Below are 55,067 nucleotides of genomic sequence, written 5' to 3'. Positions count from 1 at the left end.
GGGCCGGTGAAGGAGGCGTGCAACGCCTCGTCCGGATTCGTGGCGTCGCCGACGGCCAGGCGCAGGAGTGTGTCGGTGCTGGCGGTGGTGCCGTCGGCGAGGTCGGCGGTGACGGTCAGGGCGAGCAGGTAGGCGCCGGGTCTGCCGAAGACCCAGTTGGCGTGGGTGTGGGTGTTGGTCTCGACCCAGAGCGGCTGGGGGAACGGCTTGGCGGAGCTCCACAGGACCTGGGGCGCGCCGAGGTTGCCCGATTGCAGGAAGACGGTGACGGTGCCCGGGCCCTGGACGCCGCGCAGGCTCATGGTGACGCCGCGGTCGATCGCTGTCAGGACGCCGGGGTCCTGGGTGTTCCAGCCGATCCAGACCACGCCCTGGTGTTCGGTCTGCGGCACGACGTGCACCGGCGTGCCCGCCTTCTCGCCGAGGAACGCGTAGGCCGGGTCGTCGGGAACGGGCTGGCCGGCGGTGTCCCGCACGCGCAGGACGGTCTCGGCCGGGTCGCGCCAGACCGAGGGGATCGTGTGGTCGTCGTGGATCTGGACCGTCCAGGTGCCGTCGCGGTAGCGGGGCCCGATGTCGACGTGACCGGTGTCCAGGACGGCGCGGCCGGTGGCCTGGGCCTGGTTCGGGTCCAGGGTCTGGGCGAGCCCGCCGGTGGGTGCGGGGACCGTCGGTGTGACGGCGAGCAGGGCGGCGGTCAGTGCCGCGGTGACGTGCGTGAGCAAGGTGTGTTCCCCGTCAGGTCAGGCAGTGTCGGAGGGAGTCGGCGTTGAATCGCATCATCGCGACGTAGCTGGTCACCCGGTCGTCGAAGGCGTCGCCGTAGATGTCGCAGACCTTCACGTGGTTCTGCTTGGCGACCTCGACCAGGGTGGAGGAGCGGGCGCGCAGGTTCGGTTCCAGGAAGACCGCCGGGATGCGCAGGTTGCGCAGGGTCTCGGTGAGCCGGCGCCGGTCGGCCAGGCTCGGCTCCACGGCAGGGTTCGGCGTGACGAACCCGGCGACCGGCAGGTCGTAGGCCTTGGCCAGGTAGGCGAACGCGTCGTGGGTGGTGACCAGGTGCCGGCGCGACGCCGGAATCGCGGCGATCTGGTCCCGTACGTAGGTGTCGAGCGCGGTGAGCTCCCGCAGGTAGCGGTCGGTGTTCGTCCGGTAGGCGGCGGCGCCGGCCGGGTCGGCGCCGATCAGGCTGTCGCGGATCAGTTCGGCGTACGCCTGCGCGTTGCGCACGTCCTGCCACAGGTGCGGGTCGATCTCGCCGTGCACGTGCCGGCCCAGCACGGCCTGCGGCAGCTGGTGGATGTGGGTGCCGGGGCGGCCCAGAAAGCGCAGGCCAGGCCCGGCGGGCACCTCTCGCAGGGCTTTGGCGGGAACTTCGACGACGGTACGGGCGGGGTCGAGCCGCTGGTCATCCGACGAGTAGTACAGCTGCCCGGTGTCGATGTCGGTGGTGATGTCGGTGTGCCCGCCGCGCAGCACCGTGGCGCCGGTCATGCCGGGCACGGTGGACGGGTCGACGCCCACGGCGAAGGTGAAGGCCTGCTCGCCCAGCGGCAGCGGCTTGCTGCCGGAGGTCACTGCCAGTTCGGCGCGCAGGGTGAGCCGGTAGACGCCGGGTTCGGTGAAGGCCCAGCTCATGTGGGTGTGCGCGTCCGGTGGCAGGGTCATGGTGTCGTCGCGGAAGCCGTTGGCCGCCGCGAAGCCGTCGCCCGAGTCGAGGAACACGTCGGGGTTGCCGAACGACTCGGTCAGATACGCGGCCATCCGGCCCGGCCCCGTCACGGCTGTCGCCGAGACCCGGATGTCGGACGAGCGGGTCACGCCCGGTTGCCGGCCCGTGCCGGTGGCGCGCATGCCGAGCCAGACGGTGTCCAGGGAGACGTCCTCGACCAGCGGGACGATCTCGGCGGCGTATTTGGTGGCGCCTTCGGCCAGGGAGATCTGATCGACCCCTTCCGGCAGGTTCGCGTCGAGGGTCTTGATCACGCTTTGCGCCTCGAGCAGCAGGTAGTTGCTGAACGCCACGTCGGCGTAGACGACGTTGCGCACGTCGCGCAAGGTCGGCTCGTACAGGTGGGCGTCGGCGTTGTCGGGGACGATGGCGTCGACCAGGACGCGGTCGCCGCCGACGTTGCGGACCAGGTCGGCGAGCAGCCCGGTGGTGGTGACCACCTGCAGCCGGCTGTCGGCGCCGGACAGCGCGGGCGGGGCCGAGCAGCCGGCCGCGGTGAGCGCGAGCAGCAGCGTCGCGGCGAGTCGCTTCATCTACAGTTCTCCCACGTGGGCCCGCTCCAATTCCGGTGGAGCGGGCCCACACTGCGGTGGTTACGGCAGGACGGTGAAGGTGTACGTCTTGGCGCCGGTGCTGACGGTGGCGCCGGTGGCTGCCAGCTTGCCGGTCACCTCGAACGTGACGCTGTACGTGCCGGCCTGGGTGAAGCCCCAGTTGGCGTGGGCATGCACGTTGCGCGCCACGGTGAGGGCGTCCGGCAGGCCGTCGCTCGAGTCGAACAGTTTGGCCGGCGTGCCACCGGAGACGGTGTAGACACTGACGCTGCCCGACCCGGTGACGCTGGTGAGCTTGACCGACACGCTGTTGTTCTGCAGCACGCCGGCGGGCACCTCGAGGGTGTTCCATCCGGCGTAGAGCAGCCCGGAACTGCTGGACTGCGGCAGCACCCAGGCGGTGGAGCCGGCGGTGCCGAGGAACGACCAACCGCTGCCGCTGGGCACGGTGACCTTCGCGGCGGCCGGGACGCGCAGTTCGACGTCGGCGGGGTTGCGCTCGGCCTCGGTGCTGCCGGTGGCGTCGTTGAGGCTCAGCACCAGCGTGCCGGCGGTGTAGTCGACGTCCAGGACGTCAACGTGGCCGCTGCTGAGGGTGACCGTCGCGGCCTGGGCGGGGCTGATCAGGGTTCCGGCGATCAGCAGGCCGGCGAGGACCGCCGCAACCCGCTTCACGGCTGCACCACGAAGGTGTAGACGGCCGGCTCGGAGGTGACCGTGGCGCCGGTGGCGGCGACCGTGGCGGTGGCCCGGACCTTGAGGCGGTAGACACCGGCCTTTTGGAACGCCCAGTTGGCGTGCTGGTGTGTGCCGGTGGCCAGGCTCACGGCGTCGGGCAGGCCGTCGCCGCTGTCGATCAGGATGCGCGGGGCACCGACGGCGTCCTCGGTGTAGACGGCGAGCCGGCCGGGACCGGTCACCTTCTGCGCGGTGAGGGTGACCGTGTCGTTCGCGAGAGCGCCGGACTCGATCTCCTCGGTGGACAGGCCGGGCCAGAGCAGCTTCTCGGCCTGGATCTCGGGAAGGATCCAGACCGGGGCACCGGCGGCGCCGAGGAAGTTGAACGCGGCATTGTCCGGGACGGTGGTCTTGGCGGCCCTCTTGACCAGCAGGACGACATCGCCGGGCTCGTGCTCGACGCCGGGCTCGACGCTCTCGTCGTGCACGCCCAGCTCGAGTGCGCCGTCCTCGAACTCGATGTCGACGACGTCGACGTGACCGGAACTGAGCACCGCCGGCGCGGCGTGTGCCTGGGCCGGGACAGCGCCGGCGAGCAGGGCAGTGGCCAGGATGCCACTTCCCAGCAGCAGACGGATGGGTTTACGCAAGGGATTCTCCTTCTTCTCACGGCCGGAGGGCCCGGCCGCGACGTTGACACTAATGGTTTTCATTTTCATTAGGAAGGTCTCATGTGGAGGCGTGATGTTGCTCGCCCCGGCGGCGGCGGGTGACGACGATCAGGAACGCGCCGCCGGCCGCGAGGAGCAGGCCGCCGGTCGCGATGGAGAGGATGTCCGTGCCGGTCTGGGGCAGCTTGCCGCCCGCCGATCCGGTGGTCGTGCCGGTCGTGGAACCGGTGTTGTCGCCACCGCCGCCGGCAGTGGCGCTGGGGCCGGCGGTGGTGCCGCCACCGGTTCCGGTCGCGTCGCCGACGGCGAAGGTCAGTGTCCGGGTATCCGAGACGGTCTTGCCGGCCGTGGTGGTGGCGGTCATCTCGACGGCGAGCCGGTAGGTGCCCGCCTCGGTGAAGGCCCAGTTGCCGTGCGCGTGGGTGTTCGGCGGGATGCTCAGCTGCTGAGGCAGGCTCCTGGCGGAGTCGAAGACGACCTCCGGGGCGCCGAACGAGCCGGTGAGGAAGAGCTTGACGGCGCCGGGACCGTCGACCTTGCGCAGCCGCCAGGTGACGTTGCCCTTGGTGCCGCTGATGATCGACTCGTGCTGGGTGTTCCAGCCCGGCCAGACGATCCCGGCCTGTTGTGACTGCGGCAGCAGATAGACCTGGTCACCGGCTGCGCCGAGAAACGCGTACCCGGAACCGGACGGCACGGCGATCTTCGCCTTGTCGCTCACCTTGAGCGTCACGTCGGCCAGGTCACGCCAGGTGGCCGGCGTGGTCGAGTCGTCCTTGAGCCGGATGGTCAGCGTGCTGCCGCTCAGTTGCGGGCCCATGTCGACGTGGCCTTCGGAGATCACCTTGCGGCCGGCTGCTGTTGTGCTTGCCGCGGTGGTGGACAGGGCCTTCGCCGCGGCGGTGGCATGCGACGGCTGCCCGGTGGGCGTGGCTGCGGCCGCCTGCTTGGCGGCTGCCGCGGGAGCCGTGGGAGCCGTGAGCGCAGGCGTGGCGGCGGCCGGCGCTGTCGTGCCGGCGCCGGGAACCGTGACGGTGTAAGTGGCCTCGTCCTGTGTGGTCGTCGATCCGGTGCGCACCGTCGCCCGCAGGGTCAGCCGGTATTCGCCGGGGGAGTCGAACATCCACACCAGGCCGCCGGTACGCCGTCCGGCCGGTACCGGGGTGCTGGTGCGGCTGTCGCTGTCGAGCAGCAGCGCGGGCCGTCCCCAGTTCGACAGCGTGTAGGCGGCGAAGGACCCGGGTCCGTCGGCGGAGACCAGTTCCAGGGCCACGTCGCCGGCCACGGCGGTGGTGTCGATGGCGGGCAGGCCTTCTCCGCCGGCCAGCGACCAGACCGTGGTCCCAGGTGGGCCGAGGAACGCGTATGCGGGGTCGTCGGGCACGGTGCCGGCCGGTTGTGCCGCGGCGGTGAACCGCAGTTGCGCCGGATCGGTGTCCTCGGCCTGACCGTGTTCACGGAAGTTCAGTAGCAGTTTGCCGGAGTCCACCGACAACGCGATCAGATCCGCACCGGCGACCTGCGGGCTTTGTGGTCGGGCCGCGGCGGGCGCGCTGGCGGGCAGGGTGGCGATCAGTGATGCGGTGGCGGCTGCGGTGCGCAGCCCGCGCCGCTTTCTGGGCGTCATGAAGGTCCTTCCTCGGCGGAGATGGCTTGTTCGCGCCCACGTTGCTCGGCTGCGGCGACGGCCTCGCGCAGCGCCCGCCGGCGGCGCCGCCGGGCGAGCAGCCGGCCGACGACGATGGCCGTGACCAGGGCCAGCAGGCCGAGCTGTGACCAGGGGATCAGCCACACCGTGTGCTGCGACTCGGCCCGTGCCGGGGCGGGGTCGATGGCCCGGCCGCCGGCGGCCGCCGGCAGCACCGAGACGGCCAGTTGCTCACGCAGCAGCGGCGGGACCCCGTCGAGGCGGATCGAGGTGCGCAGCGAGCCGCCCGGCAGGACTTCCGGGACGGCGGCCCCGTTCGCGGAGCGCTCACCCAGCCCGAACGGGCCGTGCGCGTGGACGGACGGCTGCGCGCTCAGACGTACGTTGCCGATGTTGTTGATCGTGAAAGTGGCTGTCAGGTGCGGCAACGTCACCGGATTCCACGAAGAACCGGAGGTGAGCTGTACGTCGGTGACCGTCAGCGCCGGCCGCAGCGGCCCGGTGACACGCAGGTAGATCCGGGTGCCGACCCGGTGATCGACGGTGACCCGCCGTCCGTCGGGCCCGGTGCCGGTGCCGGCGTCGGTCAGGGAGGCGACCACTCCCGCGGCGTGATCGCCGGGGGTGGCGTTGCCGGGGACGGTCAGCGTGAGCGGGATGACGACCCGTGACGACTTCGGCAGGGTGACGGTGGTGCGGGCGAGGGTGACCCAGCCGCCGGCGTCACGTGGCGCGGCGCCGGCGGCGAGCAGGTCGAAGCCGCCGCCGGCGGTGGTGAACGCGTCGCTGGCGTACAGGCGCAGCGTCAGCGGCCGCCGGGAGTGGTTGGTGACGGCGAGGTGGTCGGTGATGGTGGCGCCGGGGTCGAGTTTGTAGTCCAGCGCGGTCCGGCCGTTCGGGCCTTGCGGCCCGGACGGGGTGACCGACCAGGTCAAGGAGTCGTTGGCGGGCTCCGCGGCGACGGGGGTGGTGGACAGGGCAAGGGTTGCGACGGCCAGCAGGGCCGCGACGAGAGGGGTACGCATGAGGGTCTTCCGTCGGCCGAGGGTCGCGGGGCGGCGGGAGGGGGTGGCCACCGCCCCGCGACGGCATCAGATGGCGGTCAGAGTGATGGTGCCGCTGTAGGTTCCGGCCGTGGTGTCGGTCGGCACGCGCAGCGTGAGCGTCGCGTCGAGTTTCGCGGTGCCCAGGCCCTTGCCGTTGGGGGCGGAGGCGAGCGTGGCGCTGCCGCCCAGCCCGGTGCCGGGAAGCCCGGCGACGTAGGGAACGGCGACCGGCCCGGCCACTACGCCCTGCTGGGTGCCCTGCGTGACGACGGCCGGGGCCCAGCCGAGGTAGCTGCCGGCGAACGTCTTGCCGTCCTCGGTGCGGAACCCGTCGGCGACCTGGCCGGCGGCGGTCCAGCCGGGCTGGGCCTCGCGGGTGTCGGTCACGGTGACCGGTTTGAGAGCGCCGTTGCTCTCCCAGCGGTCACCGGCCGCGGACAGGGTGGCCGGTGGCAGGGTGACGGTGCGGTCCCCGGGATCGACGCTGATCACGAGGGCACCGTCGGCGGCGTTGATGGTGGCGGTCACGGACTTGGCGGTGCTGCTGCCCTCCTCGGGGAGGGCGACCCACAGCCAGACCGACTCGGCGGTGGCCGTGACGGTCGTACCGTCGTAGAGCTTGACCAGGTACTCGGTGGCGTTGAGGGCCCGGGTCGCGGTGAAGCTGTACGACGCGCCGGTCTCGCCCTCGATCGGGCTGAACTCGGCGTCGTCCGGCCGCTTGCTGAACCACTGGTACCTGGTCAGGGCGCCCTGCGGTGTCTGCACCGCCTGCAGGATCACGGTGTCCCCGGGCTGGTACTCGTCGGCCATGCCGGAGACGGCCAGCTCGACGTCGTGCCCGCCGGCCGGGGCAGCGCCGACGACGAAGCGGTAGTCCACCGGTCCGGTGGAGACCTTCGTGCCGTCGGCCAGGGTGGCGTCGGCCTGGAACGTCAGCGTGTAGGCGCCGCCGGCCGAGAACACCCAGCCGGCGTGAGCGTGGGTGTGCACCGGCACGTCGAGGCGGTCGGGCAGGCCGTCGTTGCTGCGGAACTTGACGTTCGGGATCCCCAGCGAGGTGGTGTCGAACAGGGTCACGTCACCGGGGCCGTCGGCGCCGACCAGGCTGATCGTCACCTTGTCGCCGGTGAAGACCCCGGAGCCGAGCGCGGTGGTGTTCCAGCCGGGCCACAGCAGCGCCGGGTCCTGGATCTGCGGCAGCATCCAGATCTTGCTGCCGGGTGCGCCGAGGAACGCGAAGCTCGGCAGGTCCGGCACGGTCGTCTCGGCCGCGGGCAGCACCCGGAACGTGACGTCGGCCGGGTCGCGTACCACCGAGGGGCTGATCGTGTCGTCCTTGACCTTCAGCTTCAGCGCGCCGTTCTCGTAGTGGACGTCGACGGCGTCGGTGTGTCCTGCCGACAGCACCACCGCGTCGGCGGCCAGCGCCGGGGAGGCGTCGACCAGGGCCGTGGCCAGCAGGGTCAGGCCCGCGACGGTGGACGCGACCCGTACGGAGGGTCTCTTCACGCATCGTCTCCTTTCTGGACAGTCGACCGTTATTGAAAACGACTGTCGTTTTCGATCGGGGACGCTAGCACGGGCCGTGCGCCGGGGGATACCGGACACCGGCGGCCGGAGCCGCCGGAAGGCGGCGAGATCAGGCGGGTGGGCCGACGGGCTCGGCGATCGATGAACTGATTGTCATCTCGCTATTAGACGATGATTTATGAAAACGATTATCGTTCTGCTCCTCAGCGACAAGGAGTGGAACCACATGAGAATCCGGCAAGGCATCCTCTGGATCGCGTCCCTGACCGCCACGGCGACCGTCCTCGCCGGCTGCGGCTCCAGCGACGCCGACGCCGGCGCGGCCGGGCCCGCAGCTTCCGGTGGCGCACCGCTCGCGGTGGTCGCCACCACCCCCGAGGTGGCCGATTTCGTCCGCAACATCGGCGGCAGCGACGTCACGGTGACCCAGATCATCAAGGTCGGTGTCGACCCGCACGAGTACGAACCCACCCCGGCCGACATCCAGGCCATCGGCGCCGCCAAGGTCGTCGTCAAGAACGGCGTCGGCCTGGAGGAGTGGCTGGACCCGACGATCGAGTCGGCCGGTTTCAAGGGCACCGTCGTCGACTCCAGTCAGGGCGTAGCGCTGCGCAAGGGCGACCCGGGTGACGAGGAGATGGCCGCCGGCGACCCGCACATCTGGCACAACCCGCAGAACGCCAAGATCATGGTCGGCAACATCGAGAAGGCGCTCGCCGCGGCCGACGCCGGCCGCGCCGCCGCGTTCGCCAAGAACCTCACCGACTACTCGGCCAAGCTGGACAAGCTCGACGCCGACAACCAGGCCGCCTTCGCCAAGCTGCCCGCCGGCGACCGCAAGCTGGTCACCAACCACGACGCGTTCGGCTACTACGTCGACCGGTACCAGTTGCAGTTCGTCGGCTCGGTCATCCCGAGCATGGACACCTCCGCGGAACTGTCGGCACAGCAGCTCACCGACCTGGTCACCAAGATCAAGGCAACCGGCACCAAGGCCATCTTCACGGAGAGCTCGCTGCCGCCCAAGACCGCCGAGGCCATCGCGAGGCAGGCCGGCGTCAAGGTGGTGGCCGGTGAGGACGCGCTCTACGGCGACAGCCTCGGCGCCGACGGCACCCCGCAAAGCACCTACCTCGGCGCCGAGCAGCACAACACCCAGGTCATCGTCGCCGCGCTGGCGGGCTGAGATGACGCCGGCCCTGACGTACTCAGCGGTGAGCGTCGGCTACCAGGGCACGCCGGTGCTGACCCACGTCGACCTGGAACTCGCGCCGGGGCAGACGGTGGCGCTGGTCGGCCCGAACGGGGCCGGCAAATCCACCCTGATCAAGTCGATCCTCGGCCTGGTCCCGGTGCTCGCCGGCGCGGCCACGGTGCTCGGCGACCATCCCGCCGCGGCCCGCGGCCGGGCCGGATACGTGCCGCAGACCGACACCCTGGACGCCGACTTCCCGGTCAGCGTCCGGCAGGTCGTCATGATGGGCCGCTACCGCCGGATCGGCTGGTGGCGGCCCGCCGGCAAGGACGATCGCCGGGCGGTGTCCGAGGCCCTCGACCGGGTCGGTCTCGCCGGGCGCGCCGGGCACCGCTTCGGCACCCTGTCCGGCGGGCAGCGCCAGCGGGTGCTGCTGGCCCGCGCCATCGCCTCCGAACCCCGGCTGCTGCTGCTCGACGAACCGTTCAACGGGGTCGACGCGGTCAGCCAGGACGCGATCGTGCGGGTGCTGCGCGACCTCACCGGCAGCGGCACCGCCCTGGTGATCAGCACCCACGACCTGCAGGTGGCACGGGACCTGGCCGACCTGGTCTGCCTGATCAACGGGCGTCAGTGGGCGGCCGGGCCACCCGCCGCGACCCTCACCGAGCAAAACCTGCGACGCACGTACGGCGGGAGCACCATCAGCCTGGCCGACGGCCGGATGGTCCTGGTGGAACCGTGATCGAACCGTTCACCGCCCCGTTCATGGCGCGGGCCCTGACCGAGCTGGCGCTGCTGGCGCTGATCTGCGGCCCGATCAGCGTGTTCGTCTTCGCTCGCCGGCTCTCGTTCGTCTCCGACGCGCTGACCCACACCATCTTCCCCGGCGTGGTCATCGGTTTCCTGGCCGGCGGACTGGAGGGGTTGTTCGCCGGCGCCCTGGTCGCCGGGATCGTCACCGCGGTCGTGCTGACCCTGCTGACCCGCGGCGGCCGGGTCTCCGACGACGCTGCCACGGCCGTGGTCCTGACGGCGATGTTCTCGATCGGGGTGGCGATGGTCTCGCGCCGATCGTCGTACACCTCGGATCTGACCTCGTTCCTGTTCGGCCGGTTGCTGACCGTGTCGCCGCGGCAGATCGCCGAGACCGCCGCGCTGGTCGTCATCGTCCTGATCGCATTGGTGGCCGGTGCCCGGGCGCTGCTGTTCCGCACCTTCGACCCGGGTGGCGCCGCGGCCGCCGGGTTCCGGGTCGGCTGGCTCGACCTGTGGCTCAACATCCTGGTCGCGCTCGTCGTGGTCGCCGCCGTCCGCGCGGTCGGCACGATCCTCGTGGTGGCGCTGCTGATCGTCCCCGCGGCGGCCGCCCGCATGGTCACCGACCGCCTGGTGGTGATGGCGGCCGTCGGCACGGTGCTGATCCTCGGCGCCGGGTACGGCGGGCTGCTGCTGAGCTGGACCGCCTCGATCCACTACGGCGTCTCGCTGACCTCCGCCTCGTCGGTGGTGCTGCTGCTGGTCGCGGCGTACTGCCTGCTGATCCCCGTACGCCTGATCCGTGACCGCCGCCGTCGCACCGTGACCGTGCCCAGGCAAAGGAGCTCCGTGCATGAACTGGTGGGATGACGCCCTGCACCGGGCGACCGCCGAGGTGATCCTCGTCGGCGCCCTGGCCGGCCTGATCGGGGTGCAGGTGGTGCTGCGCCGGCTGTCGTTCTTCACGATGGCGCTGACCCACGCCACCTTCCCCGGCGTGGTCGCGGCCTCCATCATCGGCGTGAACATCCTCGTGGGCGGTGCGGTGGCCGGCGCCGCCGTCGCGCTCGGCGTGGCCGCGCTGACCCGCCGCCGCGGCCAGGACGCGGCGGCCGCCACCGGCGTCGTGCTCTCCGCCGGGTTCGCGCTCGGCGCCGCGCTGGTCGCCACGCAGAGCGGGTTCAGCCGCGACCTGTCCTCGTTCCTGGTCGGCTCGGTCCTGACGGTGACCGTGCAGGACCTGGTCACCACCCTGGTCGCGCTCGTCGTCGTGGGGCTCGTCCTGTCGGTGTCCGCCCGTCCGCTGCTGCTGGTCGGTTTCGACCGGGCCGGCGCGCGGGCGGCCGGGCTGTCGACCGGGGCCTGGGACCTCGTGCTGTTGCTGACCATCGAGGTCGTCGTGGTGACGCTGGTGCCCGCGGCCGGCACGATCCTGGCCCTGTCACTGATCGTGGCGCCCGCCGCGGCCGCCCGGCTGTGGACCGACCGGCTGCCGGTGATGAGCGTGCTCGCCGTCGTGTTCGCCGTCGGCAGCGGACTGGCCGGCCTGTGGGCCTCCGGCCGGTTCGACATCGCCGCCGGCGCCGGCATCTCGCTCACCGCGACGGCGGTCCTGCTGCTGTCCTGGCTCCTGACCCGCCTGCGGCCGGCCGTGTCGCCGGGCGCCGCGGGCCGCACCGAGGTGGCGCCGGCATGATCGCGCCACCGGTGGTCAGCGGCATCGCGCTGGAACGCGCCGTGGAGGCGATGCGCGGGATGGCGTACGAGCATCGCCTGCATATTCTCGTCATGCTCCGCGCCGGCGAGGCGACACCGTCGGAGCTGGCCGCCACGCTCGAGGTGCATCCCACAGTGGTGGCCCACCATCTGCGCCACCTGGTCGACGCGCATCTCGTGCGTCGCCGGCGCAGTGGTAAGCGGGTGCTCTACTCGCTGCCGGACGAGGCGACCGCCCGGCTGATAGGTGACGTGCTGCGCTACGCCGGCGTCTGATCCGCACGCCTCCGCGCATGGCGGCGTGCGGGGGACCGCCGTCGGTGCTCGCCGCTACGGTGGGCGGCTATGGCGATGGAGATGAACGACCCGAAGCAAGTCATGACCGCACTACGCGGCACGGCGCTCGAGGGTCACGAGGTGCAGGAGGGACCGAGCGGCACCCTCGTCGTCGAGGGACCCGACAGCACCGCGATGCTGCCGCTGTGGCGCGCGGCCCGGGAAGCGGTGCCCGTGACGGGGCGCTGGCCGGTCATGACCGACTTCGAGGATCTGAAACCCGAACCGACGCCGGAGGAAGGCGCGGCGTTCGCTGCCGCGGCGCAGACCTCGGATCCGTGGACGATCTTCGGCGACCCTCGTGGCGACTACGAGGCATGGCAGATCACCGACTACCTCGACGCGTGTCTGGGGTCGGGTGCGGGCCGCCGCGACGATCCTCGGCTGACGGGGATCACCCAGGGAGGACTCGACCGGTGGGTCTACGAGCAGATGCTCGCCGACCCGGCCCTGGCTGCCCGCGGCATGGCCCGCGCGGCACAGCTGAGCAGTACGAAGAACTGGTACTCCGACTCCGATGTACGACTGGTGCTGTTGCCGACGCCGGCGCAGTGGCTCGCCCCGCAATGGCTGTTCTACTACGGGGCGGAACGCGACAGGGGCCCCGAAGCGCTGGGCGCCGCGATCCTGCGGTGGGAGCAACGGTGGGGCGCACAACTGGTGGCGTCCTGGGGCACCATGCTGCAATTCCTTGCCACGCGTCCGCCGGTCGACCCGGAGGATGCGTGGCAGCTCGCCGGGGAGTTGATGACCGTCGGCAGCAGCCTGCAACACGAGCGGTGGGAGCTGGCACTGGCGCTGCCGCACGGCGACGCCTGGTTCGTACACTGCCGTCCCTGACTCTTCGCGGCGACCGCGGGTTCCCTTCCCGGGCTTCCAGCGGCACTACGGACGGGCCGTGCCGGTGTCGTCGGTCAGCGGGAAGCAGCCGGCGAAGGGGTCGGGCAGGGCCGGCCACCGGTCGGAGCCTTCGGCCAGCTCGGCATCGGTGAGCAGGCAGGAGTCGAGCAGTTCGGTGACGGCGGCGTGATCGAGGTGCATGCCGATCAGCGCGAGCACGGTGCGCCGGTCACCGTAGTACGGATCCCAGGACAGGTCGGCGGCCAGGCGCCGCTCGACGCTGGTCTCGGTCCACCGCTCGACCGGCAGCGCCACCAGCCAGTAGCCGAGGCTGCCCATGCTGACACCGCCGCCGGCGCACTCGAACGCGACGGCCACGTCGGGCTGGCTGGCGATCCAGAGCTGCCCACGGCCGCGCAGCGCCTCCTCGGTCAGGGTCCCCAGTGAATCGTGCAACCGTTGGGGGTGGAACGGGCGGCGGGCCTCGAACAGGATCGAGGTGACCCCGTCGGGGTCCGGGTCGTGCACGGCGATCTGCCGCCCTTCCAGGGCGAGCCCGAGTGTGCCGGGCCGGTGCGGGTCGTGTCGGCGGGTGTTGCCGACGAGCGCTGCCAGCCCGGTGCAGTCCAGGCTGTGGCTGGTGCCGGTCGGCACCTGCACTGCCCACGGCGCGAGCCGGTGCACCAGCGTGCCGAGCCTGCTCAGCTCGAGAGGGTCGGTGTCCGGCCGGCTCCAGAGGATGACCGTGTCGCAGAACTCGACCTGGTGCGCGACGACGTCGGCGACCGCACGGTGGTCGTCCTCGGCGGCGTGCAGGTCACGGTCGCGCAGGTCGTCCGGGCTGGCCAGGTCGTGCAGGAAACTGTCCGCGTCGACCACCGTGACGTACGAGTCGAAGCGCACCGCGTCGGTCACCGGCGCGCCGTCGACCAGGCTGTGCGCGCACGCGGTGGCGACCGTCCCGGGCTCGATCGCGGAGGGGAGAACCAGCAGCACGTCGTGGCCGGGATGCGTGCGGGCGAGCCGGACCAGGGCGGGCAGCACGCTCTCGCGCAGCGTGCAGGACACGCAGCCGTGCACCAGCTCGACGGTGCTCTGCTCGATGAGCTCGGTGGCCGAGCGCACCGTGCGGCGCAGGATGCCGTCGCGGATCCCGGTCAGGTCGTGACTCATCGCCAGGAGCCGGTCGCCGCCGATCAGCACGGCGCGGGCGGCCGCCTGCACGGCGGCGGGGGAGAAGCCGGACAGCACGGTCACGGCGGGCCGCCGATCGGTGCGTGCCGGCGCGGTCGAGGTGGTCGGGTCGATACTCACACCCCCATCTTGTTGGAAATGGTTTTCATTGTAAAGTCGGGGCATGTCCTTCGTCTGTGACGTGACCGGCGCCAAGCCCAGCTTCGGCAACGCCGTGTCCTTCTCCCACCGCCGCACCCGCCGCCGCTGGAATCCCAACGTGCAACGCCGCCGCTTCCGACTTGCCGACGGCACCACCGTGCGGCTCGACGTCAGCACCACCGGCCTGAAAGTCATCGACCGCGACGGCATCGACGCGGTGATGGCCCGCCTCCGCGCCCGTGGGGCGGTGCGCTGATGGCCAGGAGCACCGACGTACGCCCGGTCATCAAGCTGCGCAGCACCGCCGGGACCGGCTACACCTACGTCACCCGTAAGAACCGCCGCAACGACCCCGACCGCGTCGTGCTGCGCAAGTACGACCCGATCGCCCGCCGCCACGTCGACTTCCGGGAGGATCGCTGATGGCCCGGCGTGCTCTCACCGAGCGGGAGTAACGCCGTACCGCCCTGGTGGCGATCAGTTCTTGCGCGAGTGCGTCGTTCGCCATGTCCGGCACGCTAGACGCATGGATTTCCTTGCTTTTCCGAACCGAGCATCACATTGACATCTACCGATAAGAAATACTTGTAAAGGCGGATGTCAAGCGGTTCGCAGGTCCAGGCTGTGCCACATGGCGGCCTCGGCGCTGCCGGTGGACCACCACAGCACGCCCGCCCGGGCGAACGCGGAGCCGGCGCCCGCCGCGATGTCGACGGTGTCGCCGGTGCTGATGTCGTACACGCGCAACCCGGCGACGCCGGTGACATACGACCCCGGGACGGCCTGGGAGAGGATCTCGAAGCGGTCGAGGATCGCGACGTCGGCGACGGCCGCGAGGGTGCCGGCGCCGGCGATGCGCCGCCGGGCGGAGCCGTCCGGGCGCATGAGGTCGATCCGGACCAGTCCCCGGCTGTCGGAGACCATCACCCGGCACCAGACCGGGCTGCACTCGGCCGCGTCGCCGGCGGACGTTGCCACCCGCACGTCGCGGCCGGTGCTCAGGTCCCGCAGTCGGATCTGACCCGACGGGCCGCCGGCGGCGTCGGTCAGCCACGGCCACGTGCTCAGACCCCACGTGCCGGGCTCCTGGCGTACGGTGACCGGACCGCCGGTCAGCGCCACCGACCGGATCTCCGTGACAGCCGGGTCCGCCGCACTCGCCGCCCAGTGCACCCGGCCGCCGGCGATCACCAGATCGTTCTGCCCGCCGTAGAAGACGGCGTTGCCGGTGTCGGCGGTCAACCGGCGGGCGGGTCGGCCGGTCCGCAGATTGATCGACCAGATCGTGATCGGCCCCTCGTCGGCCGACTCGGCCCAGGCGACATCGTCACCGGCCACCGCGAAGTCGTCGAAACCCGGGGCCGTGCCGGTCGGCAACCGGCGAAGCTCGCGCAGGCCGCCGGGCGCGCGCAACAGGAGCCGGGCACGGCTCCCGTCGCGGGTCGGTGCGGTCCCGAGGACGGTGTCGGCGGTCAGGAACAGCTTCGGGTCGAACGTCGTGCCGTCGGCGAGGGTGCCGGGCAGGTCGGCGCGGTGTGCGCCCGGCCATGCGGCGGCGGCGGTGATCGGGCCGGGCGGCGCGGCGGAGTCGCCGCGCTCGGGCTCCGTGGACAGCAGCACGCCGCCGGCGGTCAGCGCGACCAGCGGCGCGGCCACGGTCCGGCGGCTCCGGCGTGGCGGCCCGGCGCTCATCCGTACGGCTGCTTCGGCTTGCGATCTGAGGCCGGCCTCCGGAGTGCCTTCGGACGAGCTCAAGAAAGCGGCCCCCTGTACGCGCCGGAACCGAAGAGGAATGGTCCGGATCAAGACCACAAGATACCTCTCCGTGCGGCAGAGGTAATCACCGATCCACTCGAATGGGTAACCCTGCATGCGTCAACAACTGCTCATATGAAGACCTTTGCATAAGAACGGTGAAGTCACGAATCTGCCGTTTCGCATTCACGGGAGTGCTGCTGTCGTACCGGGCATGGAATGCCGGTCGTCACCGGCCGTCGAAGTAGATGTCGGTGCTCCACTGATCGGCCGGCTGGGTGTGCAGCGTCCAGTAGTTCTCGGCGATTACGTCGGGGTCGAGCGCGGTGCCGGGGGCGATGATGCCGGCGACGGTGACCCCGGCTACGTGCACGCCGTCGGGGGCGAGCTCCTCGGCGAGCATGGCCACGCTCGCGCGGACCCCGACCTTGCCGAGGGTCAGGCTGCCACGCCGCGCCGACGGGTACCGTGCCACCCCGCCGCCGGTGATCAGCACGGTGCCGGAGCGGGTGGCGCGCATGGCCGGGGTGAACACCTGGGCGGTGGTGATCGCGCCGAGCACGTTGATGGCGTACGTGTGCTGCAGGTATTCGGCGTCGACGGACAGCAGACTGTCGAACGTGACGACCGCGGCGTTGTAGACCACGACGGCGGGTGTGATGCGCGTGGAGAGCTGCTGGAGGGCGGCCCGGAAGCCGGCCACGTCGCCGGCATCGGCGGTGAAGGTGCCGACGGTGGCCCCGCCGGCTCGCAGCTCGCCGGCGAGCTCGGCCAGGCCGGCCTCGTTACGGGACACGAGCGTGATCGCGAAGCCTTCGCGGGCGAAGCGGCGGGCCACGGCGAGGCCGAGACCGGGGCCGGCGCCGATGATCAGGGCGTGCTTCGGGTCGAGCGTCTTTTCGGACAAGGTGGTTCTCTCTTTCACAGGTGCGTGCGGAAGTGGTGGAGGGGATGGGTCGTTGCCCCGGCCCGCGGGCCGGGGCAACCGGCGATCAGGCGGCGTGAGCCGCGGCGGCCAGGATCGCGTCGATCGTGACCTGAGGCTGGGAGATCATCGAGACGTGCGAGCCGGCCGCCTCGGTGATCGTCGAACCGGCCCGCTCGGCCATCGAGCGCTGCACGGCGGGCGGAATCACCCGGTCCTCGGTGCCGACGACCGCCCAGCTGGGCAGCGTCCTCCAGGCGGCACTGCTCGACGGTGCGGTGTTGGCGCTCAGCGTGATCGGGCGCTGCCCGGCGGCGATCAGCCAGCGCTGCTCCTCGGGCAGGTCCTGGGCGAACGCCTCGTGGACGGCTGACGGCTTGAGGAACGCCTCGGCGTCACCCTCGGGCGCCCCCGGATAGCCGGCGATGTCGAACACCACGGCCGGGTCGGGGACGTCGAAGGCCGAGCCCGAACCGCCCAGGATCTGGAAGACCGTCTCGCCTTCCGCGGGCAGGAACGCGTCGACATAGACCAGGGCCCGCACGTCGGCGCCACCGGTCGCCGCGTTGGTGATCACCGTGCCGCCGTACGAGTGGCCGGCCAGCACGACGGGTCCGGTGGTGCGCTGGGCCAGGAACGACGAGACGTACGCGGCGTCGGAGGCGATCCCGCGCAGCGGATTGGTCGGGGCGAGCACGGTGAGCCCCCGCGCCCGCAGGGCCGTCGTCACGGCGTTCCAGCTGGACGCGTCGGCCCAGGCGCCGTGCACGAGGACGATTGTCGGTTGTGTCATGTCTTTCCTCCATACGATGGTGGCGGACGCGTGGTGCGTCCAGGTGTCGAGCGGGGCTCGCGGCAGACCACAGAGGTCGGGGCTGTCAACGGCGGCCGTTGCGACCTCGGGACTACCTGGCGGGGCCGGGGTGCCGGGGCCGGTCCCGCTGCTGGTCCTGAAGTTTTGCCAGGCCGTCGAGCGTGCCGTCGCGGCGGGCGCGGCGGAGACGCTGCTTCGAGAGCAGGCCGTTCAGCAACATCTGCACGCTCTTGTTGGCCGGGGTGGTGAACCCGCCGGTGGTATGCGGGGCGTAGATCGCCGTCCGGCCCGACACTTCGAGCCAGCCGGTGCAGAGCAGGTTGGCCAGACTTGTCGCTTGCGGGCCGAAGGAGTGGGCGGTCAGACCGGCGCGGCGGGCACCGGCCGGCAGAAGTCCCTCGGCGGCTCGCAGGTGCAGCCCCTGTTCGCTGTGCCCGGTCACCTCCACCGGCACGATGACCGGCCGGCCGTCGCTGCCGCGGTAGGCGAGGAGTTGATGGGCCAGTTTGCCGGCCCGCCGCGCCACCTTTGCCGTGTCGACGCGCGGCGCGACGCCATTCTTGGGCGGGGTCTGACTGGCCGGTGGGCTGCCGGGCCATGGCTCGCCGTCGACCGTGGCGGTTCCACCGGCTTCGGTGGTCGGCCACGAGGTCGTTCTGCGTACCGCGATGTCGATGACGACCCGCTGCTCGAAGTACTCGCGCAGCATCCAGTCCCAGAAGGCGCCGGACGGGCTGGGGCCGAGGAAGCGCTCGATCGCGGGATTGACGACGGCCAGGCGCTCGGGGGACGGGGTGACGGAGACGGCTGCGTCGCCCTGTGCCAGCACGAATGCCGGGCCGGCAGAGAATCCGTGGTCACGGGTGTGGTAGGCCATGGCCACTCGCGGTTCACGCAGCAATCGCGCCAATTTCCCGTGGAACGCGAGCGACGTGGTGACCGCGATCGATCCCGTTTCCCGGTCCCGGAGACCCAGGGGTGAGACGGGGATCGCGACAGCGCCGCCGGCCGGCGTCAGATAAGCGAACGCGGCGACCAGATCGCCTGCCATTACCTGATCGACGTCATCGGACCATTTCATCACGCACTCCAGCGAATAAGAATTGTCGGCAGGTAAAAAGGCGACCTGGATAGAGCCGGGCGATGTCGTTGCCGCCATCGCTGCGACCATGGCGGCGAGCGTATTCGCCATAGGGTCCTATGTTCAACATTGTTGTCTGTGTCGAGCGCAACACCGATGACGGGCGGCCCGCCCGGCGGTACCGGCTACGATCTCGGCGTGAGCACTGGGCGCTACCACTCGCCGCGCCGCGCCGAGGCTGCCGCCGCCACGCGGGCCGCCATTCTGGCGACGGGCCGGCGGCTGTTCATCACGCAGGGCTATGCGGCGACCACCGTTCCGCAGATCGCCCGCGGTGCCGGCGTCGCTGTGCCCAGCGTCTACACCAGCACGGGCGGAAAGGCCGACATTCTGGCGGCGCTGCTGGAACCCGCGGTGGCAGACCCGTTGATCGCCGAATGCCTCGCCGTCATAGCGACGTCCACCGACGCGGCCGAGATCATCCGGCTGGCCGGCGAGGGCATCCGACGTACTCACGAACGACACTGGGAGACGGTCACGGAATTGTTCCCGCAGTGTCAGTTCGAGCCGGGAACCGCCGACCTGCACCACCGCACCACGAAACGGTTCCAAGCGGCGTTGGCCCAGATCGCCGGCCGTTTGACAGACCTCGGCGCCGTGCGGGAAGGACTCCACCCGGCCGAAGTCCACGACCTGCTCTGGTTCTACTTCGGCGCCGCCGCCTGGCCTGCTTTGATACGCGATCGAGGCTGGACCTTCGACCGCGCGCAGGAATGGCTCACCGAGCAGCTGACGACCGCTCTCCTGCCGCCCTCTTCCTGAGCAGGCGCGAGCCGGCCGGATGCGGTGATCGCGACAGTGACGTGTGGGCCGCGGCACGAGCCGAATGCCGGACGGATCACTGGGTACTGGAGCGGGCGTGAAAACACCGGTCGTCGCCGTAGTCGGACAACTCGCCCGTGATCTCGCCCTGAGCGTCGACGTCCTGCCGTCAGCAGGCAGCGCCGCCGACGCGACGGCACGCCGGGAGCAACTCGGTGGCAAGGGCGCGAATCAGGCGGTCGGGCTGGTGCAACTGGGCGCGCGGGCCCGGCTGGTCGCCGTGGCCGGCCGGGACGGCGTCGGGGACCGGCTGCTCGACCAGGCTCGGCGTGTGTCGACGTGGACGCGGCACCCGGGCGGGCGTCCGGAGCTGACCGCCGCGGACCTGCGCAAGCGCGTGGACGAGCTCGCCGGTGAGTGACATCGGAGCCGCCGAGCCGTGGGTGATCCGCGAGACGACGCTGAGCGCCGACGGGTTCGAGAGCGGCCGGCAGCGCTGGTCCGAGTCCGTGTTCGCGCTGGCCAACGGGCACATCGGCCTGCGCGGCAACCTCGACGAGGGCGCGCCCACCGGCATGCCCGGCACCTACCTCAACTCGCTGTACGAGGAGCGGGACCTGACCTATCCCGAGGCCGGGTACGCCTTCCCGGAACGCACCCAGACGATCGTGGACGCCCCGAACGGCAAACTGATCGCGCTCACCGTCGACGGGGAGCGCTTCGACGTCCGCACCGGCTCACTGCGCCGGCACGAGCGCTGCCTCGACCTGCGCGCCGGCACGGTGCGGCGCGATGTGGAGTGGGTCGCCCCGTCCGGGGCCGCCGTGCGCATCCGCAGCATCCGGCTCGTGTCGTTCACGCACCCGTCGGTCGCCGCGATCCGGTACGAGGTCGAAGCGCTCGACCGCCCGGTGCGCATCCGGATCGACTCCGACCTGGTGGCCAACGAGGCGCAGCCGGACCAGAGCGACGACCCGCGCGCCTCGGCCGTCCTGGACTCGCCGCTGCGGCCGCTGTCTCACTCACCGGAGGTGCTGCTGCACCGCACCCGGCGCAGCGGCATCGAGGTGGCCAGTGCCGTGGCCCACACCGGCGCGCCCGTGTCGGCGTCGAGCGAACCGGATCGCATCCGCGCCGGCCTCACCACGACGCTGCGGCCGGGTGCGCCGCTGCGCTTGGACAAGTTCCTGGCGTACGCCTGGGCCGAGCCGGACCCGGTCACCAAGGCGCTCGCCGACCGGGACGAGGCCGCCGGGCTCGGCTTCGACGTGCTGCTGCGCCGGCAGCGGGAGTACCTCGACGACTTCTGGGCCGGCGCGGACGTCGAGCTCGACGGCGATCCGGAGGTGCAGCAGGGCGTCCGGTTCAGCCTCTTCCACGTGCTGCAGGCCGGCGCCCAGGCGGGCCCGCACCCGATCGCGGCGAAGGGGCTGACCGGCAACGGATACGACGGTCACGTGCTGTGGGACACCGAGGTCTTCGTCCTGCCGGTGCTCACCTACACCCATCCCGCCTGCGTCGGCATGGCCCTGCGCTGGCGGCACCGGACGCTGGACGAGGCCCGGGACCGGGCTCGCGAGCTGCGCCTGGCCGGGGCGGCCTACCCGTGGCGGACCATCGGCGGCGCCGAGTGTTCCGGGTACTGGCCCGCCGGGACCGCGGCGCTGCACGTCAACGCGGACATCGCCGCGGCGGTGCTGCGGTACGTGGCGGCCACCGGCGACGAGGACTTCCTGCGCGAGTGCGGCCTGGAGATCCTCGCCGAGACGGCCCGGCTGTGGTGCCGGGTCGCGCACGCCGACGACGACGGCGTGTTCCACATCGCCGGGGTCACCGGGCCCGACGAGTACACGGCGCTGGCTGACGACAACGTCTACACCAACCTGCTGGCCCGGCAGAACCTGCTCGGCGCCGCGTCGCACGAGGGCCTGCTGCGCGAGGCCGGGGTCACCGCCGACGAGATCCGTGAGTGGCGTGAGGTGGCGCGGGGGCTGTTCATCCCGTACGCGCAGAAGCGTGCCGTGCATGAGCAGCACGCCGGCTTCACGAGCCTGCGGGAGTGGGACTTCGACCGGACCAAGGACGACGACTATCCGCTGATGCTGCACTTCCCGTACCTGAACCTGTACCGGCAGCAGGTCGTCAAGCAGGCCGACCTGGTCCTGGCGATGATGCTGCATCCGCGGGCGTTCACGGCGGGGGAGAAGCTGCGCAACTTCGTCTACTACGAGGCCCGGACCGTCCGCGACTCGTCACTGTCGGCTCCGGTGCAGGCGGTCCTGGCCGCCGAGACCGGCCACCTCGACCTCGCCCACGACTATCTCGCCGAGGCGGCCCTGCTCGACCTGCGCCCCGGCGGCGGCGAGTCCGGCGGCGACGGCCTGCACATCGCCGCTTGCGCGGGCGTGTGGATCGCGCTGGTGCAGGGCTTCGGCGGGTTCCGTGACCACGACGGCCGCCTGTCGTTCGCGCCGCGGCTGCCCGGGCACCTGCCGCGGCTGCGGTTCCGCCTGCGTCACCGCGGGAGCCGCCTGCGGGTGACTGTCACACCCCGGCAGGCCACGTACGAGGTCACCGGCGACCGGGTGACCTTCGCGCACCACGGATCACCGGTGACGCTGGCGGACGGTGAGAGCGCGACGCTCCCGATTGAACCGATCGCCACCCGTCCCGCCCCGCCGTCCCCACGGCCACCCGAGCCCCGCAAGCCGATGCTCTCTAATACCTGAACTTGTGGCGGGCGCTGCGCCGGTTCAACCAGGCCGGCAACTCGGCCGGCCTGTCCCGCCGGGGCCGCCGCTCGCCCGGCTCAGGGCCCCGGGGAAAATCCCGCATCGTGACCACGAAACCCTGGACCAGGCGGTCCTCGCGCAGGTCCCGGTAGGTGGCCTCGACCAGCACCTGACCGCCGCCGGCCCGCACCAGGGAACAGGACACCACACCGTCGCCGGAGCCGCGGAAGGCCTGACGCAGCTGGTTGCGGTCGTCCGGATGGACCAGGTCGTCGAGGGTGGCCAGCGGCGGAAGGTCGTCGACGCCGAGCAACTCGCGCAGCGACCGGCTGGCGTACCGGATGCGCTGGTCCTCGTCGATCACCAGCATCATGTCCGCGCTGTTCCGGATCACCGTGCGCAGATAGAGGTCACTGTCACGGCGGCCGACCGCCTCCATCAGGGAGATGCGATCCAGCGCGAGCGCCGCCTGACCGGCCAGCACCTCCAGGGTGTCACGACTGGCGGTGAGGGTCTCCCGGCGGCCCACCAGGATCAGGGCTCCGCCGCTGGGCCGGGCGACGGCGAGCGGCTCCAGCCACAGCGGGCAGACCAGCGTCGCGTCGTCGTGGCCGGCCTCCCCGGCCCACCAGCTGCGGTGCGCCAAGCCGGCCCCCGGACCGGGCACCGCTGCCGACGCGAGCTGGTGGTCGTCGGTGGCGACGACGGCGCTGCGGACCGTGTCCGGCGGCATGAGCTGGGCGATCGCTGCCCGGACGGCCTCGTCCACGGCCCGGGTGTCAGCCGCGGCGACCAGCGCGGCGCTGGCCTGCCGTAGGCCGCGCTCCCGCATCAGGGCCTGGCCGTTCAGGTTCACCGCGTCGGTCAGCCGGGTGACGGTCAGCAGCAGGGTGATCGCCCCGGCCACGGCGATCACCACGCCGTCCCTGACCGTGCCGTCGATCGCCTCGATCAGCAGCACGATCGGCGGGGTGGCGACCGAGATGCCCAGCAGCGTCGCCCAGCGCGCCAGCCACGGAGCCGGGCGCGGCGCCGCGGGCTCGGTGAGCCTCACCATCGACGGGTGCAGCGCGGCGGTGCCCCAGGCCAGGTAGAGCAGCACGAACCCGGACTCGCTGAGCCGGCCCGGCCACAGCGGCTGCACGATGTCGCTGACCAGGACACCCACCGCGCCGGCGACCAGCAGCACGGCCGACAGGTTGCGCCCGGCGGCGCCCAGCAGACGGGTGACCACCGCGAGGAGTAGCAGGGCCCCCATGACGTACGCCCCGGAAACGTCCCCGATCCCGCCCGCGTCACCGATGACGAACACCCGGATCACCAGCATCGCCGAGCACGCGAACGCCAGCAGATCGATGAGCCGGGTCCGGTCGACGAGAATCGCACCGACCCGGGTGAACTGCAGCAGGGTGCAGCCGACCAGCACGAACATGGCGTAGAAGCAGACGTCGGCGACGCGGGGCCGGTTCAGCGCGGTCAGCACGTCGCCGCCGGCACTGGCCACGACGGCGGCGGCGAGCAGCAGCCAGGGCGCGTTCCGGGCGGGCCGGTGGCGGTGGACGCCGTAGAGGATGGCGGCCGCGCTACCGACTCCCAGGACGAACCATTCGAGGGCCCTCAGCACGCCCCACTAGTACCAGCGGTGTTTCTATGTGTCCATATCAGGTGTACGCAGGGTTGTCGTTCGCGCTGTCCGTGCACAACCGGGACACCGGCCCGCGACGCGGCCGTCTAGCCTGACACGGTGCCGGCTCTGCTCGCGATCAGCGATCTACACGTGGCGTACCGGGAGAATCGCGAGATCCTCGAGGGAATCAGGCCGTCGGACGACGGTGACTGGCTGATCGTCGCCGGTGACGTGGGCGAGATCTTCGGCGACGTGGTCAGCGCGCTGCGCCTGCTCGCCGGCCGGTTCGCCAAGGTGATCTGGTCGCCGGGCAACCACGAGCTGTGGACGCCGCGCCAGGATCCGGAGCAGTCGCGTGGGGTGGCCCGCTACGACAGGCTGGTCGAGGCGTGCCGGGAGCTGGGCGTGTCCACCCCGGAGGACGAGTTCCCGGTGTGGGAAGGCCCCGGCGGTCCGGTCGTGGTCGCGCCGCTGTTCCTGCTCTACGACTACTCCTTCCGGCTGCCAGGGCAGAATTCCAAGGCAGAGTCGCTGGCGTACGCGTACGAGACCGGGGTGGTCTGCACCGACGAGATCCTGCTGCACCCCGATCCCTACGCCGGCCGCGAACACTGGTGCCGGGCGCGGGTCGAAGCGACCGGCAAGCGGCTGGCGGCGATCGGCCCGGAGCTGCCGACGGTGCTGGTCAACCACTGGCCGATGGTGCGCGAGCCGACCCGGATCCTGCGCTATCCCGAGTTCGCGCAGTGGTGCGGAACCGAGCTCACGGCCGACTGGCACGTCCGGTTCCGCGCCGTCGTCTCGGTCTACGGGCACCTGCACATCCCGCGGACCACGACGTACGACGGGGTCCGGTTCGAGGAGGTGTCGCTCGGCTACCCGAGGGAGTGGAGCCGGCGTGACACCCCGCCCGGGAAGCCGCGCCGGATCCTCGGCTGACCGGCGCCGCCGATCAGGGCGGCTGTGGATCACGTCTCGGCGGGACTGCGAGGCTCGGCCGCCATGTGCCAGGATCGGGGCGTGAGAGCGCCCGGTGACCAGTGCGGGGTAAGAACAGTCCTGGGTGGCCGGCGATGATCGAGACGTTGTTGCCGTCGCCGGTCGCGGTGGTGGAGGCGTTCACCGACGACCCGGACGAGCCGGTCTTCCCGGAGGAGGAGGGCCTGATCGCGGTGGCGGTCGAGGCCCGCCGGCGGGAGTTCGTCACCGCCCGGCGATGCGCGCGTGAAGCGCTGGCCCGGCTCGGCTGTCCGCCCGTCCCGATCCGCCGCGGGCCGCACCGGGAGCCGCGCTGGCCGGCCGGGGTGGTCGGCAGCATCACGCACTGTGCGGGGTATCGGGCCGCCGCTGTCGCGCGCAGCACCGACGTGGCGAGCGTCGGCATCGACGCGGAGCCGCACGCGCCGCTGCCGGACGGGGTGCTGGAGATCGTGGTCGCGTCCGGCGACGAGGACCGGCTGACCACACTGGCCAGGGCCGACCCGTCGATCTGCTGGGACCGGCTGCTCTTCTGCGCGAAGGAGTCGATCTACAAGGCCTGGTTCCCGCTGACCGGGCGCTGGCTCGGTTTCGAGGACGCCCAGCTGCGGCTCGACCCGGCCGCGGGCACCTTCACCGGCCACCTGCTGGTGCCGGGCGGCCGGCTCGACGGGGGCGCCGACCTCGTTGACCTGTCCGGCCGTTATCGGGTCACCGGCGGTCTGGTGCTGACCGCGGTGACGGTGCCCCGCACCCCCGCGTAGTCCCCGGCGCCGCCGGTCGGGGCCGCTGAGGTTTGCACCGGGGTGCGGGTGGCTACCTGCCAGGTCGTACCGTGCTCCTCGCACGGTCACAGGAAGTACCGCGGGAAGAGAGCGACGTGGAATCGACAGACGAATACGCTTTACCGGCAGTGGTGGACAGCCCCGCTCGCCCCGCGCAAGCCGGGGGTGGCCTGGCGCGGTGGCTGCTGCGGCACCAGGTGCAGCCGTCCGGGCCCGCTGCGGGGGAGGGGCACGGGAAGCTGCACGCCTGGTGGAAGGTGATGTGCCTGACCGGCGTCGACTACTTCTCCAGCCTGGCGTACGTGCCGGCGATCGCCGCCCTGGCAGCCGGGGCGGTGTCGCCGCTCGCGACGCTGCTGATCGTCTTGTTGACGCTGCTGGGGATGCTGCCGATGTATCTGCGGGTGGCCAAGGAGAGCCCGCGCGGCGCCGGATCGGTGGCGATGCTGGAGAAACTGCTGCCGTTCTGGCGCGGTAAGGTCTTCGTGCTGGTGCTGCTCGGCTTCGTCTGCACCTCGTGGATCATCACGATCACGCTGTCGGCGGCGGACGCGTCGGTGCACATCGTGGAGAACCCGTTCTTCCCCAGCGCGCTGCACGGCCACGAGGTGGCGATCACCGTGACGCTGCTGCTCCTGCTGGGCGGGGTGTTCCTGCTCGGCTTCAGCGAAGCGGTCACCGTGGCGATCCCCCTGGTCGCGGTGTTCCTGGCGCTGAACGCGGTGACCATCGTGGCGGGCCTGATCGACGTGGCCGGCTCCGGCGGGGCGTTCTCGGCGTGGACGGATGCGCTGACCGCCGGTGGTGGCGGGTTCACCGGCCTGATCGAGCCCGCGCTGCTGGCGTTTCCGCTGCTCGTGCTCGGGCTGTCCGGCTTCGAGACCGGGGTCAGCATGATGCCGCTGATCCAGGCGACCGGCGCCGACGACGAGCAGCGGCTTCGCTCACGGATCCACAACACCCGTAAGCTGCTCACCGCCGCCGCGCTGATCATGAGCGTCTATCTGCTGGCGGCGAGCTTCGTCACCACGGTCCTGATCCCGGCCAAGGCGTTCCAGCCCGGCGGCGCCGCGAACGGCAGGGCCCTGGCCTGGCTCGCTCACGAGCAGCTCGGCGAGACCTTCGGCACCGTGTACGACATCAGCACGATCCTGATCCTGTGGTTCGCCGGGGCGTCCGCGATGGCCGGCCTGGTCAACATCGTGCCCCGCTACCTGCCCGGATACGGCATGGCGCCGGAGTGGGGCCGGGCGGTGCGCCCGGTGGTGCTCGTCTACACCGCCATCTGCGTGATCATCACGATCGGGTTCGGCGCGGACGTCAACGCCCAGGCCGGGGCGTACGCGACCGGGATCCTGGCGATGATGGTGTCCGGCGCGTTCGCCGTCACCGTCTCCGTGTTGCGCGCCCGCCGGCGCCTGGCGACCGCCGGGTTCGGGGCGTTGACCGCGGTGCTGCTGTACGCGCTGGTCAAGAACGTGATCGACAAGCCGGACGGGATCGCCATCTCTGCGATGTTCATCGCCGGGATCATCGTCGTGTCGCTGATCTCCCGGGTGACCCGCACCACCGAGCTGCGCGCCGACCGGATCGAGTTCGACGACGACGCCCGCCGCTTCGTCACCGACTCCATCGCCTTCGACGGGGCCCTGAACATCATCGCGAACCGCCGGCAGGCCGGTGACGTCGCCGAGTACGCCGAGAAGGAGCAGGAACAGCGGGGGGACAACCCGGTGCCCGGCACCGCCGATGTGCTGTTCCTCGAGATCGACGTCGTCGACCCGTCGGAGTTCAGTGACACGCTGCACGTCCGCGGCGTCGAGGTGGGCGAGTACCGGGTGCTGCGGGCCAACGCGCCGGCCGGGCCGAACGCCATCGCGGCGGTCCTGCTCGCGCTGCAGCAGAGCACCGGGGTGCGCCCGCACTGCTACTTCGCCTGGGCCGAGGGCAGTCCGCTGGTGCACATGTTCCGCTACTTCCTGCTCGGCCGCGGGGACACCGCGCCGGTCGTCCGGGAGATCATCCGCAAGCAGGAGCCGGACCCGGACCGGCGCCCGGCCATCCACGTCGGATGACCTGACCGCGCCGCCGGCGGCGCCCCCTGCGCCCGTTCGGCGGAACCGGCCGGCGACGCCGGCCGCGCCCCCGCGCCCGGCCGGCGAACTTGTTCGGCGTCGCCGGCCGTGCCCTCCCGCTCCCGTTCGGCGTCGTCGGCCGCGCCCTCCCGCTCCCGGTCGGGGGGAACCGTCCGGCGACGCCGGCCGCGTGGGCGGGCAGCGGCGTTTCGCGGGAGCGGCGCAGCCCGGCGGCGGCGTTTCGCGGGAGCGGCGCAGCCCTGGCCACGGCGTCTCGCGGTAGCGGCGCAGGCCTGCCACGGCGTCGATCTACATGATGTTGCCGCCGCGCCAGCGGTGGTTGAAGGCGGGCATGCCGGCCGGGCGGTCCGCCCTGCGGATGTCCTCCAGATCGGCGTGGATGCGGTCGCGCAGAGCCGGGTTGCCGTCGAGGACCGCCGGGGGCGTGACCGTGTAGGCCTCCTCGACGTAGGTGAGCAGGAACTCCTGCGACAAGCGCCGGATCCGGCCGGCGGTGACACAGAAGAACTCGCGCTGCGAGTACCCGGTGACGGCCACACAGTGGCTGGAAAGGCTGCCCGGCGTGGCGTCGTAGACCGAGCCGTAACCCGGCACGAACCACGAGTCGCGCAGCGCGCCGGAGCTGTCCTTGATCGACTGGGGCAGGCCCAGTCCCAGCAGGACACCGCCGAAGCGCTGGATCGCGTCACGCAACTGGTCCAGGTTGCGCGGCTCGATCTCCAGGAATGCGCTGGCCTCGGGAAGCAGGCCGGCGAGCGGCTGCTCCCGGTGGACCCAGACCTTCAGCGCCAGCAGCAGACTGGTGCCGAAGTCGTTGTGCGCCTCCCGCTCGCCGGAGACGGGCAGGGCCGTGCGGGCCGGAGCCGCCCCGTCGCGGCGGAACGGTGACACCTTCTCGTAGATCTTGAGGGTGTCCTCCAGGGTCGGGCTGTACTGCTCTTTCGCCGCCGCGTACCAGGACTGGGCGAGCAGCGCCATCGCGGCGGGCACGCAGTTCTGGAAGCCGACGTCGCCGACCGGCTCGCCGGCGGGCAGGTCGACCAGCACGTCGCCGAGGTGGAAACGGCCGTCGGGTTGCAGCCCGTGCCGTGGCACCGTCGGATCGTCGAGAAATCCCGAATACTGCGCCATCTGCAGCGTCCGGATGTCAGTTTCGGCCGCCAGACGGCCGGCTAGAGCGTCCATGGTCACCCTTCGCGTCGAGCCCACTGAGCGTGAAGAGGCTATCGCCGCGCGTGCTGATACGCGCTGGCGGATAAGTGACACCTACGTCATCGGGCCGTCCCCGGGGAACAGCCACTCCAGTGCGGCCAGGGACTTCTCGGCATAACGGCGGCGACCGGCCTCGATGCCGTAGGCAAGGTCCTCCAGCACACTGCACCGGGCGTAGAACACCGCGCGCTCCCGGAACTCGGCCGGCGGGGGCGCGAGCGGGCCGAGGTCGCGGAACAGCAGGCCGAAGTCGTAGGCCGGATCGGTCAGCGCGGCGTCGCTCCAGTCGATGATGCCGGTGACCGCCGACGTGCGCGGGTCGACGAGGACGTGCTCGATGCCCAGGTCGTTGTGGGAGAACACCAGGGTGGCCGGGCCGGCCGGGGGAGCCGCGGTCAGGAACGTCTCGACACGCCGCCGGAACCGGGCCGGGATCCGGTCGGCGACCAGCGGGAACGTCTCCGCGGCGTCGTCGCGCCACTCGGGCAGCGGCTGGTCGTCGGGCCCGACCAGGTCGCGCACCCGCTCGACCGGCACGGCGTGCAGTGTGCGGAGGAAGCCGGCGAGAGTGGCGGCGATCCGCTCCTGGTTCTCGCAGGCGGGGGCGTCGAGGAGTGGAACGCCCGGGAGCTTGCGGTAGGCGAAGCAGTCCTGCCCGGCCTCGGCGGGACCGAACACCGGCTCGGGGATCGGCAGGGGCGAGAAGGGCCGGAGCGCGGTCAGCAGGCGGACCTCGCGCATTGTCCGATCCGGATCAGGGGACCTGCTGAACCGTACGAGAAGATCGTTGTTGACCTCGAAAGCGACGTTGTCGAGCCCCTCGCCCAGCAGCGACACGGACTCCACCGCGAAGCCGGGCAGGGCCGAGGCCAGGGCGCTGCGCACGTCGGGCATCGCGAATCACGCCTCCCTGGACCGGGCGTGGAAGTCCGCCGTGGACTGCGCGTGCAGCTCGAGAGCCACCTGAGCGCCGTCGGGGGCCTCGGCCGGGTCGATCAGCCACTGGAGCATCAGGCCGGAGAGCACGGCGAGCGGCACCGAGCCGCCCAGCCCCGCCCGGCCCTGGCGCTGCGCCAGCGCCAGCCGCTCGCGCAGCTCGGGTGAGTGCTCGGCCTGCACCGCTGCCTCCAGTTGCGCGATCCAGAGCGGGCGATGCGTGCCGAACGTGTCGATCAGCGCCTGCCAGCGCTCCTCCGGCGAGCCGCCGCGGGCGCGCTCGCTGACCGCTTCTGACAGCTCCTCGACCGCCTCGACCAAGGCGTGGATGAGCAGTGACTCGCGCGAGCCGAAGTGATAGCCGATGGCGGCGTGATTGACGCCGGCGGCTGTCGCGATGTCGCGCACCGTCGTGCGAGCCCAGCCGCGCTCGGTCAGGCACTGCTTCGCGCCCTGGATGAGGGCTTCCCGGTTTCCCACGCCGCGATCCTACACCCGGATTAACCGGCCGGTTCATCCGGCAGGTTTATCCATTTGGTTTGACCGGATGGATAAGCCAGGGCTAGGGTCGGCGGCATGAGAAGCGCACTGATCTCCGGCGCCGGTGTCGCCGGTCCGGCCCTGGCCTGGTTCCTGCGTCGCGACGGCTGGGACGTCACCGTCGTCGAGCGGGCCCGCGGGCCACGAGACAGCGGTTATGCGGTCGATTTCCGCGGCGCCGCGATCCCGGTGCTCGCCGAGCTCGGGATCCTGGACGAGGTTCGCGGCCACCGGACCCAGCCGCGCGCGACGATCCTGGTGGACGCGTCCGGCACGACGATCGGCGAGCTGCCGGCCTCCGCGTTCGGGGGTGACCTCGAGGTGCCGAAAAGCGCGCTGACCCGCATCCTGCACCGCGTCGCGGACGTGACCTACCTGTTCGGGGACACCGTCACCGGGCTGGTCCAGCACGACGATCGGGTGACGGTGGCCTTCGAGCACGCACCCACGCGGACCTTCGACCTGGTCTTCGGGGCCGACGGGGTGCACTCGGCGGTGCGCCGGCTCGCGTTCCCCGGCGTCGATCCGGTCGAGCACCTCGGGATGTCCGGCGTCGGCTTCACCACGGAGGACCACTTCGGTCTCGACCAGCACGGGCGGTTGCAGGCCGAGCGGGGGCGGGCGATCTACGCGTTCCCGGCCGCGGATCCGTCCCGGATGACGGTCAGCCTGTCGTTCGCCACCGCGGCGCCGCTACCCGGCCGGGCAGCGCACGAGGCGGCCGTGCGAGAGATCTTCGCCGATCAGCCCCGTTTACTCGCCGGCTTGGCGGAGGCCACGGACGTCTACCACGCGGCGACCTGCCAGGTGCACCTCGACACCTGGTCGGCCGGGCGGGTCACGCTGCTCGGCGACGCCGGGTTCTGCGCCGCGCCGACCAGCGGCATGGGCACCTCCCAGGCGCTGGTCGCCGCGTCCACCCTGGCCCGCTGCCTGGCCGGGCACGACGACCACCAGGCGGCCTTCGAGCGGTACGAGGCGGAGCTGCGCCCCTACGTCGCGGAGAACCAGAGGCTCGGCCGTGAGGCGGTCGCCGGCTTCGGCGGCCTCGCCGCGGAGGTGTGATGTCGCCAGAGCGGAGGCCGGGGTGCTCGACGCGGACGAACTGGCGGCGCTGCCGGCTGGCCGGTTGGGATGAGCCCTCAGGCGCCGAAGCGGCGGTGGCGCGCGGCGTAGGAGCGCAGCGCGCGCAGGAAATCGACCTTGCGGAAGCCGGGCCAGTGGACGTCGCAGAAGTGCAACTCCGAATAGGCGGCCTGCCACAGCAGGAAACCGGACATGCGCTGCTCGCCGCTGGTGCGGATGACCAGGTCGGGATCGGGCTGACCGTGGGTGTAGAGGTGCTCGGCGATCCGGTCGGCGGTCAGCCGCTGGGCGATGTCGGCGACGGAGTGGCCGTCCGCCGCCTCGGACTCCAGCAGCGAGCGGACCGCGTTCACGATCTCGTCCCGGCCGTCGTACCCGATCGCGATAGTGACGTGGAAATCGGCGCCGGAGCCGTAGGTGGCTTCCTCGGCCAGCTTCAGCGCATGCCGGGTCGAGTCCGGCAGCACGTCGAGACGGCCCGCGAGGTGCACCTGCCAGCGGCCGTCCGGGCGGCTCAGGCGGGCGGCGACCACCTCCTCGATCATCCGCATCAGGTTCTCGACCTCGACGGTGTCCCGCTTGGTCATGTTGTCGACGGACGCGACGAAGACCGTCACGTGGCGGATGCCGGCCTCCACGCACCAGCTCAACACCTCGTCCAGGTGCTCCGCGCCGTAACGGTGACCGATCCGTGGATCCTCGAAGCCGTGCTGCCGCGCCCACCGGCGGTTGCCGTCCATCACCATGGCCACGTGGCGCGGCAGCGTCGCGCCGGCGAGCCGGGCACGGAGGCGACGGGCATAGAGCGTGTAGGCGGCGGCCTTGACGGTCCTCAGCATGACCGGATCTCATCATCGGCGGCGCTCCTGCACGCCCGCGCGCACGGAATCTCCACGACTCCGGCACGGGACGTGCACACGTCACCAGCTTTCCGGCGTACGGCGGAAATCGTCTTCTGCTCCTCCAGGGCACCCCGGTGAGCGACCGGCACGGCACGGGTCATCCGATTCCCGACCTCGCCGGACGCGGAGCCCTCGTCGGGCGCTGCAGCGGCAGCTCCGCCGTCGGCGGGCCGTCGGTGGCCGGCCGTAACTGCTCGACCCGGGCAGACCGGTCACGCCGGGTACGCCGTCATGGACGCCGCTCACGCCACCGCGAGAGTGACAACAGTCAGCCGGTGCAGGCCACGTGCTCCGCGGGTGCGTGCGAACTCGCCGTAGCTGTAGAAGCCGGCCACGGGAACACCGGCAGCCTCCCGTTCCATCGCGGCGATCTCTCGCCCGATGCCGTCCGGGCCGAGCACCGTCTTGCGGACCCCGCAGTCGAACGCGAGGATCCCGACCGGCTCGGCGCCCTCCAGCGCGTCGATGGCCTGCCGGCACGACAACGCGCCCGCGTCGACGACCGAGTCCTGCTCCGCTCCCATCGCCCACGCCAGCGCGCCCTGGGGCGTGTCGGCCAGGAACAGCAGGGAACGGTCGTCCGGGTCCCAGCTGTGCGCGATCCGGATGTCCTCACCGGTACGCCGGGACAGCCCGAGCGGGTTCGCGAAGGCAGCCGCCTGGAACGCCTCGCCGTTCTGGAGGGCCGAGCGTTCGATGCCGGTGCGCTCGAGGAAGACGTCGACAGCCGGCGCCTCGTCGAGCTCGTACACCCGGCCCTTCTCACTCCGCGTCACGATCATCGGCTCGCCCCGCTTGTGCCAGCCGTGTGCGATGCCGACGCCCAGCTTCGCGTCGGAGCCCAGGCCCACGCCGACCACCGCGTCGGTCAGCACCTCCACTCCGTGCAGGTCACCGAAGAACTGGTGGGTCTGCTGGAGCCGCATGTCGTCGCCGGCGCACCCGCCGACCAGCGGCACCAGGGCGCCGGCGACCGAGTAGGCGCCCCGTACCACCTCGTGCTGGTCGCCGAGCAGCCCGTCGCACAGCAGCAGCCCGGCCCGGTGGCTCCTGGTGAGAGCGGCCATGCCCGCCGCCGCGTCGGCTCCGGCCTCCTGCGGACGGGCCGACATGTTCCGGCCCACCGCGGCACGCACCTCGAGGCCGGGGCCGCCCAGGGCCACGACCACCACGCTCTCCTCGGCGGGATCCCCGTAGCCGGGGGTCACGTGACCGGCCGTGGTGCAGCCCACGATGACGGTGCTCGGGCCGGCCTGAGCGCGCACAGCGTCGACCAGGCGCTCGAAGTCGTAGCGGACGGCGCAGTAGATGATCAGCAGGGCCGGGGTGCGGCCGGCGATCGCCTGGCCCGCCGCGGCGGTGCCCGCCGTCGCCGCGTCGGCGCTCCGGCTGTACCCGGTCCCCATCCAGCGCGCTGGCTGCTCCGCCCGGTGCTCCACGCCGTTGACATCGGCGGCCTGCGGGCGAACCTGAGCGTCGGTCCGATCAGCGCCCCTCCCCGGCCTGGCGGGGCGCCCCCTTGCCTCAGCAGCGCCACCTTGCGGCGTACGGCGGAAATCGTCTTCTGCTTCTCTCAGGTGCCCCGGCGAGCGGTCCACATGGCACGGGTCATCTCGTACTCCACCTCGCCGGCCTCGGAGCCGGGCAGCGGATCGTCCCACAGCGGGTGGAAGGTGCGCACGTAGCGCATGCCGACGCTCTCCATCACGCCGCGTGAACCGGTGTTGACGGCCATGGTCTGCGCGATCACCCTGCTCTGCCCGACCGTGTCGAACGCGTGCCGCAGCAGCGCCCGGGACGCCTCGGTGGCCAGACCCTGCCGCCAGTACCGTCTGGCCAGGCGGTAGCCGAGTTCGGCCACGGTCGGGTCGTCCGGCTGGTCCTCGCCGTGGGCCGGTGGCAGCATCATCAGGCCGACGAACTCGGCGCCGGTCTCGTCCTCCGGGGCCGGCGACCCGCGGCGGCCGCCGTCCGTGCCGAACGCCATCCAGTAGCCGAGGCCGTCGACCTTGCCGGCGAGCGCCATCCGGTCGGCGTGGGAGCCGACGACCTCGTCCCGGGTGCGGGCGCGGCCCCAGAGGTACCGGAGCACCTCCGGGTCGGCGTCCAGCTCCACCTCGAGCTCGAAGTGGCAGTCGTCGAGGGGGACCAGGAGCAGGCGTTCGGTGCGCAACGTCGGTTGACCCATCCCGTCACCCAAACACACCGCCGCCGCGGCAGCGATCGCATTTGCCGCAGGCCGCCGGAGGGTCAGCGCAGCCTGTGGGTACCGGCCCGTCCTACCTATGCGAGCAGCGGCTCCATGGTGCCGGCGTTCGTCGCCTCGGTGTTGCTCAGGACCACGATGCGGCGACCCCGTTCGGGGATGTTGCCGACGTACGCCTTGAAGCCCGCGTTGTGGCCGCTGTGGTGCCACCATCGCCGGCCGTCGAGCTCACCGACGAAGACGCCGTAGCCGTAACCGCTGGTATCCGGGCCCTTGCCGGTCCGGGCTCGTTCGGTCAACATCAGCGTCCGGTGCGGCTCGCTCAGCAGCCGGCCGCTTTCCAGGGCATCGAGCCATGTCAGTACGTCCTTGGCCGTCGACCACACGTCTCCGGCACCCATGCCCACCACGTCCAGTTCCCAGGCCGGCACCGGCCGCTCCTCGGCGTCGTGGCCCACCGCCAGATTCGGCCGCGCCCCCGGTGATCCGGCGAAGGTGCTGGTCAAGCCGAGGCGGTCGAAGATGCGGTCCGCCAGGAAGACTCGGTACGGTGTATCGGCTGCCCGCTCGACGACGTGCGCCAACAGCACATAGCCGGGACTGCTGTAGCTCCAGCCCGTACCCGGCGGAAACATGAGTGGCACGCGGTGGAACGTCGTTAGCAGTTCGCCCGGTTCCATCCGCTGTGCCAAGTCGATCATCGGGTAGTCCTCCCAGTGACCGAGGCCGGCGGTGTGGGTGAGCAGGTGGTGCAGCGTGATGTTCTGCCACTCCGGTGGGGAGTCGCCGAACCAGCGGCCCAGCCGGTCGTCGCGAGCCAGCTTGCCGTCCGCCACGAGCAGGAGCACGGCCGCCGCCGTGAACTGCTTGCTCACCGAAGCCAGCTGATAACGCGTCTGCGTGGTGTCGTCCACGATGACGTCCGCACCCTGCTGAACCAGGATCTCCACCCTTGCCATGCCGCCGACCCTAGACGCTTTCACGTTCGTCCGGGTTGGACACCGTGTCATTGACTCGCCGCGCACCTCGATGCCCAGGCGGAGGGTTGCCGGGGGTGGAGGCGCAGGTGGTGGTCGGGCGGTCAGCGTCCGTTCCGGGAGGGCGGGGCCGCGGTCGCACGCCGGGTGACCAGGGGCGGGGACAGCCTCACCTGCCACCTGCAGAATCGGCGCGGACCCGGACAGAAAGGAAAGGTTGTACTGGAAGAACCGCCCCTGAGCTGCGCCGGCGGCGCGCGGGACAGGTGTTTCGTCGTGCGACCGTGCGCCGCAGCCCTGGTAGCACCACGAAACGTCGCCTAGGAGGGCCGGGTGAGGGCGGTTACGCTGTCGGGATGGAACAGGACACCAGTTCGAAGCTGAGCGTCGAGGACATCCACGCCCGGATGGGGCTGGCCGTCACCGACGAGGGCAAGGCGCGGGCCCGGCAGCGGCGCCGCCGGGCCGAGCGCGCCCGGGACACCGAGGGCCGGGCCGCGTTCCTGGCCGGGCTGCGGTCGCGGCCCGCGTGACCGCAGGGCGCGACGCCAAGCTTGTCCTCGACACGTCGGCGATCACCGCGTGGGTGCGCGGCTCGGTCGCGGTGGGGGAGACCCTGGCCGAGGTGAACGACGAGGGCGGCGCGGTGATCATCCCGCTCTGGTGCCTGATCGAGGCGGGGCACAACACCGCGATGATCGACCGGGAGCGGCTGGATCTGCTGATCGCGCACCCCGCGACGTTCCTGATCACCGACGACGCCGAGGACTGGGATGCCCTGGTCGCGCTGCGGTCGCTGACCGGCCGGCCGGACTGCGCCTCGGCGGCGATGCTCGCGCTTGATCTCGGGGTCGATGTGATGACCGCCGATGCGCGCTGGTACAAGGGTGTGGCGGACGGGCGCATCGTCCTGCAGATCGAGGAGTGAATGCCTGTCGGGTTCGATCCGTGAACCGATGACATCTACTGGACGTGCGCTGACCGCGGCAGAAGAGGAACTCGTCGTTCGCGATCGACGAGATGTCTACCAAGTTGCTCCTTCGTATTGGCCGCCGTGCTGCTGTGCGAGCAGGGTCAACCAAGCGATGCGTTGCTGATAGGCGGGATCTGGCGCGAGTTCGGGAAAGGCCGCAGTGACAGCACGGCCATCCGGCACGTCGGAGGAATGTCGCTCCAAGGCGCCGCCAGGTCCTGTGGGAAGCATTTCCCATCCGCTTGATCGCGACGGGCCGTCGTGAACCTCGTCGGCGCCGGCGGCACGGAGAGCGGCAACGCATGCCGCGACAGCATCAGCCGGAATGGTGAGCTGGTAGTTCGCCTTACGGGAAGTTGCCGTTGGATAGTCCATGTCCGTTCCCATGGCCCAATGCAGGCGTTGCGCGAGATCGCTGAGCACGCCGTTCAACGCCCCGGTCGAAGCTCCCTCCGGCAGCGCACCGCCGGTGACCATGCGACGGATGAGGTCATGCGTGAGATCGGGAGACAGTTCGCCGCTCACCAGATGAGCATCCAGAATGGCAACCACTTGCAGCAACGCGGCGAGGTCGTCATAGGGAAGGGCTCGCGTTCGATTCTCCACGCGGAGAGATTACCGATGGGCCCACATCGACGGCTTCATCGCCAACGGCGTCCAGACCGGCGCGTTGCGCGTCCCGTCCTGAGTGGCACAGTGGGACGCGCACGGGCTGCTCCAGGGGAAAGGTCGTACCGGAAAATGAGCTGGACACGGGTGGTCGGTGGCGCGCTGCTGCTCTTGATCGGCGGCGTCTGGGTCCTGCAGGGCTCCGGCGCCACCGGCGCGACCGGCGGCATGAACGGTGAGCGGCAGTGGCTGCTGATCGGCCTGGTCGCCGCCGTGGTCGGCCTTCTCCTGCTGGTCAGCGGCATCAACCGGCTGCGGTCCCGGACACGACGGTGACCGGGGACGAGCACCCGGGCCGGCCGGTCGGGCGGGAGTTCTAGGGTCTGCTTCGTGACGTTCGTTGACTCTGACGACCCGCGGCCAGACGGCCCTCGAGCCAGGCTGACAACTTCGTAGGGGGCGGCTCGCGACAGAACAGTACGTCGGCGAGCAATGCGCGACTCACTACAAGCCGAGCCTCTACGGGTGCCGTCCAGCCGCCAAGTTGATCTCGACCCGCTATGGTGCCGGGCATGCGGCTCGAGGTGATCACTCCCCAGAACTACGAGGCAGCTCTGGCGTTGTCAGTGCACCCGGACCATCTGGTCGAACCCGTCGTCAAGTCGCTGGCAGAGGCGTACGTCTTCCAGGATTACGCATGGCCGCGGCTGGTCTATGTCGATGATCGACTGGTCGGCTTCGTGATGGCTTTCCTGGGCATCCCGTGGGCTCCTGAACGAGATCCCCGCGACCGGCGCTCTGGTATCTGGCGGTTGAACATCGCTGCCGACGCTCAAGGCAAAGGGTACGGGCGGTTCGCCGTCGAGGCGGTATGTCAGGAGATTCGTGACCGCGGTGGCTACCAGGCATTTGTCACATACGAGCCCCGCGCTGGAGGACCGGAGGCCTTCTACTTCAAGCTGGGATTCCGGCCGACCGGAGAGCGCAGCGGGAGCCAAACGGTCGCGGTGTTGGGTCTCTGAGTCCTCGGAGGCTGCGCGAGCGCGGGAGCCTCGCCATGCTGTCCTATCCTGCCGAATCAGGCTTCTCTGCCGGTTGTCCGCCTGTCACATCGCGCATGCGCCGAACAGCCGCCTGATCGCCCGAGGCGGCGGCTCGGCGGACTTCGGCCACGCGGCCATGGTTCAGCAGCAAGTCGAGGCGTCGTGCGTGAGCCAGACGATCCCTGTCCGGGTACGCCCGCGCCCAGCGTTGCAGGGCTACAAGAGCATCGTCCAGCCGGCCACGCTCACTGAGGTAGTCCACCAGCCACATGACGTCGTGGCCGGCGGCGACCTCCTCGCGAAGCTCGTCCTCGCGTCCCTGCTCGACCAGCGCTTCCATGAGTGTCGTACCGGCGCGGTCATCCCCCGCCTGTTGCATGGCCCGCAGCTCGTCGAGCCGGTCGGCGTCAACCAGGATCTCGAGCAGAGCGATGAAGGCGCACCTGTCCCCGGCGTCGGCTCTGCGCCGCAACTCGCTCTCGTCACGCACCGACCGCAGCTCGCGCATCAGCGCAGCGCAGCGCCGTTCGGCGTCAAGGCTGCCGTGGACGTCGTAGCGGTGAGCCGCGGCGTAATACGACCAGTCCCGCACCGCGCCAGTGTGCCACGGGTGTTCGGCAAGCCCGTCGCCGTCACATCGGTAAGAGCAGAGGCGACCGCTCTAATGCTGCCTTCAGGTTGATCGGCGAGGATGAGCGGCAAATCATCGACGGGAAGGAGCGGGCCGGCGTGCGGATCATGATCGCGGATGACGAGGCGGCCATCCGTGAGTCGCTGGAGCGGGTGCTGCAGGTCGAGGGTTACGACACCAGCACCGTCGCCAACGGTCTCGCCGTGCTCGACGGGGTCGCCGGGGCGGGCGGTGACACGCTGGATCTGCTGATCCTCGACGTAATGATGCCCCGTCTCGGCGGGTTGGAGACCTGCCGGCGGTTGCGGGCCGCGGGCCGGGATCTGCCGGTGCTGATGCTGACCGCCCGGGATCAGGTCGCCGACCGGGTCGCGGGGCTGGACGCGGGCGCCGACGACTATCTGCCCAAGCCGTTCGCCACCGAGGAGTTGCTGGCCCGGGTGCGGGCCCTGCTGCGCCGGCGCACGACCGCCGACGGGGAGTCGCAGATCCTGTCGTTCGCCGATGTCCGGCTCGATCCTGACAGGTTCGAGGCGTGGCGGGGGGAGCGGCCGCTGCGCCTGACCCGGACCGAGTTCTCCCTGCTGCAGGTCCTCGTGCGCAACGCGACCCGGGTCCTGACCCGCGACGCGCTGTTCGAGGCGATCTGGGGCTTCGACATGAGCGCCACCGCCAACAACCTCCAGGTGTACGTGAGCTACCTGCGCCGCAAGATGGAGGCGGAGGGTGAGCCGCGGTTGATCTACACGCTGCGCGGCCTGGGATACGTGTTGCGCGAGACTCCTCCGTGAGCAGGCCCGCGGGCCGGGAACCGCGCCGGCTGACCCGTTGGTGGCGCCGGCGGTCCCTGCGGACCAGGCTGACGGTGATCGCGGCGACGGCCATCGCGGTCAGCGTGTTCGTGGCCTTCCAGGTGGCCAGCGAGCTGCTGGACGGGGAGCTGCAGGACAGCGCCGAGGATCAGCTGCGCGCCGACTCCCGTGCCCTGGCGGTGAACGCGGAGCGCGCCGGTCTGGCGGAGGTCGAGCTACCGCCGTATCCCGGATCCGGTCAGTTGGTGCGGGTCATCCTGTCCGACGGCTCGACCCGGACGCCGGCCGGCCAACCTGAGCTGCCTCCCGTCAGCGGGCGCGCCGGGCGCGTGGCGCAGGGCGGGCCGGCCGACCTGATGGAGTCGGGTGACAGCGACGAGGACGGCTACCGCATCTACACGCTGCGGGCGGGCGACGGAGCGGTCCAGGTGGCCCGTGTCGCCGACGACAGCCCGATCAACCAGTTCGGGTTCGGGATGCTGCTGATCGGGCTGCTCTGCGTGGTCGGTGGCGCCCTTGTCGGGCGGACCGTGGCGCGGACCGGCCTGGCACCGATCGACCGGCTGACCGCCGCCGCGGTACGTGTCGCGCACACCCGGGATCTCGACGCCGACATCCCGGACGAAGGTGGTGGGGAGATCCGGCGGCTGATCCAGTCGATCAACGACATGCTCGCCGCGCTCCGGGACTCCCGGCGGGCCCAGCGGCTGCTCGCCGAGGACGCCGCCCACGAGCTCAAGACCCCGCTCACCAGCCTGCGCCTGAACGTCGAGCTGCTGGTCCGGCTCGATCGGCGCGGCACGCTGGACAGCGCACTGCCGGCGGAGAGCCGGACCCGGTTGCTCAACGATCTCGGCGCTCAGGTGGCCGAGTTGAGCACCCTGGCCGCCGAGCTGACCGACCTGGCGCGCGGTGACGTCAGCGACGAGAGCACCGAGCTGATCGACCTCGCCGACGTGGTGGTGGCCGCCGCGGCCCGGGCGCGTTCCCGCGTGCCCGACATCGAGGTCGTGCTCGACGTGACCTCCGTGTGGGTGAGCGGGCGTCCCGCTGCGCTCGCGCGGGCGGTGCTCAACCTCATCGACAACGCCGGCAAGTGGTCTCCCGAGGACCAGCCGGTCCAGGTCCGGCTGCGGGCCGAGGGCGCGTCGGCGGTGCTCGAAGTCGACGACGCCGGGCCGGGCATCGACGCCGTCGACGTACCGCGGGTGTTCGACAGGTTCTACCGTGCCGACAGCGCCCGGGGGTTGCCGGGATCCGGTCTGGGGCTGTCGATCGTGCAGCGGGTCGTCGACGCCCACGGCGGCCGGGCCGCTGTCGCCCGGTCCGCACGCGGTGGCGCGCTGCTCCGGGTCGACCTTCCGGCCGCGGCCCCGCCCGCCCCGACCGCGCGCCGCGCCGCCGGGGAAGACACCGCAGTGAGTTGACCCCGCCCCAGGCCGGGCGCGTGGCGCAGGACGAGAGGGCGGCGGCCGTCGGGCCCATGAAAAGATCCGGGACGGGGCCCAGCCCCGTCCCGGATCTCGTCCGTGCCGCCGTGCTCACCGTTGCAGCGCGGGCTCCTCTTCCTCGGCGAGCGTGTGCCGGCCGATCGGCGGCCCTGCCGCCGGACGGGACAGCCGGCTCGGCCACCAGATCCGCCGCCCGATCAGCAGGGTGAGAGCGGGCACCAGGACCGACCGCACCAGCAGGGCGTCGAGCAGCACGCCGAAGGCGACCAGGAACCCCACCTCGATCAGCATCACCAGCGGAAGTGTGGCGAGGACCGCGAACGTGGCCGCCAGGACCAGGCCCGCCGAGGTGATGACGCCACCGGTGGCGGAGAGTGCTTTGCGCATGCCCTCTCCGGTGCCGAGCCGCACGGTCTCCTCCCGGGCCCGGCTGACCAGGAAGATGTTGTAGTCGACGCCGAGCGCCACCAGGAACAGGAATGCCAGCAGTGGCACCGAATAGTCGATGCCCTCGAACCCGAGGATCGTGTCGAAGACGAACACGCTGCCGCCGAAGGCCGCCGCGAACGAGACGATCACGGTGGCCATCAGGATCAGTGGGGCCACGATCGCGCGCAGCAGCAGCCCGAGGATGATCAGGACGACGGCGAGCACCAGCGGGATCACCAGCTTCTCGTCGCGCGTGGTGGTCACCTCGGTGTCGAGGTGCTCCGCGCTCGGCCCGCCGACGATCGCCTCCGCCCCGCTCACCGCGTGCACGGCGGTGCGCACCCGCTTGATCGTGTCGTACTCGGCGACGGTGTCCGGCGCGTCTGTGGGGAACACGGAGATGTCGGCCCAGCCACCGCTGGTCTCACCCGGCAGAGCCTGGGCCACACCGGGAGTGCCCTTGACGACGTCGAGCACCCGTTCCTGATACGCCGGCCGCGTGAGAATCGTCATCGGCTGGCCGCCGAGCTCCGGGAAGTGCCGGCGCAGAACGGTGAAGCCGGTGACCGATTCCGGCGCGGACACGAACTGGTCCTGCTCCCGCAGGGCGCCGGTGTTGCCCGCCAGCCCGATGGCGAGCGCGCCGAGGATGCCCACCGAGCCGAGCGTCGCCAGCCACCGGCGGCGGCTGATGGCGGTGCCGAGCCGTCCCCACAGCCCCGGCTTCTCCGCCACGGCCGTACTGAAGCGCGGGATGGCCGGCCAGAAGATCCGCCTGCCGAGCAGTACGAGCGTCGCCGGGAACAGCGTCAGCATGGCCACCAGCGCGCACAGGATGCCTGCCGCACCGATCGGGCCCAGTCCTCTGGTGCTGTTCAGGTCCGCGACGAGCAGGCAGAGCAGGCCGGCGACCACGGTGGCCGCGGACGCGACGATGGCCGGCGCCGCGCCGCGGAGTGCGTGGACCATCGCGACCCGGACGTTCTCGTGGTGGTGCAGTGCCTCCCGGTACCGGGAGATGAGCAACAGCGCGTAGTCCGTGCCGACACCGAACACCAGGATCGTCAGCAGCGCCGAGTTCTGGTCGTTGACCACGATGCCGAAGCCCTTGACGAGCAGGTAGACGGTCGCCATCGCGGTCAGTGCGGCCGCGCCCACGGCCACCAGCGGGACGAACCACAACACCGGGCTGCGGTACGTCAGGATGAGCAGGACCGTGACGACGATGATCGTGGTGAGGAGGACCTGCGTGTCGATGCCGTCGAAGACGGCCTCCATGTCGGCTTCGATCGCGGCGGGACCGGTCACGTCGAGTTCCAGGCCGGCGGGGCGGTCCTTCGCGACGTCACGCAACGGGCCGACGATGGTCTCCGGTCCGCCGTAGGTCGCGCTCACGTCGAGGGTGAACATCAGCGCCTTCCCGTCGGCGGAGGGGCTCAGCGCCGGGCCCTCGTCCTCGCCGTCGGCCGGGGCCGCCACCTTCGGCGGGTACCGCTTGGCAAGGGTGTCGTAGTGGCGCTCGACCGCCGCGCGATCAGCGTCGGTGATGCCCTCGGCGCGGTGGTACACCAGGACGAACGTACTGGCCTCACCACCGGGCAGACTGTCCTCGTGCACGGCCACCTTGGTGGACTCGGCACTGGCAGGGAGGGTGTCCGCGGCTTTGTCGGTGGTGACCGAGCTCAACTTGCCGCTCAACGGCACCATGACCGCCGCCAGCGCCAGCCACAAGCCGATCACCAGCCACGGCACCCACCGGCCCGCCAGCCGACCGGGCGGCGCTTCCCTGGGCTGCGCTGCGTTGACTGACATCAATAGCCTCCTGATGGGTTACATCACTTGTCCGAGGCCAACTTCGTACCGAGCGAATCTGAGACGACCGTTAATCCGGTGCGCGCACGGCTCTCCGGGAGTAGTACCGCGGTACCACCTCCCTCCCGGCGATGACCACCGCGGTACGACGAAACGGGCCGGAATCTCTCCTAGCGTCCTGGCCATGAGGAAATCCCACAGTCCACGCCGGAAAGTCGTGTCGGGTGGCATGACGCTGGTGACAGCGTTCGCCGCGGTCGCCGCTTGCGGATCGGAGGCCGACCACAGTGCGGCGTCCCCGGCTGCCGGCCCGCACAGCATGCACGCCGGCGCGTCGCCGGCTCCACCGCAGTCGTTGCGCGCCGGCGAGCGGTTCCTGGACCTGAAGATGGCCGAGGCCTACACGCCTACGGCGCCGGAGGGCGGCGGCACGGACGAGTACCGGTGCCAGATGATCGATCCGGGCCTGACCGGGACGGCGTTCGTGACCGGGACCCAGTTCGCGCCGGAGAACATCGCCATCGCACACCACGCCATCGTGTACGCGGTGCCGCCGGACCGTGCCGCCCTGGTGCGTGAGCAGGACGCGAAGACGCCCGGCCTCGGCTGGCAGTGTTTCGGCGGGACCGGCGTGCCCGGCGCCGACGTGGAGGGTGACGACCAGGGCGCGACGTGGGTGGACACCTGGGCGCCGGGCGCCACGGAGACGCTGCTCGACCAGGACATCGGCTTCAAGCTGGGGCCGGGCAGCCTGATCGTCCTCCAGATCCACTACAACCTGCTCGTGACCGACGGCAGACCGGCCGGGTCGGACCGCTCGGCGGTGCGGCTGCGGCTGACGGACGGCACGCCGCAGACCCGGGAGCTCACCACGTTGCCGCTCGACGCGCCGACCGACCTCCCCTGCGCCGCCGACGAGTCGGGTCCGCTCTGTGACCGGGCGGCCTCGATCGCGGACGTGACGAAGCGGTTCGGACCGGATGTCGGCGAGTCGGCGGACCGTCAGGTGAAGGAATGCAACCCGGGCGGCGTGCCGAAGCCGGGCAACACCCAGACCTGCGACCAGAAGGTGCCGGCGCCGATGACGCTGTTCGCCGGTTTCGGCCACATGCACCTGCTCGGGCGGGCCATCAAGGTCGAACTCAACCCGGGCACGCCGAACGCGAAGGTCGTGCTGGACGTCCCGCAGTTCGACTTCGACAACCAGCGGCTGATGAAGCTGCCGTCGCCGGTGGAGATCGGTCCGGGGGACACGCTGCGGGTCACGTGTACGCACGACGCGAGGCTGCGCAGACAGCTGCCGCAACTGAAGAAGCTGCCGCCCCGCTACGTGGTGTGGGGCGACGGCACCAGCGACGAGATGTGCACGGGCATCATGACGGTCTCCCTCCGTACGTCCTGAGGGAGCGCCGACCTCAGAAACGATGGCTGCGGACAGACCCTAGACCGGCCGGGTGAGTCTCAGGTTGTAGGCGAGGATGACCGCCTGTATCCGGTCCCGTGCGCCGATCTTGGCGAGGACCCGCCCGACGTGCGTCTTCACCGTCGACTCCGACAGCGTGAACCGTTGCGCGATCTCGCCGTTGGTCAGGCCGTGGCCGATGGCGACGAGGATCTCGCGCTCGCGGTGGGTCAGGAACCTCAGCCGGGGATCCTTCCGCACGGGTCCGCAGAGCTCATCGTCGAGCTGGTCGGCGAACGCGTCGAGCAGCCGCCGGGTCAGCGCCGGCGCGATCACCGCGTCCCCGGCGGCGACGGCCCGGATGCCGGCGAGCAGTTCCTCCGGGCCGATGTCCTTGAGCAGGAAGCCACTGGCTCCGGCCCGCAGCGCGGCGAACGCGTGCCGTTCCCCGTCGAAGGTCGTCAGCACCAGGATCCGCGAACGCCCACCGGCAGCGATGACGCGCCGGGTCGCCTCGATCCCGTCGACGCCCGGCAGACGGATGTCCATCAGCACCACGTCGGGGCGCCGCTCGATGATCTGCCGGACGGCCTCGGCGCCGTTGCCGGCCTCGCCGACGATCTCGGTGTCGGGGGTGCACTCCAGCAGCACCCGGAACCCGAGGCGCTGCAGCGGCTGGGCGTCCACCACGAGCACAGAAATCACGAATGGCCGCCCTTCAGGGTCGAGACCCGGCGATGCCCAGTTCATACCGAGCGAACCTGAAACGACCGTTAGAAACGGCGCTCAGACGGACTCGTACGGCGCTTTTCAAGCGCACCGTCGCGGTCGACCGGGCGACGGGAGACGCCGGACGGCAACGAACTCGCCACCAAGCGGACCGGCGACTTTTCGCGCTGTCTGAGCGTCGGCTGACGAGCCCGCCCGGCGGCACTAGGTTGCCCGTATGCCGGAGGCTCGCTGACGTGCGCGTCGAGAAGACCGCCGACGGCGCCGCCATGATGCGGGCCCTGGAGCAGCACGCCCCGCGGCGGCTGTTCGACGACCCGTGGTCGGCGCGGCTGATCTCCGGGTGGCCGTCGGCGGTGGTGGCCGTACGCCCGCTGCGGTGGCTGTTCCTGCGCGCTGGAGCGGGCCGGGGCTCTACGCCGCGGTCGTCTGCCGGACCCGGGTCATCGACGACGCCTGCCGAGACGCCCTCGCCGGCGGGATCAGCCGGGTGGTGATCGTCGGCGCGGGGATGGACACCCGTCCCTACCGGATGCCGGAGACGGCCGCCGCCCAGGTGTGGGAGTTCGATCTGGCGTCGGCGCAGCGGGTGAAGAAGGCGACGCTGACCCGGGCGCTGGGAGCCCTGCCCGGGTCACCTACGGGTCACCACCCGGGGCCGCGAGCGAGCCGGACCGGACCGGCCGCGGTGGCCACGTCCACGTCGCTGCCGTGCTGCTGAACGGCGATGACCCCGTCGCGGGACAGATCGGCCGCCACCTCGCGGGTCAGGTCCATCAGCTCGCGCCACGACTCGCCGCCGACGACCCGGGCCGCGTCGCTCGGGCAGATGGTCGACTCGGGGCGCCGGTGCCTCAGCAGCGCCCGGATCGTCGCGGCCAGCCGCACCCGGCGGCCTTCGGGTGTTGGCTCCCACCACGGGTCGCCGCGTTCCCCCAACGCCACCTTGGCGTCCTGTACCCGGGGCCGGGCGGTCCCCGGGTCGCTGCGCACCAGCCGCCGAGCCGCCATCAGCTCGTCGACCAGCTCCTGGCGCAACGGTTCCGGGATGGCGGGGTCGGTGGCCCGCCATCGCCGCCCGGAGACGATCAGGTAGCGGCCGTCCGCCGTCAGCGTGCCGTCCTCACCAGCGCTCATGGGTCCATTGTCCGGCTCCCGCCGACGACCGGTGCGAGGACCTGATCGGCGAGCCGGGATCAGGCGGATCCGGCGCCCCACAGGCTGAGTGCGATGGTCCCCAGCGCGACCACCGTTCGCAGCCAGCTCGGGATGCGTGGCAGGAAGGCGGCCGCGACCAGCGTGAATCCCGCTGCCCCGAGCAGTGCCCCGGCCCAGAACGGTGGTGGGTCGGGCGTGGTGATCGTGACCGTGACCAGCTTGAGCAGGCAGCAGACCACGATCGCACCGAGGACGGTGACGACCGGGGCCCGCCAGGCGCCGGTGGCGAAGGCGAGCACCAGCCAGCTCAGGGCCAGGGCGATCGGTACGCCGTAGAAGACCAGCTCGAGCGCCCGGCCGAAGCAGTCGTCGCCGATGCAGGAGGCGATCGACCCGGCTCTCGCCATGAGGACGGCGGTGATGATGCCGCCGACGAAGGCCGGCGCGATGAGCAGGGTGCGTTCGTCTCTGGCCATGGGAGTTCCTTACTACCGGGGGCGCCGCCCGTGCACTGTAGCGATGATCGTCCCCGCGGGATCCGTCGCGTCTGCAGCCGCCACCTGCTCTGCTGCCCGGGCAGGTGACCACGGCGTGGTCAGGACTGCTCCGACCCCGTCGAGGTGGTGATGCCGACCGGTGGTTCGCCGCCCGCTTCGATGACGTCGACGCATCGGGCGAGGGCGGCGATCATGTACCGGCGCCACAGCGGGGTGAAGGGGCCGGCGAGAATCCATCGGCGGCCGGGGAGCGGCTTGAACTCGTAGGTCCAGCGGATGAGGGTGCCGGGCCCGTCGGGGTTGACGTTGAACTCGCCGCGGATTCCGGCCGCCAGGCGGGACAGGACGTTGGTGAAGTTCGTCAGCTGGTACGCGAAGCTGTGCCCGTCGGTGTATTCGGTGAGGTGTTCGTCGGCCTGGGACCCGTCGTCGAACTGCGGGTTCCGTCGGGCGCCGGCGTGGTCCCACGGTGCGGTCTGGTTCGCGACGCGCGTGATGCCGGGGAAGGGCGCCACCGGGCGGAAGACGGTGGGCAGGTCGATGGGGACCAGGATCCGGAAGGTGTCCGCGGGTGTCTTGCGGGTGCGTTGCTGGACGGTGATGGTGACGGTCCTGTCGGCGGGGCCGATGAGAAGCTCGGTCATGTTTCAGTGCTCCGTGATGGCGAGGGTCGAGTAGTCGCGAGCGACGACGAGGACGACCTTGCCGTTGATCGGGGCGGTGGCGACCTCGGTGTGCACCTGCGCCAGGTCGGCCAGCGGCACCCGCCGGGTCGCACCCAGGTGCAGGGTGCCGGCGTCGAGCAGGGTGACCAGCTCGGCGAGCTGTCCGGCGTCGGGACGGAAGAACAGGTTGATGCCGCGTACGCCGCGGGCCTCGTCGGAGGCGGCCGGCATCCACACGGTGGTGTTGACCAGCACGCCGCCGTCGCGGATCACGGCGGACAGGGCGGCCATCTGCTCCGGGGCGATCGGGGCGAAGTTCAACACGACGTCGACCGGCTCCGCCAGCTCGGGGATGCCGGGGCCGTGGACCTCGTCGGCGCCGGCCGCCGTGGCCTGCTCGGCACTGCGCGGGCCGGTCGTGGCGATCACGTACGCCCCGGCGTGTTTGGCCAGCTGTACCGCGTAGCCGCCGACGACACCGCCCGCGCCGTTGATCAGCACCCGCTGGCCGGCGGTGAGCTTCGCGTGCTCGAACAGCGCCTGCCACGCGGTCAGCCCGACCACCGGCAGACCTGCGGCGTCCACCAGCGGAACGTTCGCCGGGGCTGCCGCCAGGATCGCGGCCGGGGCGACGACATACTCGGCGGCCGCGCCGGTGCTGGTCAGCGGCAGCGCGCCGAGCACACGGTCGCCGACGGCGAAGCCGGTCACGTCCGGGCCGAGGGCGTCGATCGTGCCGGCGAGGTCGATGCCGGGGGTGTGCGGCAGCCGGATCGGGATGGGGCCCTGCATGACCCCGGCGCGGATGTTGCCCTCGACCGGGTTGAACGAGGTCGCCGCGACCCGGATCCGGACCTCGCCGGCGCCGGGAACCGGCTGCTCCACGTCCTCGTAGCGCAGGACGTCGGGGGTGCCGTACTCGTGGAAACGCACTGCCTTCATGACGAGCCTCTTCTTCCTGGACCCAATGTGCTTCGAACTCGAAGCACTCCGTGACGCTAGCATGCTTCGGATTCGAAGCACATGTGATGCGACAGGTGACAGCCGTCTCAACTCGGCGCACCTGGCGCGACAACCCCAGCGTCGCGCAGGGCGGCAGGCGCAAGAATGGTCTCGTCATCCACGGCACGACAGACCATGGATAAGAACTGCGGACCGGCCGGAGGGGAGCGGGCCGGCCGGCGCCGGTGTCCCGCTCCCCGCTTCTGTCAGCCGGCCACCTTCGACGTGAACGCGGTGGTGTAGGTCTTGCTGAGGTCGACCTGGTCCTTCTTGCCCTTGACGTTGGGGGAGAACTGGCTGAGCACCTCCAGCACGTTCCTGGCGCCGTCCTCCTTCATCAGGCCGTCGCCGTTGAACATGCCGATGCTGTCGTGCACCGCCGTGGCGTACAGGGCCGGGTCGCCCGCCGCGAACTCGGCCGGCATCTTCGCGGCGATCTCCTCGGCACTGTGCCCCTTGATCCAGCGCAGCGTCTTGACCAGCGCGTTCGCCAGCTTCTGCACCTGCGCCTGGTGACTGTCGACCCAGGCGCAGTCCATGTAGAGCGAGCTGGCCGGGTAGAGCCCGCCGAGCGCCTGCCGGGCGCCGGCCTCGGTGCGCATGTCGAGCAGGATCCTGCCCTTGCCGCTGCTGACCAGCTTGGCCGCGGTCGGGTCGGTGGTCATGCCGGCGTCGATGCCGCCGTTGTCGATCGCGGCGATGAACGTCTGCCCGGCGCCGGCCTTGACCGTGGTGTAGTCCGCGCTGGTCAGCCCGCCCTTGGTGGCCAGGTACTGGGTGAGGAAGTCGGTGGAGGAGCCGGAGCTGGTGACGCCGAGCTTGCGGCCCTTGAAGTCGGCCGGCGACGTGATCGTCGAGGTGGCCGGGACGATCTCCACCTCGCCGGGCACGTCGGCGAACTGTACGACGCTGGTGATGCACTTGCCCTTGGTCTGCAGGTCGATGGTGTGGTCGTAGAAGCCGACCACACCCTGCACGTCCCCGGAGATCAGCACGTTCTCGGCGGTCGCGCCGGACGGCTCGGTCAGCAGCTGGACGTCCAGACCCTCGGCCTTGAAGCCGCCGAGCTGTTCGGTCAGCTTCGCCGGCAGGTAGATGACCTTGTCGATGCCACCGACCATGATCTTGATGGTGTCGCCGGCGCCGGCGCCTGCGGCGTCGTCGGGGCTGGTGCCGCGGCATCCGGCGAGGGCGAGGGCGGCCACGGTGGTGAGAGCGAGGAATCTACGCACGTTGTTCTCCAGAGGTCCGGACCGGGGGACGCCAGCGGAGAAGCCGGTTCTCCAGCAGCGTGAGCAGCCACTCGGCGAGCAGCGCGACGACGGTGATGATGATCATTCCGGCGTAGATGCCGGCGGCGTCGAACGTGCCCTGGGCGTTGGCGATGAGCAGGCCCAGGCCCTTGTCGGCGCCGGCGTACTCGCCCACCACCGCGCCGATCAGCGCGAAACCGAACGCGGCGTGCAGCGAGGCGAAGATCCAGCTGGTGGCGCTCGGCACGACGATCGAGGTGAGCACCTGGCGGCGGGACGCGCCCAGGATGCGGGCGTTGTCGACCAGGTTGCGGTCGACCTCGCGGGCGCCCTGGAAGGCGTTGAAGAACACCGCGAAGAACACCAGCACGACAGCGGTGGCCACCTTGGAGGTCAGCCCGAGGCCGAACCAGATGATGAACAGCGACGCGAGCACGATCCGGGGCACCGCGTTGGCGGCCTTGATGAACGGCGCCGCCACCTCGGCCACGAACCGGGCCCGTCCGAGCAGGATGCCCAGCACGACCCCGGCGACCGCGCCGATCACGAAGCCGAGCACCGCCTCCTCGAGGGTGACGAGCAGCTGTGTCCACACCGAGCCGAACGCCGTGCCGGTGGTGAACCAGCCGGCCAGGCGCTCCCCGATCGCCGACGGCTTGGAGTAGAAGAAGGGATCGATCCAGTGTGTCGCGGCCAGTTCCCAGCTGCCCAGCCAGACCACGACGAAGACCAGACGGACCGACCACAATCGCGTACGCCGATGGATCGTCTTCTTCGTGGTCGGAATGCTCACCGCGGGCGCGGCCGTCAGCTCAGCCGACACGGCTCACCTCCTGGCGGGCGCGCGCCACCTCGTCGCGCAGGCTCTCCCAGATCTCGCGGTAGGTCGCGACGAACTCGGGCGTCATCCGGATCTCCTCCACCTGGCGCGGGCGTTGCAGCGGCACGTCGAAGATCGCCTTGACGGTCGCCGGGCTGGACGTCATCACCACCACCCGGTCGGCGAGCGCGATCGCCTCCTCCAGGTCGTGGGTCACGAAGATGACCGCCGCGCCGGTGCCCTGCCACAGCCTCAGCAACTCGTCCTGCATGAGCTGGCGGGTCTGCACGTCGAGTGCGCTGAACGGCTCGTCCATCAGCAGGATCCGCGGCTCGTTGACCAGCGTCTGGGCGAGCGCGACCCGTTTGCGCATGCCGCCGGAGAGCTGATGCGGGTAGTAGCCGGCGAACGGTCCCAGCCCGACCCGCTCGACCCAGACCATTGCTCTGGTACGGGCCTCGGCCTTGCTCAGCCCGCGGTAGCGCGGCCCGGCCGCGACGTTGTCGATCACCGACCGCCACGGCATGACCGCGTCGGCCTGGAACATGTAGCCGACGCCGTCCGGGATGCCGCGCACCGGCGCCCCGTCGACCTCGACCTCGCCGCTGGAGGCCGGCTCCAAGCCGGAGACCAGCGACAGCGTCGTCGATTTGCCACATCCGGTCGGGCCGACCACGGCCACGAACTCGCCGGCCGCGACCTCGAAGGTGAGGTCCCGGACGGCCGTGTGCGGTTGGCCACCTGTGCCGGGGAAACGCTTGGTCGCGTTCCGCAGTGCGATTACCGTCAAGGTCTGCGCCCCCTCACCGTCATAGCGGTTTGACTGTTACAGCGGTGTGTCATGGCCGAGACGCTAGGAAGACACGCCGCCCGCCGGAATCCTTGTGGCCGTTGCGGCGCTAACCCGCGTTGACCGCGTATTGCGCGTTTTGCTCACGCGCCCGGATCGATGTCGGCGGCGTTACAGTGCCGACATGTCACACCGACCCGTCCCCGTCGCCTGGCAGGTCCTCGGCCTGCAGGTCGGCCTGCTCGTGGTCGTGTTCGGGCTGGGCTGCACACTGATCGCCTGGCTGTTCGACACCGAGCTGACCGAGCAGTACGGCAGCCGCGCGCTCGCCGTCGCGCACACCCTCGCCGCCGACCCGGCGATCCCGGCGGCCGCGGCCGCCGGCGACCCGGGCGGCCTGCTGCAGACCCGGGCCGAGACCGCGCGCAAGGCCAGCGGCGCGCTGTTCGTGGTGATCACCGACCGCAACGGGATCCGGCTCGCGCACCCCCGCCCGGAGCGCCTGCACGAGCCGGTCAGCACCGACCCCTCGGTGGTGCTCGCCGGGCAGGACACGATCAGTGTGGAGCGCGGCACGCTCGGGCTCTCGGCCCGCGGCAAGACCCCGCTGCGGGCCGCCGACGGCAGCATCGTCGGCGAGGTCAGTGTCGGCTTCGAGGCTGCCGAGGTCCGCGGGTACGTCTGGCGGCAGCTGGGCGTCGCCGGGTTCGTCGCCGGGTGCGCGCTGCTGCTCGGCGTGGCCGGATCCGCCCTGCTCAGCCGCCGGCTCAAGCGGCTGACCCTGGGCCTGGAGCCGGCCGAGCTCGCCGAGCTGATGCGGGAGCGCGAAGCGGTGCTGCGGGGCATCAGCGAGGGTGTGCTCGCCGTCGACGCGGCCGGCCGGGTCACGGTCTGCAACCGGGAGGCGGCCCGGCTGCTCGGCGCCGACCTGCTGCCCGGCACCGCGGTCGCCGACGCCGGCCTGCCGCCCGGCCTGGTCGCGGTCCTCGAACGGCGCGACGCCGACAACGAGATCACCGTCGCCGGTGATCGGGTCCTGGTCGTCACCTACCGCGTGGTCCGGCGGGACGGGCGTGACCTGGGCGGCGTGCTGACCCTGCGGGACCGCACCGACCTGGAGAACGTGACCCGTGAGCTGGACTCGGTGCGCACGCTCAGCAGTGCGCTGCGCGCGTCGCGGCACGAGTTCGCGAACCGGCTGCACGTGCTCTCCGGCCTGCTGCAGAACGGCCACCGCGACGAAGCCCTGGAGTACCTGCACGCGGTCTCCGGCAGCGCGCTCGCGGCGGCCGGGCCGGTCGGGGCGGTCGACGACCCGTACCTGCAGGCCTTCGTCGCCGCCAAGACCGCCGAGGCGGCCGAGAGGGACGTACGCCTGACGTTGTCCGACACCAGCTGGGTCGGCACCCGGGTGACCGCGCCGGTCGAGGTCACCACGGTGCTCGGCATCCTGGTCGACAACGCTCTCGACGCGGCCCGCCGCGGCGCCCGCCGTCCCGCGTGGATCGACCTGGCGCTGCTCTCCGACGACGACGCGCTGCACATCTCGGTCGTCGACTCCGGCGACGGCGTGGCCCCGGGCCTCGGCGAGCAGATCTTCACGGCCGGCGTCACCACCTGCGGCGAGGAGGGCCGCGGCCTCGGGCTGGCCCTGGCCCGGCAGGCGGCCCGCCAACTCGGCGGCGACGTGAGCCTGAGCGCGGTGGCCGGCGACGGGCACGGCGCGGTCTTCGAGGCGCGGCTGCCCCACGCGCTGGTGGCGGTCGCCGCGTGATCCGGGTGCTCGTCGTCGAGGACGACTTCCGGGTCGCGCAGGTCCACGTCGGCTTCACCGCCCGGGTCGACGGCTTCACGGTCGCCGGGACTGCCCGCACCGCCGCCGAGGCCCGGGCGTTCCTGGCCGCCCGCCCGGTGGACCTCGTGCTGCTGGACAGCTACCTGCCGGACGAGTCCGGCCTGGACCTGCTCGCCGGGCTGAGCGTCGACGCGATCATGCTGACCGCCGCGTCGGACGCCGCCTCGGTACGGCTCGCGCTCGCCCGTGGCGCGCTCAACTACCTGGTCAAACCGTTCACCGCGGAGCAGCTCGCGGACCGGCTGACGGCGTACCGCCGCTATCGGACGATCGTGACCGGCCGGCGCGGCCTGGCCCAGGAGGAGATCGACCGTGCCTGGCGGCTCCTGCACGAGGGCGACCGGCCGGCGGCGCCGAAGGGCCAGTCGGCGGTCACCGTCCACCTGGTCCGGGAGGCCCTGCGCCACGCGAGCGTGCCGCGCACCGCCGCCGAGATCGCCGACGAGCTCGGCATCTCCCGCGCGACGGCCCAGCGCTATCTGGCCGCCCTGGCCAGGGACGGCGCCGCCGAGATGCGCCTGCGATACGGCACCACCGGCCGCCCGGAGCACCGCTATCGCTGGCTCACCACCGGCTGAGGTCACGGCTCCCTCCGGCGCGCAGCCCGGCTCCGGCGGGATCAGGCGAAGTAGAGCCGCCCGAGCCCGTCGGCGAGCTGCAACCCGTGGTATCGGCCGTAACCGGTCGTGACTGTGCGGGTGGTGTCGAAGCCGGTGCCGTTGTTGATCCGGACGTTGACGTTGGTGCCGTCGTGGATCACCAGGTCGTCCTTGCCGTCACCGTTGTAGTCGGCGAAGTAGAGCCGGCCGAGCCCGTTGCTGATCTGCAGCCCGTGGTATCGGCCGTACCCGGAGGTGAGGTTGCGGGTGGTGTCGAAGCCGGTGCCGTTGTTGATCCGGACGTTGACGTTGGTGCCGTCGTGGATGACGAGGTCGTCCCGGTTGTCGCCGTTGTGGTCGGCGAAGTACAACTGCCCGAGCCCGTCGGCGACCTGCAGCCCGTGATACCGGCCGTAGCCGGAGGTCAGGTTGCGGGTGGCGCCGAAGCCGGTGCCGTTGTTGATCCGGACGTTCACGTCGGTGCCGTCGTGGATGAACAGATCGGTCCTGCCGTCGCCGTCGTAGTCGGCGAAGTGGAGTTCGCCCAGCCCGTCGGGGACGTGCGACCCGTGGTACCGGCCGTAACCGGTGGCGACGGTGAAGCTCGGACCGAAACCGGTGCCCAGGTTCAGCCGGACGTTGACGTCCGAGCCGTCGTGCACGATCAGGTCGGTCTTGTGGTCGTCGTTGTAGTCGGCGAAGTGCAGCTCGCCGAGCCCGTCGGTGACGTCCAGGCCGTGATACCGGCCGTAACCGGTGGTCACCCGTGCGCCGGTGTCGAACCCGCCGCTGCTCACGCCCTTGCGGACCGTCACGTCTGAGCCGTGGTGCACGACGAGGTCGGCGCGGGCGTCGCCACTGAAACTGTCGTGGGTGTTCAGCACCCAGCCGTCGGCGACCGCCTGCTGGAGCCCGGCGAAGTACGAGTCGGCCATGACGACGTACCCGGCATTGTCGGGATGCAGGTCGTCGGTCATCTGGGCGGAGGTGACCGGCATGTCGGCGTAACGGACCTTGTTG

57 protein-coding genes (2 of these 57 cut by a window edge) are annotated in these 55,067 nt (G+C 71.3%); 25 read left to right on the top strand and 32 right to left on the bottom strand.

Annotation, left to right across the window (positions count from 1 at the left end):
- From Acy02nite_RS24860 to Acy02nite_RS24830, 7 genes are all read right to left on the bottom strand, one after another.
- Positions 1 to 725: the 5' portion of a choice-of-anchor M domain-containing protein gene (locus Acy02nite_RS24860; RefSeq protein WP_239175172.1), read on the bottom strand. It extends 181 nt beyond the left edge of the window; the window shows 725 of its 906 coding nt (coding positions 1-725); it begins with the start codon at positions 723 to 725; the stop codon falls past the left edge of the window.
- Between the two features lie 13 nt (positions 726 to 738).
- A complete protein-coding gene (locus Acy02nite_RS24855; protein ID WP_203744539.1) occupies positions 739 to 2,265 on the bottom strand; it encodes an anchored repeat ABC transporter, substrate-binding protein in 1,527 nt (508 codons plus the stop codon).
- Between the two features lie 60 nt (positions 2,266 to 2,325).
- Entirely contained in the window at positions 2,326 to 2,961 is a 636-nt protein-coding gene (locus Acy02nite_RS24850; protein ID WP_203744537.1) for a choice-of-anchor M domain-containing protein, read from the bottom strand.
- The gene (locus tag Acy02nite_RS24845; protein WP_203744535.1) at positions 2,958 to 3,614 is read right to left on the bottom strand and encodes a choice-of-anchor M domain-containing protein; all 657 of its coding nucleotides are present in this window, start codon (positions 3,612 to 3,614) and stop codon (positions 2,958 to 2,960) included. The genes Acy02nite_RS24850 and Acy02nite_RS24845 overlap by 4 nt, the downstream gene beginning before the upstream one ends.
- 79 nt (positions 3,615 to 3,693) lie before the next feature.
- A complete protein-coding gene (locus Acy02nite_RS24840; RefSeq protein WP_203744533.1) occupies positions 3,694 to 5,262 on the bottom strand; it encodes a TIGR03773 family transporter-associated surface protein in 1,569 nt (522 codons plus the stop codon).
- Positions 5,259 to 6,308 (bottom strand): WxL protein peptidoglycan domain-containing protein, encoded by a 1,050-nt coding sequence (locus tag Acy02nite_RS24835; RefSeq protein WP_203744531.1) that lies wholly within the window; start codon positions 6,306 to 6,308, stop codon positions 5,259 to 5,261. The genes Acy02nite_RS24840 and Acy02nite_RS24835 overlap by 4 nt, the downstream gene beginning before the upstream one ends.
- Positions 6,309 to 6,374: 66 nt before the next feature.
- The gene (locus Acy02nite_RS24830; RefSeq protein ID WP_203744529.1) at positions 6,375 to 7,841 is read right to left on the bottom strand and encodes a choice-of-anchor M domain-containing protein; all 1,467 of its coding nucleotides are present in this window, start codon (positions 7,839 to 7,841) and stop codon (positions 6,375 to 6,377) included.
- A 247-nt stretch (positions 7,842 to 8,088) separates the two neighbouring features.
- On the opposite strand from Acy02nite_RS24830, the gene Acy02nite_RS24825 reads away from it, so the two are divergent.
- The 6 genes from Acy02nite_RS24825 (at position 8,089) to Acy02nite_RS24800 (ending at position 12,708) form a co-directional block, all read left to right on the top strand.
- Entirely contained in the window at positions 8,089 to 9,048 is a 960-nt protein-coding gene (locus Acy02nite_RS24825) for a metal ABC transporter substrate-binding protein (protein WP_203744527.1), read from the top strand.
- 1 nt (position 9,049) lies between these two features.
- Positions 9,050 to 9,802: a metal ABC transporter ATP-binding protein gene (locus tag Acy02nite_RS24820; protein ID WP_203744525.1), complete on the top strand. Its 753-nt coding sequence runs from the start codon at positions 9,050 to 9,052 to the stop codon at positions 9,800 to 9,802.
- The gene (locus Acy02nite_RS24815) at positions 9,799 to 10,686 is read left to right on the top strand and encodes a metal ABC transporter permease (protein ID WP_203744523.1); all 888 of its coding nucleotides are present in this window, start codon (positions 9,799 to 9,801) and stop codon (positions 10,684 to 10,686) included. Before Acy02nite_RS24820 ends, Acy02nite_RS24815 begins: the two co-directional genes overlap by 4 nt.
- Positions 10,670 to 11,512, top strand: coding sequence for a metal ABC transporter permease (locus tag Acy02nite_RS24810; RefSeq protein ID WP_203744521.1), 843 nt, complete (start codon positions 10,670 to 10,672; stop codon positions 11,510 to 11,512). Before Acy02nite_RS24815 ends, Acy02nite_RS24810 begins: the two co-directional genes overlap by 17 nt.
- Positions 11,509 to 11,808, top strand: coding sequence for an ArsR/SmtB family transcription factor (locus tag Acy02nite_RS24805; protein ID WP_203744519.1), 300 nt, complete (start codon positions 11,509 to 11,511; stop codon positions 11,806 to 11,808). The genes Acy02nite_RS24810 and Acy02nite_RS24805 overlap by 4 nt, the downstream gene beginning before the upstream one ends.
- Before the next feature lie 69 nt (positions 11,809 to 11,877).
- Positions 11,878 to 12,708 carry a DUF4253 domain-containing protein gene (locus Acy02nite_RS24800; RefSeq protein ID WP_203744517.1) on the top strand — a complete coding sequence of 277 codons (831 nt, stop codon included), beginning with the start codon at positions 11,878 to 11,880 and terminating at the stop codon, positions 12,706 to 12,708.
- Between the two features lie 45 nt (positions 12,709 to 12,753).
- Here the strand turns inward: Acy02nite_RS24800 and Acy02nite_RS24795 are convergent, their stop codons facing one another.
- Positions 12,754 to 14,022, bottom strand: coding sequence for a CobW family GTP-binding protein (locus Acy02nite_RS24795; RefSeq protein ID WP_239175170.1), 1,269 nt, complete (start codon positions 14,020 to 14,022; stop codon positions 12,754 to 12,756).
- Between the two features lie 43 nt (positions 14,023 to 14,065).
- Here Acy02nite_RS24795 and rpmB point away from each other — a divergent pair, with 43 nt between their 5' ends.
- Together rpmB and rpmG are read left to right on the top strand one after the other, a co-directional pair.
- Entirely contained in the window at positions 14,066 to 14,299 is a 234-nt protein-coding gene (rpmB, locus tag Acy02nite_RS24790) for a 50S ribosomal protein L28 (RefSeq protein ID WP_203744513.1), read from the top strand.
- Positions 14,299 to 14,466 (top strand): 50S ribosomal protein L33, encoded by a 168-nt coding sequence (gene rpmG / locus Acy02nite_RS24785; protein WP_239175168.1) that lies wholly within the window; start codon positions 14,299 to 14,301, stop codon positions 14,464 to 14,466. Before rpmB ends, rpmG begins: the two co-directional genes overlap by 1 nt.
- A gap of 177 nt (positions 14,467 to 14,643) precedes the next feature.
- Here the strand turns inward: rpmG and Acy02nite_RS24780 are convergent, their stop codons facing one another.
- The 4 genes from Acy02nite_RS24780 to Acy02nite_RS24765 form a co-directional block, all read right to left on the bottom strand.
- Positions 14,644 to 15,735 carry a hypothetical protein gene (locus tag Acy02nite_RS24780; protein WP_203744511.1) on the bottom strand — a complete coding sequence of 364 codons (1,092 nt, stop codon included), beginning with the start codon at positions 15,733 to 15,735 and terminating at the stop codon, positions 14,644 to 14,646.
- Between the two features lie 292 nt (positions 15,736 to 16,027).
- Entirely contained in the window at positions 16,028 to 16,705 is a 678-nt protein-coding gene (locus tag Acy02nite_RS24775) for an SDR family NAD(P)-dependent oxidoreductase (protein ID WP_239175166.1), read from the bottom strand.
- Positions 16,706 to 16,790: 85 nt separating this feature from the next.
- Entirely contained in the window at positions 16,791 to 17,516 is a 726-nt protein-coding gene (locus tag Acy02nite_RS24770) for an alpha/beta fold hydrolase (protein WP_203744509.1), read from the bottom strand.
- A gap of 112 nt (positions 17,517 to 17,628) precedes the next feature.
- On the bottom strand, positions 17,629 to 18,729 hold the full coding sequence (locus Acy02nite_RS24765) for a hypothetical protein (RefSeq protein ID WP_203744507.1): 1,101 nt from the start codon (positions 18,727 to 18,729) through the stop codon (positions 17,629 to 17,631).
- 27 nt (positions 18,730 to 18,756) lie between these two features.
- Here Acy02nite_RS24765 and Acy02nite_RS24760 point away from each other — a divergent pair, with 27 nt between their 5' ends.
- The 3 genes from Acy02nite_RS24760 (at position 18,757) to Acy02nite_RS24750 (ending at position 22,169) form a co-directional block, all read left to right on the top strand.
- Positions 18,757 to 19,440, top strand: coding sequence for a TetR/AcrR family transcriptional regulator (locus tag Acy02nite_RS24760; RefSeq protein ID WP_203744505.1), 684 nt, complete (start codon positions 18,757 to 18,759; stop codon positions 19,438 to 19,440).
- Between the two features lie 97 nt (positions 19,441 to 19,537).
- Complete coding sequence (locus Acy02nite_RS24755) at positions 19,538 to 19,861, top strand: PfkB family carbohydrate kinase (protein WP_239175165.1); 324 nt, start codon at positions 19,538 to 19,540, stop codon at positions 19,859 to 19,861.
- Positions 19,854 to 22,169, top strand: a complete 2,316-nt coding sequence (locus tag Acy02nite_RS24750) for a glycoside hydrolase family 65 protein (protein WP_203744501.1) — start codon at positions 19,854 to 19,856, stop codon at positions 22,167 to 22,169. Before Acy02nite_RS24755 ends, Acy02nite_RS24750 begins: the two co-directional genes overlap by 8 nt.
- On the opposite strand, the gene Acy02nite_RS24745 is transcribed toward Acy02nite_RS24750, so the two are convergent.
- Positions 22,159 to 23,796, bottom strand: a complete 1,638-nt coding sequence (locus Acy02nite_RS24745) for a PAS domain S-box protein (protein WP_203744499.1) — start codon at positions 23,794 to 23,796, stop codon at positions 22,159 to 22,161. The two genes, Acy02nite_RS24750 and Acy02nite_RS24745, sit on opposite strands and share 11 nt — an antisense overlap.
- 120 nt (positions 23,797 to 23,916) lie before the next feature.
- On the opposite strand from Acy02nite_RS24745, the gene Acy02nite_RS24740 reads away from it, so the two are divergent.
- The 3 genes from Acy02nite_RS24740 to Acy02nite_RS24730 all read left to right on the top strand — a co-directional run bounded on the left by Acy02nite_RS24740 (position 23,917) and on the right by Acy02nite_RS24730 (position 27,637).
- A complete protein-coding gene (locus Acy02nite_RS24740) occupies positions 23,917 to 24,738 on the top strand; it encodes a metallophosphoesterase family protein (RefSeq protein WP_203744497.1) in 822 nt (273 codons plus the stop codon).
- 134 nt (positions 24,739 to 24,872) lie between these two features.
- Positions 24,873 to 25,541: a 4'-phosphopantetheinyl transferase family protein gene (locus tag Acy02nite_RS24735; protein WP_203744495.1), complete on the top strand. Its 669-nt coding sequence runs from the start codon at positions 24,873 to 24,875 to the stop codon at positions 25,539 to 25,541.
- A gap of 152 nt (positions 25,542 to 25,693) precedes the next feature.
- The gene (locus tag Acy02nite_RS24730; RefSeq protein WP_438820866.1) at positions 25,694 to 27,637 is read left to right on the top strand and encodes an APC family permease; all 1,944 of its coding nucleotides are present in this window, start codon (positions 25,694 to 25,696) and stop codon (positions 27,635 to 27,637) included.
- A 309-nt stretch (positions 27,638 to 27,946) separates the two neighbouring features.
- Here the strand turns inward: Acy02nite_RS24730 and Acy02nite_RS24725 are convergent, their stop codons facing one another.
- The 3 genes from Acy02nite_RS24725 to Acy02nite_RS24715 all read right to left on the bottom strand — a co-directional run bounded on the left by Acy02nite_RS24725 (position 27,947) and on the right by Acy02nite_RS24715 (position 30,286).
- The gene (locus Acy02nite_RS24725) at positions 27,947 to 28,843 is read right to left on the bottom strand and encodes a hypothetical protein (protein WP_203744491.1); all 897 of its coding nucleotides are present in this window, start codon (positions 28,841 to 28,843) and stop codon (positions 27,947 to 27,949) included.
- Between the two features lie 81 nt (positions 28,844 to 28,924).
- Positions 28,925 to 29,764 carry a phosphotransferase family protein gene (locus tag Acy02nite_RS24720; RefSeq protein ID WP_203744489.1) on the bottom strand — a complete coding sequence of 280 codons (840 nt, stop codon included), beginning with the start codon at positions 29,762 to 29,764 and terminating at the stop codon, positions 28,925 to 28,927.
- Between the two features lie 6 nt (positions 29,765 to 29,770).
- Positions 29,771 to 30,286 carry a TetR/AcrR family transcriptional regulator gene (locus tag Acy02nite_RS24715; RefSeq protein WP_203744487.1) on the bottom strand — a complete coding sequence of 172 codons (516 nt, stop codon included), beginning with the start codon at positions 30,284 to 30,286 and terminating at the stop codon, positions 29,771 to 29,773.
- A gap of 96 nt (positions 30,287 to 30,382) precedes the next feature.
- Here Acy02nite_RS24715 and Acy02nite_RS24710 point away from each other — a divergent pair, with 96 nt between their 5' ends.
- Positions 30,383 to 31,411 (top strand): FAD-dependent monooxygenase, encoded by a 1,029-nt coding sequence (locus Acy02nite_RS24710; protein ID WP_203744485.1) that lies wholly within the window; start codon positions 30,383 to 30,385, stop codon positions 31,409 to 31,411.
- 77 nt (positions 31,412 to 31,488) lie between these two features.
- Here the strand turns inward: Acy02nite_RS24710 and uppS are convergent, their stop codons facing one another.
- From uppS to Acy02nite_RS24690, 4 genes are all read right to left on the bottom strand, one after another.
- Entirely contained in the window at positions 31,489 to 32,271 is a 783-nt protein-coding gene (gene uppS, locus Acy02nite_RS24705; RefSeq protein WP_203744483.1) for a polyprenyl diphosphate synthase, read from the bottom strand.
- Positions 32,272 to 32,576: 305 nt separating this feature from the next.
- Complete coding sequence (locus Acy02nite_RS24700) at positions 32,577 to 33,740, bottom strand: FIST signal transduction protein (protein WP_203744481.1); 1,164 nt, start codon at positions 33,738 to 33,740, stop codon at positions 32,577 to 32,579.
- Positions 33,741 to 33,907: 167 nt separating this feature from the next.
- Complete coding sequence (locus tag Acy02nite_RS24695; RefSeq protein WP_203744480.1) at positions 33,908 to 34,522, bottom strand: GNAT family N-acetyltransferase; 615 nt, start codon at positions 34,520 to 34,522, stop codon at positions 33,908 to 33,910.
- Between the two features lie 95 nt (positions 34,523 to 34,617).
- Positions 34,618 to 35,454 carry a serine hydrolase domain-containing protein gene (locus Acy02nite_RS24690; RefSeq protein WP_203744657.1) on the bottom strand — a complete coding sequence of 279 codons (837 nt, stop codon included), beginning with the start codon at positions 35,452 to 35,454 and terminating at the stop codon, positions 34,618 to 34,620.
- Positions 35,455 to 35,873: 419 nt separating this feature from the next.
- Here Acy02nite_RS24690 and Acy02nite_RS24685 point away from each other — a divergent pair, with 419 nt between their 5' ends.
- Positions 35,874 to 36,050 carry a hypothetical protein gene (locus Acy02nite_RS24685; RefSeq protein WP_203744478.1) on the top strand — a complete coding sequence of 59 codons (177 nt, stop codon included), beginning with the start codon at positions 35,874 to 35,876 and terminating at the stop codon, positions 36,048 to 36,050.
- Positions 36,047 to 36,445, top strand: coding sequence for a hypothetical protein (locus tag Acy02nite_RS24680; RefSeq protein WP_203744476.1), 399 nt, complete (start codon positions 36,047 to 36,049; stop codon positions 36,443 to 36,445). The genes Acy02nite_RS24685 and Acy02nite_RS24680 overlap by 4 nt, the downstream gene beginning before the upstream one ends.
- Before the next feature lie 96 nt (positions 36,446 to 36,541).
- On the opposite strand, the gene Acy02nite_RS24675 is transcribed toward Acy02nite_RS24680, so the two are convergent.
- Complete coding sequence (locus Acy02nite_RS24675) at positions 36,542 to 37,096, bottom strand: hypothetical protein (RefSeq protein ID WP_203744474.1); 555 nt, start codon at positions 37,094 to 37,096, stop codon at positions 36,542 to 36,544.
- A gap of 135 nt (positions 37,097 to 37,231) precedes the next feature.
- On the opposite strand from Acy02nite_RS24675, the gene Acy02nite_RS24670 reads away from it, so the two are divergent.
- Together Acy02nite_RS24670 and Acy02nite_RS24665 are read left to right on the top strand one after the other, a co-directional pair.
- Positions 37,232 to 37,435 carry a hypothetical protein gene (locus Acy02nite_RS24670; protein ID WP_203744471.1) on the top strand — a complete coding sequence of 68 codons (204 nt, stop codon included), beginning with the start codon at positions 37,232 to 37,234 and terminating at the stop codon, positions 37,433 to 37,435.
- A gap of 236 nt (positions 37,436 to 37,671) precedes the next feature.
- Positions 37,672 to 38,121 carry a GNAT family N-acetyltransferase gene (locus Acy02nite_RS24665; protein WP_203744469.1) on the top strand — a complete coding sequence of 150 codons (450 nt, stop codon included), beginning with the start codon at positions 37,672 to 37,674 and terminating at the stop codon, positions 38,119 to 38,121.
- A 43-nt stretch (positions 38,122 to 38,164) separates the two neighbouring features.
- On the opposite strand, the gene Acy02nite_RS24660 is transcribed toward Acy02nite_RS24665, so the two are convergent.
- A complete protein-coding gene (locus tag Acy02nite_RS24660; RefSeq protein ID WP_203744467.1) occupies positions 38,165 to 38,734 on the bottom strand; it encodes a hypothetical protein in 570 nt (189 codons plus the stop codon).
- A 146-nt stretch (positions 38,735 to 38,880) separates the two neighbouring features.
- On the opposite strand from Acy02nite_RS24660, the gene Acy02nite_RS24655 reads away from it, so the two are divergent.
- Together Acy02nite_RS24655 and Acy02nite_RS24650 are read left to right on the top strand one after the other, a co-directional pair.
- On the top strand, positions 38,881 to 39,564 hold the full coding sequence (locus tag Acy02nite_RS24655) for a response regulator transcription factor (RefSeq protein WP_203744655.1): 684 nt from the start codon (positions 38,881 to 38,883) through the stop codon (positions 39,562 to 39,564).
- The gene (locus tag Acy02nite_RS24650; protein WP_203744464.1) at positions 39,561 to 41,012 is read left to right on the top strand and encodes a HAMP domain-containing sensor histidine kinase; all 1,452 of its coding nucleotides are present in this window, start codon (positions 39,561 to 39,563) and stop codon (positions 41,010 to 41,012) included. The genes Acy02nite_RS24655 and Acy02nite_RS24650 overlap by 4 nt, the downstream gene beginning before the upstream one ends.
- A gap of 114 nt (positions 41,013 to 41,126) precedes the next feature.
- Here the strand turns inward: Acy02nite_RS24650 and Acy02nite_RS24645 are convergent, their stop codons facing one another.
- The gene (locus tag Acy02nite_RS24645; RefSeq protein WP_203744462.1) at positions 41,127 to 43,277 is read right to left on the bottom strand and encodes an MMPL family transporter; all 2,151 of its coding nucleotides are present in this window, start codon (positions 43,275 to 43,277) and stop codon (positions 41,127 to 41,129) included.
- A gap of 184 nt (positions 43,278 to 43,461) precedes the next feature.
- Here Acy02nite_RS24645 and Acy02nite_RS24640 point away from each other — a divergent pair, with 184 nt between their 5' ends.
- Positions 43,462 to 44,679 carry a monooxygenase gene (locus Acy02nite_RS24640; protein ID WP_239175162.1) on the top strand — a complete coding sequence of 406 codons (1,218 nt, stop codon included), beginning with the start codon at positions 43,462 to 43,464 and terminating at the stop codon, positions 44,677 to 44,679.
- Between the two features lie 39 nt (positions 44,680 to 44,718).
- Here Acy02nite_RS24640 and Acy02nite_RS24635 read toward each other — a convergent pair whose 3' ends face one another.
- Positions 44,719 to 45,384: a response regulator gene (locus tag Acy02nite_RS24635; protein WP_239175161.1), complete on the bottom strand. Its 666-nt coding sequence runs from the start codon at positions 45,382 to 45,384 to the stop codon at positions 44,719 to 44,721.
- A 403-nt stretch (positions 45,385 to 45,787) separates the two neighbouring features.
- Between Acy02nite_RS24635 and Acy02nite_RS24630 the strand changes: the two genes are divergently transcribed.
- Positions 45,788 to 46,129, top strand: coding sequence for a class I SAM-dependent methyltransferase (locus Acy02nite_RS24630; RefSeq protein WP_203744458.1), 342 nt, complete (start codon positions 45,788 to 45,790; stop codon positions 46,127 to 46,129).
- Here Acy02nite_RS24630 and Acy02nite_RS24625 read toward each other — a convergent pair.
- The 7 genes from Acy02nite_RS24625 to Acy02nite_RS24595 form a co-directional block, all read right to left on the bottom strand.
- Positions 46,054 to 46,545 carry a DUF3253 domain-containing protein gene (locus Acy02nite_RS24625; RefSeq protein ID WP_239175160.1) on the bottom strand — a complete coding sequence of 164 codons (492 nt, stop codon included), beginning with the start codon at positions 46,543 to 46,545 and terminating at the stop codon, positions 46,054 to 46,056. The genes Acy02nite_RS24630 and Acy02nite_RS24625 overlap by 76 nt on opposite strands.
- Before the next feature lie 59 nt (positions 46,546 to 46,604).
- Complete coding sequence (locus Acy02nite_RS24620; RefSeq protein WP_203744456.1) at positions 46,605 to 47,042, bottom strand: hypothetical protein; 438 nt, start codon at positions 47,040 to 47,042, stop codon at positions 46,605 to 46,607.
- A gap of 119 nt (positions 47,043 to 47,161) precedes the next feature.
- Positions 47,162 to 47,707, bottom strand: a complete 546-nt coding sequence (locus tag Acy02nite_RS24615) for an SRPBCC family protein (protein WP_203744454.1) — start codon at positions 47,705 to 47,707, stop codon at positions 47,162 to 47,164.
- A 3-nt stretch (positions 47,708 to 47,710) separates the two neighbouring features.
- A complete protein-coding gene (locus Acy02nite_RS24610; protein WP_203744452.1) occupies positions 47,711 to 48,670 on the bottom strand; it encodes an NADP-dependent oxidoreductase in 960 nt (319 codons plus the stop codon).
- 266 nt (positions 48,671 to 48,936) lie between these two features.
- The gene (locus Acy02nite_RS24605) at positions 48,937 to 49,962 is read right to left on the bottom strand and encodes an ABC transporter substrate-binding protein (RefSeq protein WP_203744450.1); all 1,026 of its coding nucleotides are present in this window, start codon (positions 49,960 to 49,962) and stop codon (positions 48,937 to 48,939) included.
- Positions 49,955 to 50,806 carry an ABC transporter permease gene (locus tag Acy02nite_RS24600; RefSeq protein WP_239175159.1) on the bottom strand — a complete coding sequence of 284 codons (852 nt, stop codon included), beginning with the start codon at positions 50,804 to 50,806 and terminating at the stop codon, positions 49,955 to 49,957. The genes Acy02nite_RS24605 and Acy02nite_RS24600 overlap by 8 nt, the downstream gene beginning before the upstream one ends.
- Positions 50,796 to 51,593, bottom strand: a complete 798-nt coding sequence (locus tag Acy02nite_RS24595) for an ABC transporter ATP-binding protein (RefSeq protein ID WP_203744448.1) — start codon at positions 51,591 to 51,593, stop codon at positions 50,796 to 50,798. Before Acy02nite_RS24595 ends, Acy02nite_RS24600 begins: the two co-directional genes overlap by 11 nt.
- 184 nt (positions 51,594 to 51,777) lie before the next feature.
- Between Acy02nite_RS24595 and Acy02nite_RS24590 the strand changes: the two genes are divergently transcribed.
- Complete coding sequence (locus Acy02nite_RS24590) at positions 51,778 to 53,367, top strand: sensor histidine kinase (protein WP_203744446.1); 1,590 nt, start codon at positions 51,778 to 51,780, stop codon at positions 53,365 to 53,367.
- A complete protein-coding gene (locus Acy02nite_RS24585) occupies positions 53,364 to 54,026 on the top strand; it encodes a response regulator (protein WP_239175158.1) in 663 nt (220 codons plus the stop codon). Before Acy02nite_RS24590 ends, Acy02nite_RS24585 begins: the two co-directional genes overlap by 4 nt.
- 41 nt (positions 54,027 to 54,067) lie before the next feature.
- On the opposite strand, the gene Acy02nite_RS24580 is transcribed toward Acy02nite_RS24585, so the two are convergent.
- Positions 54,068 to 55,067, bottom strand: partial view of a GDSL-type esterase/lipase family protein gene (locus Acy02nite_RS24580; RefSeq protein ID WP_203744444.1) — the 3' portion only. The gene runs 560 nt beyond the window's last position; 1,000 of the gene's 1,560 nt are visible here — the last part of the coding sequence; its start codon lies off the right edge, out of view — the gene reads right to left on this strand; the stop codon is at positions 54,068 to 54,070.

This window comes from Actinoplanes cyaneus, from assembly GCF_016862095.1.
Classification (GTDB): Bacteria; Actinomycetota; Actinomycetes; order Mycobacteriales; family Micromonosporaceae; genus Actinoplanes; species Actinoplanes cyaneus.
The sequence above is the reverse complement of the archived record's forward strand: the minus strand, read 5'-3'. Positions and strand labels throughout refer to the sequence as shown.

What these genes read in the sequence shown, in the direction of transcription:
- Acy02nite_RS24670 (WP_203744471.1), top strand. Translation starts at nt 37,232, where the DNA reads ATGAGCTGGACACGGGTGGTCGGTGGCGCGCTGCTGCTCTTGATCGGC.
- Acy02nite_RS24825 (WP_203744527.1), top strand. Translation starts at nt 8,089, where the DNA reads ATGAGAATCCGGCAAGGCATCCTCTGGATCGCGTCCCTGACCGCCACG.
- Acy02nite_RS24770 (WP_203744509.1), bottom strand. Translation starts at nt 17,516, where the DNA reads ATGACACAACCGACAATCGTCCTCGTGCACGGCGCCTGGGCCGACGCG.
- Acy02nite_RS24820 (WP_203744525.1), top strand. Translation starts at nt 9,050, where the DNA reads ATGACGCCGGCCCTGACGTACTCAGCGGTGAGCGTCGGCTACCAGGGC.
- Acy02nite_RS24780 (WP_203744511.1), bottom strand. Translation starts at nt 15,735, where the DNA reads ATGAGCGCCGGGCCGCCACGCCGGAGCCGCCGGACCGTGGCCGCGCCG.
- uppS (WP_203744483.1), bottom strand. Translation starts at nt 32,271, where the DNA reads ATGCTGAGGACCGTCAAGGCCGCCGCCTACACGCTCTATGCCCGTCGC.
- Acy02nite_RS24610 (WP_203744452.1), bottom strand. Translation starts at nt 48,670, where the DNA reads ATGAAGGCAGTGCGTTTCCACGAGTACGGCACCCCCGACGTCCTGCGC.
- Acy02nite_RS24655 (WP_203744655.1), top strand. Translation starts at nt 38,881, where the DNA reads ATGATCGCGGATGACGAGGCGGCCATCCGTGAGTCGCTGGAGCGGGTG.
- Acy02nite_RS24645 (WP_203744462.1), bottom strand. Translation starts at nt 43,277, where the DNA reads ATGTCAGTCAACGCAGCGCAGCCCAGGGAAGCGCCGCCCGGTCGGCTG.
- Acy02nite_RS24840 (WP_203744533.1), bottom strand. Translation starts at nt 5,262, where the DNA reads ATGACGCCCAGAAAGCGGCGCGGGCTGCGCACCGCAGCCGCCACCGCA.
- Acy02nite_RS24695 (WP_203744480.1), bottom strand. Translation starts at nt 34,522, where the DNA reads ATGGGTCAACCGACGTTGCGCACCGAACGCCTGCTCCTGGTCCCCCTC.
- Acy02nite_RS24640 (WP_239175162.1), top strand. Translation starts at nt 43,462, where the DNA reads ATGAGGAAATCCCACAGTCCACGCCGGAAAGTCGTGTCGGGTGGCATG.
- Acy02nite_RS24735 (WP_203744495.1), top strand. Translation starts at nt 24,873, where the DNA reads ATGATCGAGACGTTGTTGCCGTCGCCGGTCGCGGTGGTGGAGGCGTTC.
- Acy02nite_RS24710 (WP_203744485.1), top strand. Translation starts at nt 30,383, where the DNA reads ATGAGAAGCGCACTGATCTCCGGCGCCGGTGTCGCCGGTCCGGCCCTG.
- Acy02nite_RS24665 (WP_203744469.1), top strand. Translation starts at nt 37,672, where the DNA reads ATGCGGCTCGAGGTGATCACTCCCCAGAACTACGAGGCAGCTCTGGCG.
- rpmG (WP_239175168.1), top strand. Translation starts at nt 14,299, where the DNA reads ATGGCCAGGAGCACCGACGTACGCCCGGTCATCAAGCTGCGCAGCACC.
- Acy02nite_RS24625 (WP_239175160.1), bottom strand. Translation starts at nt 46,545, where the DNA reads ATGAGCGCTGGTGAGGACGGCACGCTGACGGCGGACGGCCGCTACCTG.
- Acy02nite_RS24835 (WP_203744531.1), bottom strand. Translation starts at nt 6,308, where the DNA reads ATGCGTACCCCTCTCGTCGCGGCCCTGCTGGCCGTCGCAACCCTTGCC.
- rpmB (WP_203744513.1), top strand. Translation starts at nt 14,066, where the DNA reads ATGTCCTTCGTCTGTGACGTGACCGGCGCCAAGCCCAGCTTCGGCAAC.
- Acy02nite_RS24700 (WP_203744481.1), bottom strand. Translation starts at nt 33,740, where the DNA reads ATGGGGACCGGGTACAGCCGGAGCGCCGACGCGGCGACGGCGGGCACC.
- Acy02nite_RS24765 (WP_203744507.1), bottom strand. Translation starts at nt 18,729, where the DNA reads ATGGCGAATACGCTCGCCGCCATGGTCGCAGCGATGGCGGCAACGACA.
- Acy02nite_RS24615 (WP_203744454.1), bottom strand. Translation starts at nt 47,707, where the DNA reads ATGACCGAGCTTCTCATCGGCCCCGCCGACAGGACCGTCACCATCACC.
- Acy02nite_RS24620 (WP_203744456.1), bottom strand. Translation starts at nt 47,042, where the DNA reads ATGGCCAGAGACGAACGCACCCTGCTCATCGCGCCGGCCTTCGTCGGC.
- Acy02nite_RS24720 (WP_203744489.1), bottom strand. Translation starts at nt 29,764, where the DNA reads ATGCCCGACGTGCGCAGCGCCCTGGCCTCGGCCCTGCCCGGCTTCGCG.
- Acy02nite_RS24805 (WP_203744519.1), top strand. Translation starts at nt 11,509, where the DNA reads ATGATCGCGCCACCGGTGGTCAGCGGCATCGCGCTGGAACGCGCCGTG.
- Acy02nite_RS24590 (WP_203744446.1), top strand. Translation starts at nt 51,778, where the DNA reads ATGTCACACCGACCCGTCCCCGTCGCCTGGCAGGTCCTCGGCCTGCAG.
- Acy02nite_RS24800 (WP_203744517.1), top strand. Translation starts at nt 11,878, where the DNA reads ATGGCGATGGAGATGAACGACCCGAAGCAAGTCATGACCGCACTACGC.
- Acy02nite_RS24810 (WP_203744521.1), top strand. Translation starts at nt 10,670, where the DNA reads ATGAACTGGTGGGATGACGCCCTGCACCGGGCGACCGCCGAGGTGATC.
- Acy02nite_RS24685 (WP_203744478.1), top strand. Translation starts at nt 35,874, where the DNA reads ATGGAACAGGACACCAGTTCGAAGCTGAGCGTCGAGGACATCCACGCC.
- Acy02nite_RS24855 (WP_203744539.1), bottom strand. Translation starts at nt 2,265, where the DNA reads ATGAAGCGACTCGCCGCGACGCTGCTGCTCGCGCTCACCGCGGCCGGC.
- Acy02nite_RS24725 (WP_203744491.1), bottom strand. Translation starts at nt 28,843, where the DNA reads ATGGACGCTCTAGCCGGCCGTCTGGCGGCCGAAACTGACATCCGGACG.